This is a genomic window from Candidatus Nitrosopumilus sp. bin_68KS (assembly GCF_054095825.1).
The window spans coordinates 1-47,313 of record NZ_JBSWSP010000022.1 but is presented as its reverse complement, the minus strand read 5'-3'; the positions used below and the strand labels follow the sequence as shown (position 1 = coordinate 47,313).

62 protein-coding genes are annotated in these 47,313 nt (G+C 33.0%); 25 read left to right on the top strand and 37 right to left on the bottom strand.

The genetic code is table 11. From position 1 onward, the window contains the following. The 3 genes from ACW9W3_RS09105 to ACW9W3_RS09095 form a co-directional block, all read left to right on the top strand. Window positions 1–536, top strand: a 536-nt coding sequence (locus ACW9W3_RS09105) for a putative PEP-binding protein (protein WP_457765828.1), incomplete at its 5' end; no start/stop codon positions are given. Window positions 537–563: 27 nt separating this feature from the next. Further along, window positions 564–740, top strand: a complete 177-nt coding sequence (locus tag ACW9W3_RS09100; RefSeq protein WP_457765827.1) for a DUF1059 domain-containing protein — start codon at window positions 564–566, stop codon at window positions 738–740. 73 nt (window positions 741–813) lie between these two features. Further along, the gene (locus ACW9W3_RS09095) at window positions 814–1,371 is read left to right on the top strand and encodes a CBS domain-containing protein (RefSeq protein ID WP_457765826.1); all 558 of its coding nucleotides are present in this window, start codon (window positions 814–816) and stop codon (window positions 1,369–1,371) included. On the opposite strand, the gene mce is transcribed toward ACW9W3_RS09095, so the two are convergent. Beyond that, a complete protein-coding gene (gene mce / locus ACW9W3_RS09090; protein WP_457765825.1) occupies window positions 1,372–1,770 on the bottom strand; it encodes a methylmalonyl-CoA epimerase in 399 nt (132 codons plus the stop codon). Between the two features lie 125 nt (window positions 1,771–1,895). Between mce and ACW9W3_RS09085 the strand changes: the two genes are divergently transcribed. Further along, window positions 1,896–2,714, top strand: coding sequence for a hypothetical protein (locus tag ACW9W3_RS09085; protein WP_457765824.1), 819 nt, complete (start codon window positions 1,896–1,898; stop codon window positions 2,712–2,714). Window positions 2,715–2,772: 58 nt separating this feature from the next. Here ACW9W3_RS09085 and ACW9W3_RS09080 read toward each other — a convergent pair whose 3' ends face one another. From ACW9W3_RS09080 to ACW9W3_RS09060, 5 genes are read right to left on the bottom strand one after another with little or no spacing between them, the layout of a single operon-like run. Beyond that, the gene (locus ACW9W3_RS09080; protein WP_457765823.1) at window positions 2,773–4,374 is read right to left on the bottom strand and encodes an acyl-CoA mutase large subunit family protein; all 1,602 of its coding nucleotides are present in this window, start codon (window positions 4,372–4,374) and stop codon (window positions 2,773–2,775) included. Between the two features lie 4 nt (window positions 4,375–4,378). After that, window positions 4,379–5,296: a methylmalonyl Co-A mutase-associated GTPase MeaB gene (gene meaB / locus ACW9W3_RS09075; protein ID WP_457765832.1), complete on the bottom strand. Its 918-nt coding sequence runs from the start codon at window positions 5,294–5,296 to the stop codon at window positions 4,379–4,381. Between the two features lie 44 nt (window positions 5,297–5,340). Continuing rightward, window positions 5,341–5,748: a hypothetical protein gene (locus ACW9W3_RS09070; protein ID WP_457765822.1), complete on the bottom strand. Its 408-nt coding sequence runs from the start codon at window positions 5,746–5,748 to the stop codon at window positions 5,341–5,343. Further along, window positions 5,741–8,242: a M1 family metallopeptidase gene (locus tag ACW9W3_RS09065; protein WP_457765821.1), complete on the bottom strand. Its 2,502-nt coding sequence runs from the start codon at window positions 8,240–8,242 to the stop codon at window positions 5,741–5,743. The genes ACW9W3_RS09070 and ACW9W3_RS09065 overlap by 8 nt, the downstream gene beginning before the upstream one ends. Before the next feature lie 49 nt (window positions 8,243–8,291). Next, the gene (locus ACW9W3_RS09060; RefSeq protein WP_457765820.1) at window positions 8,292–8,453 is read right to left on the bottom strand and encodes a hypothetical protein; all 162 of its coding nucleotides are present in this window, start codon (window positions 8,451–8,453) and stop codon (window positions 8,292–8,294) included. 165 nt (window positions 8,454–8,618) lie between these two features. Between ACW9W3_RS09060 and ACW9W3_RS09055 the strand changes: the two genes are divergently transcribed. Then, entirely contained in the window at window positions 8,619–9,206 is a 588-nt protein-coding gene (locus tag ACW9W3_RS09055; protein ID WP_457765819.1) for a hypothetical protein, read from the top strand. A 15-nt stretch (window positions 9,207–9,221) separates the two neighbouring features. Here ACW9W3_RS09055 and ACW9W3_RS09050 read toward each other — a convergent pair whose 3' ends face one another. The 5 genes from ACW9W3_RS09050 to ACW9W3_RS09030 form a co-directional block, all read right to left on the bottom strand. After that, complete coding sequence (locus ACW9W3_RS09050) at window positions 9,222–9,551, bottom strand: ArsR family transcriptional regulator (protein ID WP_457765818.1); 330 nt, start codon at window positions 9,549–9,551, stop codon at window positions 9,222–9,224. Between the two features lie 81 nt (window positions 9,552–9,632). Next, entirely contained in the window at window positions 9,633–10,553 is a 921-nt protein-coding gene (locus ACW9W3_RS09045; RefSeq protein WP_457765817.1) for a transcription initiation factor IIB, read from the bottom strand. 11 nt (window positions 10,554–10,564) lie between these two features. After that, window positions 10,565–10,849, bottom strand: coding sequence for a DNA-binding protein (locus ACW9W3_RS09040; protein ID WP_457765816.1), 285 nt, complete (start codon window positions 10,847–10,849; stop codon window positions 10,565–10,567). A gap of 139 nt (window positions 10,850–10,988) precedes the next feature. Continuing rightward, a complete protein-coding gene (locus ACW9W3_RS09035; protein ID WP_457765815.1) occupies window positions 10,989–11,117 on the bottom strand; it encodes a CxxC-x17-CxxC domain-containing protein in 129 nt (42 codons plus the stop codon). A 75-nt stretch (window positions 11,118–11,192) separates the two neighbouring features. Beyond that, the gene (locus ACW9W3_RS09030; RefSeq protein WP_048116023.1) at window positions 11,193–11,456 is read right to left on the bottom strand and encodes a hypothetical protein; all 264 of its coding nucleotides are present in this window, start codon (window positions 11,454–11,456) and stop codon (window positions 11,193–11,195) included. 129 nt (window positions 11,457–11,585) lie between these two features. Between ACW9W3_RS09030 and ACW9W3_RS09025 the strand changes: the two genes are divergently transcribed. After that, window positions 11,586–12,008, top strand: a complete 423-nt coding sequence (locus ACW9W3_RS09025) for a cobalamin B12-binding domain-containing protein (protein ID WP_457765814.1) — start codon at window positions 11,586–11,588, stop codon at window positions 12,006–12,008. A 10-nt stretch (window positions 12,009–12,018) separates the two neighbouring features. Here ACW9W3_RS09025 and ilvC read toward each other — a convergent pair whose 3' ends face one another. The 3 genes from ilvC to ACW9W3_RS09010 form a co-directional block, all read right to left on the bottom strand. After that, window positions 12,019–13,041: a ketol-acid reductoisomerase gene (gene ilvC, locus ACW9W3_RS09020; RefSeq protein WP_257719710.1), complete on the bottom strand. Its 1,023-nt coding sequence runs from the start codon at window positions 13,039–13,041 to the stop codon at window positions 12,019–12,021. A 133-nt stretch (window positions 13,042–13,174) separates the two neighbouring features. Further along, window positions 13,175–13,705 (bottom strand): nicotinamide-nucleotide adenylyltransferase, encoded by a 531-nt coding sequence (locus ACW9W3_RS09015; protein ID WP_457765813.1) that lies wholly within the window; start codon window positions 13,703–13,705, stop codon window positions 13,175–13,177. Window positions 13,706–13,739: 34 nt separating this feature from the next. Continuing rightward, window positions 13,740–14,660 (bottom strand): EF-Tu/IF-2/RF-3 family GTPase, encoded by a 921-nt coding sequence (locus ACW9W3_RS09010; protein ID WP_457765812.1) that lies wholly within the window; start codon window positions 14,658–14,660, stop codon window positions 13,740–13,742. 275 nt (window positions 14,661–14,935) lie between these two features. Between ACW9W3_RS09010 and ACW9W3_RS09005 the strand changes: the two genes are divergently transcribed. Together ACW9W3_RS09005 and ACW9W3_RS09000 are read left to right on the top strand one after the other, a co-directional pair. Next, complete coding sequence (locus tag ACW9W3_RS09005; RefSeq protein WP_457765811.1) at window positions 14,936–15,856, top strand: transcription initiation factor IIB; 921 nt, start codon at window positions 14,936–14,938, stop codon at window positions 15,854–15,856. A 21-nt stretch (window positions 15,857–15,877) separates the two neighbouring features. Then, window positions 15,878–16,438, top strand: coding sequence for a TATA-box-binding protein (locus tag ACW9W3_RS09000; RefSeq protein ID WP_457765810.1), 561 nt, complete (start codon window positions 15,878–15,880; stop codon window positions 16,436–16,438). 693 nt (window positions 16,439–17,131) lie between these two features. Here the strand turns inward: ACW9W3_RS09000 and ACW9W3_RS08995 are convergent. From ACW9W3_RS08995 to ACW9W3_RS08985, 3 genes are read right to left on the bottom strand one after another with little or no spacing between them, the layout of a single operon-like run. Next, window positions 17,132–17,884 carry a DUF726 domain-containing protein gene (locus ACW9W3_RS08995; RefSeq protein ID WP_457765809.1) on the bottom strand — a complete coding sequence of 251 codons (753 nt, stop codon included), beginning with the start codon at window positions 17,882–17,884 and terminating at the stop codon, window positions 17,132–17,134. Then, a complete protein-coding gene (gene metG / locus ACW9W3_RS08990; RefSeq protein WP_457765808.1) occupies window positions 17,881–19,539 on the bottom strand; it encodes a methionine--tRNA ligase in 1,659 nt (552 codons plus the stop codon). The genes ACW9W3_RS08995 and metG overlap by 4 nt, the downstream gene beginning before the upstream one ends. Before the next feature lie 37 nt (window positions 19,540–19,576). Further along, window positions 19,577–20,818 carry an adenosylhomocysteinase gene (locus tag ACW9W3_RS08985; RefSeq protein WP_457765807.1) on the bottom strand — a complete coding sequence of 414 codons (1,242 nt, stop codon included), beginning with the start codon at window positions 20,816–20,818 and terminating at the stop codon, window positions 19,577–19,579. A gap of 75 nt (window positions 20,819–20,893) precedes the next feature. On the opposite strand from ACW9W3_RS08985, the gene ACW9W3_RS08980 reads away from it, so the two are divergent. From ACW9W3_RS08980 to cysS, 4 genes are all read left to right on the top strand, one after another. After that, window positions 20,894–21,196 carry a Rieske (2Fe-2S) protein gene (locus ACW9W3_RS08980; RefSeq protein WP_457765806.1) on the top strand — a complete coding sequence of 101 codons (303 nt, stop codon included), beginning with the start codon at window positions 20,894–20,896 and terminating at the stop codon, window positions 21,194–21,196. 134 nt (window positions 21,197–21,330) lie between these two features. Next, window positions 21,331–21,717 (top strand): hypothetical protein, encoded by a 387-nt coding sequence (locus tag ACW9W3_RS08975; RefSeq protein ID WP_457765805.1) that lies wholly within the window; start codon window positions 21,331–21,333, stop codon window positions 21,715–21,717. Window positions 21,718–21,890: 173 nt separating this feature from the next. After that, window positions 21,891–22,682 (top strand): NAD+ synthase, encoded by a 792-nt coding sequence (locus ACW9W3_RS08970; protein ID WP_457765804.1) that lies wholly within the window; start codon window positions 21,891–21,893, stop codon window positions 22,680–22,682. A gap of 3 nt (window positions 22,683–22,685) precedes the next feature. Continuing rightward, the gene (gene cysS / locus ACW9W3_RS08965; protein ID WP_457765803.1) at window positions 22,686–24,080 is read left to right on the top strand and encodes a cysteine--tRNA ligase; all 1,395 of its coding nucleotides are present in this window, start codon (window positions 22,686–22,688) and stop codon (window positions 24,078–24,080) included. Between the two features lie 12 nt (window positions 24,081–24,092). Here cysS and ACW9W3_RS08960 read toward each other — a convergent pair whose 3' ends face one another. Both ACW9W3_RS08960 and ACW9W3_RS08955 read right to left on the bottom strand, forming a co-directional pair. Continuing rightward, entirely contained in the window at window positions 24,093–24,407 is a 315-nt protein-coding gene (locus ACW9W3_RS08960) for a hypothetical protein (RefSeq protein ID WP_457765802.1), read from the bottom strand. A gap of 89 nt (window positions 24,408–24,496) precedes the next feature. After that, on the bottom strand, window positions 24,497–24,826 hold the full coding sequence (locus ACW9W3_RS08955) for a pyrimidine dimer DNA glycosylase/endonuclease V (protein ID WP_457765801.1): 330 nt from the start codon (window positions 24,824–24,826) through the stop codon (window positions 24,497–24,499). 301 nt (window positions 24,827–25,127) lie between these two features. On the opposite strand from ACW9W3_RS08955, the gene ACW9W3_RS08950 reads away from it, so the two are divergent. Further along, the gene (locus ACW9W3_RS08950) at window positions 25,128–25,412 is read left to right on the top strand and encodes a hypothetical protein (protein WP_457765800.1); all 285 of its coding nucleotides are present in this window, start codon (window positions 25,128–25,130) and stop codon (window positions 25,410–25,412) included. A 3-nt stretch (window positions 25,413–25,415) separates the two neighbouring features. Here the strand turns inward: ACW9W3_RS08950 and ACW9W3_RS08945 are convergent, their stop codons facing one another. The 5 genes from ACW9W3_RS08945 to ACW9W3_RS08925 all read right to left on the bottom strand — a co-directional run bounded on the left by ACW9W3_RS08945 (window position 25,416) and on the right by ACW9W3_RS08925 (window position 29,445). Beyond that, complete coding sequence (locus ACW9W3_RS08945) at window positions 25,416–26,240, bottom strand: mechanosensitive ion channel family protein (protein ID WP_457765799.1); 825 nt, start codon at window positions 26,238–26,240, stop codon at window positions 25,416–25,418. Next, window positions 26,240–26,989: a DUF432 domain-containing protein gene (locus tag ACW9W3_RS08940; RefSeq protein WP_457765798.1), complete on the bottom strand. Its 750-nt coding sequence runs from the start codon at window positions 26,987–26,989 to the stop codon at window positions 26,240–26,242. The genes ACW9W3_RS08945 and ACW9W3_RS08940 overlap by 1 nt, the downstream gene beginning before the upstream one ends. Before the next feature lie 161 nt (window positions 26,990–27,150). Further along, on the bottom strand, window positions 27,151–28,056 hold the full coding sequence (locus ACW9W3_RS08935; protein ID WP_457765797.1) for a peptidase: 906 nt from the start codon (window positions 28,054–28,056) through the stop codon (window positions 27,151–27,153). Window positions 28,057–28,117: 61 nt separating this feature from the next. Beyond that, window positions 28,118–29,275: a hypothetical protein gene (locus tag ACW9W3_RS08930; RefSeq protein ID WP_457765796.1), complete on the bottom strand. Its 1,158-nt coding sequence runs from the start codon at window positions 29,273–29,275 to the stop codon at window positions 28,118–28,120. Between the two features lie 68 nt (window positions 29,276–29,343). Then, window positions 29,344–29,445, bottom strand: coding sequence for a zinc-ribbon domain-containing protein (locus ACW9W3_RS08925; protein WP_457765795.1), 102 nt, complete (start codon window positions 29,443–29,445; stop codon window positions 29,344–29,346). A gap of 44 nt (window positions 29,446–29,489) precedes the next feature. On the opposite strand from ACW9W3_RS08925, the gene ACW9W3_RS08920 reads away from it, so the two are divergent. Beyond that, the gene (locus ACW9W3_RS08920; protein WP_457765794.1) at window positions 29,490–30,416 is read left to right on the top strand and encodes a cobalamin-binding protein; all 927 of its coding nucleotides are present in this window, start codon (window positions 29,490–29,492) and stop codon (window positions 30,414–30,416) included. 46 nt (window positions 30,417–30,462) lie between these two features. On the opposite strand, the gene ACW9W3_RS08915 is transcribed toward ACW9W3_RS08920, so the two are convergent. Beyond that, window positions 30,463–31,842, bottom strand: coding sequence for an NAD(P)H-binding protein (locus ACW9W3_RS08915; protein ID WP_457765793.1), 1,380 nt, complete (start codon window positions 31,840–31,842; stop codon window positions 30,463–30,465). 93 nt (window positions 31,843–31,935) lie between these two features. Between ACW9W3_RS08915 and ACW9W3_RS08910 the strand changes: the two genes are divergently transcribed. The 3 genes from ACW9W3_RS08910 to ACW9W3_RS08900 all read left to right on the top strand — a co-directional run bounded on the left by ACW9W3_RS08910 (window position 31,936) and on the right by ACW9W3_RS08900 (window position 33,335). Continuing rightward, entirely contained in the window at window positions 31,936–32,781 is an 846-nt protein-coding gene (locus ACW9W3_RS08910) for a cobalamin B12-binding domain-containing protein (protein ID WP_457765792.1), read from the top strand. A 193-nt stretch (window positions 32,782–32,974) separates the two neighbouring features. Further along, complete coding sequence (locus ACW9W3_RS08905; RefSeq protein ID WP_457765791.1) at window positions 32,975–33,157, top strand: hypothetical protein; 183 nt, start codon at window positions 32,975–32,977, stop codon at window positions 33,155–33,157. Beyond that, entirely contained in the window at window positions 33,150–33,335 is a 186-nt protein-coding gene (locus ACW9W3_RS08900; protein WP_457765790.1) for a hypothetical protein, read from the top strand. The genes ACW9W3_RS08905 and ACW9W3_RS08900 overlap by 8 nt, the downstream gene beginning before the upstream one ends. On the opposite strand, the gene ACW9W3_RS08895 is transcribed toward ACW9W3_RS08900, so the two are convergent. From ACW9W3_RS08895 to ACW9W3_RS08885, 3 genes are read right to left on the bottom strand one after another with little or no spacing between them, the layout of a single operon-like run. After that, the gene (locus tag ACW9W3_RS08895) at window positions 33,332–34,546 is read right to left on the bottom strand and encodes a redox-regulated ATPase YchF (protein WP_457765789.1); all 1,215 of its coding nucleotides are present in this window, start codon (window positions 34,544–34,546) and stop codon (window positions 33,332–33,334) included. The two genes, ACW9W3_RS08900 and ACW9W3_RS08895, sit on opposite strands and share 4 nt — an antisense overlap. 34 nt (window positions 34,547–34,580) lie before the next feature. Then, window positions 34,581–34,946 (bottom strand): hypothetical protein, encoded by a 366-nt coding sequence (locus tag ACW9W3_RS08890; RefSeq protein ID WP_457765831.1) that lies wholly within the window; start codon window positions 34,944–34,946, stop codon window positions 34,581–34,583. Next, entirely contained in the window at window positions 34,943–35,356 is a 414-nt protein-coding gene (locus ACW9W3_RS08885) for a CoA-binding protein (RefSeq protein ID WP_457765788.1), read from the bottom strand. The genes ACW9W3_RS08890 and ACW9W3_RS08885 overlap by 4 nt, the downstream gene beginning before the upstream one ends. 85 nt (window positions 35,357–35,441) lie before the next feature. On the opposite strand from ACW9W3_RS08885, the gene ACW9W3_RS08880 reads away from it, so the two are divergent. Both ACW9W3_RS08880 and ACW9W3_RS08875 read left to right on the top strand, forming a co-directional pair. Next, window positions 35,442–35,960, top strand: a complete 519-nt coding sequence (locus ACW9W3_RS08880) for a hypothetical protein (protein WP_457765787.1) — start codon at window positions 35,442–35,444, stop codon at window positions 35,958–35,960. Between the two features lie 36 nt (window positions 35,961–35,996). Further along, window positions 35,997–37,004 carry a biotin--[acetyl-CoA-carboxylase] ligase gene (locus tag ACW9W3_RS08875; RefSeq protein ID WP_457765786.1) on the top strand — a complete coding sequence of 336 codons (1,008 nt, stop codon included), beginning with the start codon at window positions 35,997–35,999 and terminating at the stop codon, window positions 37,002–37,004. A gap of 2 nt (window positions 37,005–37,006) precedes the next feature. Here ACW9W3_RS08875 and ACW9W3_RS08870 read toward each other — a convergent pair whose 3' ends face one another. Then, complete coding sequence (locus tag ACW9W3_RS08870) at window positions 37,007–37,372, bottom strand: hypothetical protein (protein WP_457765785.1); 366 nt, start codon at window positions 37,370–37,372, stop codon at window positions 37,007–37,009. Window positions 37,373–37,508: 136 nt separating this feature from the next. On the opposite strand from ACW9W3_RS08870, the gene ACW9W3_RS08865 reads away from it, so the two are divergent. The 3 genes from ACW9W3_RS08865 (at window position 37,509) to ACW9W3_RS08855 (ending at window position 40,253) form a co-directional block, all read left to right on the top strand. After that, the gene (locus ACW9W3_RS08865; RefSeq protein ID WP_457765830.1) at window positions 37,509–38,930 is read left to right on the top strand and encodes a M57 family metalloprotease; all 1,422 of its coding nucleotides are present in this window, start codon (window positions 37,509–37,511) and stop codon (window positions 38,928–38,930) included. A gap of 122 nt (window positions 38,931–39,052) precedes the next feature. Beyond that, window positions 39,053–39,964 carry a transcription initiation factor IIB gene (locus ACW9W3_RS08860; RefSeq protein WP_457765784.1) on the top strand — a complete coding sequence of 304 codons (912 nt, stop codon included), beginning with the start codon at window positions 39,053–39,055 and terminating at the stop codon, window positions 39,962–39,964. Next, on the top strand, window positions 39,957–40,253 hold the full coding sequence (locus ACW9W3_RS08855; RefSeq protein ID WP_457765783.1) for a hypothetical protein: 297 nt from the start codon (window positions 39,957–39,959) through the stop codon (window positions 40,251–40,253). The genes ACW9W3_RS08860 and ACW9W3_RS08855 overlap by 8 nt, the downstream gene beginning before the upstream one ends. Here the strand turns inward: ACW9W3_RS08855 and ACW9W3_RS08850 are convergent. Together ACW9W3_RS08850 and ACW9W3_RS08845 are read right to left on the bottom strand one after the other, a co-directional pair. After that, complete coding sequence (locus tag ACW9W3_RS08850; RefSeq protein ID WP_457765782.1) at window positions 40,250–40,660, bottom strand: phosphoribosyltransferase; 411 nt, start codon at window positions 40,658–40,660, stop codon at window positions 40,250–40,252. The two genes, ACW9W3_RS08855 and ACW9W3_RS08850, sit on opposite strands and share 4 nt — an antisense overlap. 36 nt (window positions 40,661–40,696) lie before the next feature. Beyond that, a complete protein-coding gene (locus tag ACW9W3_RS08845) occupies window positions 40,697–41,089 on the bottom strand; it encodes a DUF6659 family protein (RefSeq protein ID WP_457765781.1) in 393 nt (130 codons plus the stop codon). A 164-nt stretch (window positions 41,090–41,253) separates the two neighbouring features. Between ACW9W3_RS08845 and ACW9W3_RS08840 the strand changes: the two genes are divergently transcribed. After that, window positions 41,254–41,763, top strand: a complete 510-nt coding sequence (locus ACW9W3_RS08840; protein ID WP_457765829.1) for a poly(R)-hydroxyalkanoic acid synthase subunit PhaE — start codon at window positions 41,254–41,256, stop codon at window positions 41,761–41,763. Continuing rightward, window positions 41,753–42,817, top strand: coding sequence for a class III poly(R)-hydroxyalkanoic acid synthase subunit PhaC (gene phaC, locus ACW9W3_RS08835; protein ID WP_457765780.1), 1,065 nt, complete (start codon window positions 41,753–41,755; stop codon window positions 42,815–42,817). The genes ACW9W3_RS08840 and phaC overlap by 11 nt, the downstream gene beginning before the upstream one ends. A 27-nt stretch (window positions 42,818–42,844) precedes the next feature. Here the strand turns inward: phaC and ACW9W3_RS08830 are convergent, their stop codons facing one another. Genes ACW9W3_RS08830 through ACW9W3_RS08820 form a run of 3 tightly spaced genes read right to left on the bottom strand, consistent with a single transcriptional unit; the run spans window position 42,845 to window position 44,518 of the window. Next, on the bottom strand, window positions 42,845–43,270 hold the full coding sequence (locus tag ACW9W3_RS08830) for a hypothetical protein (RefSeq protein ID WP_457765779.1): 426 nt from the start codon (window positions 43,268–43,270) through the stop codon (window positions 42,845–42,847). After that, window positions 43,267–43,692: an AbrB/MazE/SpoVT family DNA-binding domain-containing protein gene (locus tag ACW9W3_RS08825; RefSeq protein ID WP_457765778.1), complete on the bottom strand. Its 426-nt coding sequence runs from the start codon at window positions 43,690–43,692 to the stop codon at window positions 43,267–43,269. Before ACW9W3_RS08825 ends, ACW9W3_RS08830 begins: the two co-directional genes overlap by 4 nt. Window positions 43,693–43,729: 37 nt before the next feature. Continuing rightward, window positions 43,730–44,518 carry an alpha/beta fold hydrolase gene (locus ACW9W3_RS08820; protein WP_457765777.1) on the bottom strand — a complete coding sequence of 263 codons (789 nt, stop codon included), beginning with the start codon at window positions 44,516–44,518 and terminating at the stop codon, window positions 43,730–43,732. A gap of 127 nt (window positions 44,519–44,645) precedes the next feature. Between ACW9W3_RS08820 and ACW9W3_RS08815 the strand changes: the two genes are divergently transcribed. Beyond that, entirely contained in the window at window positions 44,646–45,077 is a 432-nt protein-coding gene (locus ACW9W3_RS08815; RefSeq protein ID WP_457765776.1) for a universal stress protein, read from the top strand. Window positions 45,078–45,079: 2 nt separating this feature from the next. Here the strand turns inward: ACW9W3_RS08815 and msrA are convergent, their stop codons facing one another. From msrA to ACW9W3_RS08800, 3 genes are read right to left on the bottom strand one after another with little or no spacing between them, the layout of a single operon-like run. Beyond that, the gene (gene msrA, locus ACW9W3_RS08810; RefSeq protein WP_457765775.1) at window positions 45,080–45,535 is read right to left on the bottom strand and encodes a peptide-methionine (S)-S-oxide reductase MsrA; all 456 of its coding nucleotides are present in this window, start codon (window positions 45,533–45,535) and stop codon (window positions 45,080–45,082) included. A gap of 39 nt (window positions 45,536–45,574) precedes the next feature. Then, entirely contained in the window at window positions 45,575–46,615 is a 1,041-nt protein-coding gene (locus tag ACW9W3_RS08805) for a hypothetical protein (protein ID WP_457765774.1), read from the bottom strand. A 59-nt stretch (window positions 46,616–46,674) separates the two neighbouring features. Next, window positions 46,675–47,052, bottom strand: a complete 378-nt coding sequence (locus ACW9W3_RS08800) for a DUF6659 family protein (RefSeq protein WP_457765773.1) — start codon at window positions 47,050–47,052, stop codon at window positions 46,675–46,677. Window positions 47,053–47,313: the final 261 nt, after the last annotated feature.

The window sequence follows — 47,313 nt, the reverse complement described above, 5'->3', positions numbered from 1 at the left end:
AATTAAACCACATTAAGAAAATTTATGACAGAATCAAAAAAGAGACAGAAACAAAACACAAGATGAAATTGAAAATTAATTTTGGAACCATGATTGAGGTGGTAAGAGCAGCACTTACTGCAAATGAACTTGCAACTACTGCAGAATTCTTTAGCTTTGGTACCAATGATTTGACACAAGGAACATTTAGCTTTAGTAGAGAAGATGTAGAAGGTAAATTCCTTCCAGAATATATGGAAAAAGAACTTCTTGAGAGAAATCCATTCCAATCAATTGATGTTAACGGGGTAGGTAGTTTGATAAAAATTGGCGTTACTGCAGGACGGGAATTACGACCAAACATGGAGATTGGAATATGTGGAGAGCATGGAGGAGATCCAAGCTCAATTAAATTCTGTCATAGTATTGGTCTGAGTTATGTTAGCGCATCACCACATAGAATTCCTATTGCAATAGTTGCAGCAGCACAAGCTGCAATAGAGCAACCAAAAAAAGCAAAATCAAAGAAAAAGAAAACAAAATCAAAGAAAAAATAAATAATTCCAAATCAAAGTAATTTCATTATGACAAAAAGCATTAGCTATTCAGATGCAGGAAAAGATTGTAAATGGTCCACTACCGCACCAACAGAAAAAGAACTTATGGATAAAGTAACCCAACATGTGATAGAAAAACACAAAGAAATTGAACTAAACCCAGAATCAATATCTAGCATAAAATCATTAATCAAAGATATCTAGAAACTATAGCAGGCAGTAAAACCATTCCGTTAAACTATAGATTTTAAAACTAATCAAGATAATCCAAAATGAGATGTTACCACGTATTGATTCAATAAAACAAATAAGACAAAAGATAGGGATTACACAAAAAAAACTGGCCACAATGACAGGAGTTAGTACTTCAATGATTAATCAAATTGAATCAGGTAGAAGTCAGCCAAGCTATGAAACAGCAAAGAGAATTTTCGATAATCTTGCAAAACTAGAAGGGGAATCATCATCTCATACAGCAGGGGATTTTTGTAGTAAAGATATTGTAAAGCTAAAACCAACCAATACACTTCATGATGCAATCAAAAAAATGCATCAATTATCAATTAGTCAAATTCCTGTTTTTAGTAATTCTGAAGTTGTGGGAGTGGTGTCAGAAGATGGTATTGTAAAACACTTAGCAGATGTAGGAGAATCAGAACTAAAAAAGGCCAAACTTGCAGATACGATGGATCCTGTACCGCCAATAGTAGATTTTGACACCCCAGCAAATGTACTTGTTCCATTAATTAGATATTCAAAATGCATTCTTGTTACAAAAAAATCAAAAATTGTTGGAATAATTACCGCATCAGATACTTTGAAAATGATGGAATAATCATTCTTTTGGATGAGAGCATAATTCTGCAAGAACCCCATGAAGAGATTTTGGATGAATAAAAGTAACTTTAGTTCCTGCAGATCCAGGTCTCACTTTACCTAAGAATTGAATGCCACATCCTTCCATCCTTTCTACTTCATCTTCAATGTTATCAGTTTCTAATGCCATATGATGTAATCCAGGTCCTTTTTTATCAAGGAATTTTTTGATTGGACTAAAATCATTTGTTGGTTGCATTAATTCAACACGACCATTTTCTAAATGAATAATTGCAACTTTAACTCCTTCAGTTTCTACTGTTTCAAATTCGACGCTGTCTACACCTAATGCTTGTTGATACACTTTGGCGGATTCCTCAACATCGTTTACTGCGATTGCTATATGATCAATTTTCATCTAAAAGACATTCTCAACTCACAGTATTAATGGATTTATTTTATTTTAAAATTAGAAAATTTTTGTATCGTGACTAGAACAATGTTCGGGTTTTATTAAGGAACAAATAATACCAATACTCCAAGATGGACGAATTAAAAATCAAAAAAGATTTTACAGATATTTACACACAGGATTCCCCATATGAATATCTAAAAGAAATGGACAAATTAGAATATTCCATTTCAGATTCTACAAAACCATTGTACAACTCCATCATAGAACAATTAGAAAAATCATTATCAAGACCCATCAATGTTTTAGATTTAGGAAGTTCATATGGCATCAACGCATCATTGATGAAATATAATTTAACAATGTCAGAATTGAATGATTTCTTTTTAAATGGATCTGAGCCTACGAAAAATGAAATTAAACAATTCTACAAGAAATGCGACAGCAAGGATAACATGAATTTCTATCAAATAGATATTTCAAACGAGGCTCTAAAATTCTCAGAAGAGATGAATTTGTGTGAAAGAGGGATGAATGTTGATCTTGAAGCTGAAAAATTAAATCTGCTAGAATCATTACCCAAAATGGACATAGTGATTGCAACTGGATGTGTTGGTTATATCGGCTACAAGGCATTTTTAAATCTATTAAAAGTAATTAAAAATAGACAATCCAATTCAATCAAAACTGAAACAGAGTATATCACACCAATCTTTGCATTCTCTGTTCTCAGAATGTTTGACATGGAAGATATTGAGGAAGTTTTTGAGATGTATGATTACTCTGTTGAAAAAAGTGACATAAAACCAATACATCAAAGAAGTTTCTCAGGCCCTAAAGAAAAAGCACAGACTTTATCTTTATTGCATGAGATGGAAATCAATACTGAAAAATATGAAGATGACGGGAATTTCTACGCAGACTTTTATGTTGCAAAAAGCAAAAAATAAAATCTATTAAAAATAAAATTTCACAGTAGTTTTGAAAATAAATTCATAAAAGATCTAATTAAAAGACTTCTTTTGGCCTATATTCACCAAATACTTCCCGGAATGTATTACTGATTTCACCAGTTGTAGCAAATGCTTTGGCAGCAGTAATTATGTAAGGCATCAGATTTTCATCAGTATCTGCAGCACTTTTCATCGCAGACAGTGCTTTTTCCCATTTGTTTTTGTCTCTAGAATCACGTAACTTTTTGAGTGCTTTTTTCTGTTGAATTTCCACATCACCGCCAATACGAAGTAAGTCAGGTTGTTTTTCTTCTTCAGAATATTTGTTCATGCCAACAATTATTCGTTCACCGTCATCGATTTCTTTCTTTAAACGATATGCATTAGCTCGGATTTCAGATTGAAAGAATCCTTTTTCAATTGCTTTAACAGAGCCGCCCATTTTTTGTATTTTTTTAAGATATTTCCATACACCATCTTCAATTTGGTCACATAATTCTTCAAGATAGTAAGAACCTGCCAGAGGATCAGCCGTTTTTGTAATTCCACTTTCATGTGCAACAATTTGTTGTGTTCTAAGTGCAATTTTTGCAGACTCTTGAGTAGGAAGAGCCAATGCTTCATCTCTAGAATTTGTATGAAGTGATTGAGTGCCTCCTGCCACAGCTGCCATTGTTTGAATTGCAACTCGAATGATATTATTATCTGGTTGCTGTGCAGTCAATGATTCACCACTGGTTTGAGTATGAAATTTTAGTTGTAGTGAACGTGGATTCTTTGCATGAAACATTTCTTTTAAAATTTTTGCATAAACTTTTCTTGCTACCCTAAACTTTGCAACTTCCTCAAAGAATTCAATAGTACAGCAAAAAAAGAATGAAAGACGGGGGGCAAAATCATCAATTTTCAAACCTGCGTCCAAACAAGTTTGAATGTATGCAATAGCATTTGCCAATGTGAATGCAACTTCTTGTGTAGCAGTACACCCAGCTTCTCTCATATGATATCCCGAAATTGAAACGGGATACCATGATGGAACTTTTTCTGCACAATAGCCAATCATATCACCAATTAATCGCATCGAGGGTTGAGGAGGATAGATGTAGGTATTTCTTGCAATGTATTCTTTTAAAATATCATTTTGAGTTGTTCCACGAAGTTCATGGCTTTTGAATCCCTGAGCTTCTCCAACGGCAATATAATATGCAAGCAGGGTAGATGCCGTGGAATTAATTGTCATTGAAGAGCTAACTTTACCTAGAGGAATGCCATCAAAGGCAGTCATCATATCTTTAATGGATGTTATTGATACACCGACTTTTCCCACTTCACCTTCTGCTTGAGGAGAATCAGAATCATAACCAATCTGAGTTGGCAAGTCAAAGGCCATGCTAAGCCCAGTTTGTCCTTTTTCAAGCATGAATTTGAATCGTTCATTTGTAAGTTTAGCATCACCGAATCCAGAATACTGTCGCATTGTCCAGAATCTTTCACGAAACATTTCAGGATGAATACCCCTTGTGAAAGGATATTTTCCTGCATCCTCAAGAGGTCTTTTTTTAGCAGATTTTTGATAAATACGTTTTACGGGAAAAGAGGAATCAGTAAAAATTTTCTTTTCAGGACTTTTTGATTTTATTGATTTTTTTGCAGCCATTTTATCACTTTAACAAGGATTTTGTAATTTTATCTCCTGCATCAAATGGATCTATGGTTTTTGTTTGTAATTTTTTGAGGTATTTTGAGAATGATTTATCAGAATCTAACATATGATCCATCTTTTCTTTGATGTTATTTAAAACAATATCCTTTAGTTCGTCTTCAAGTCGTTTTTGCTCTTTTTCCTTCTTTAATTTCTTTTTAGATACCATCATTTCTTTGAGAGTTTTTGCAAATAATGTAATTCCAGAATTCTTTTTTACAGATGTTTTAAGGATAGTTGGATTTCTAACAGAATCTCCAATAAAGTCTCTAACTGCATCAAATAGTTGATTTGTTCCAGCAAGATCACTTTTGTTTACAAGATAGATATCACCAATTTCAGTCAAACCAGCTTTGATAGTTTGAATGCTATCACCAGTATTGGGATTAAAAACAACTACAGTAATGTCTGCAATATTAGAAATCTCAACTTCTGTTTGACCAGCACCAACACTTTCAATTATTATTGGATTAAATCCAGCATATTCTAAAATTCGAATGCTATTACGTAATGAACGAGAAACTGCACCTGTAGCACCACGGGAAGCAATACTTCTGATGTATGTTCCAGAATCTGTAGATTCAGTCATTCTAACTCTATCACCAAGTATAGCACCACCAGTGACATGGCTAGTAGGATCAATTGCAAGAACAGCAGGTTTTGTTCCTAATTTTTTCATCTCTACTGCTGTTTTGTTAATCAGTGAACTTTTTCCAGCACCTGCAGGACCAGTGATTCCAATGATAATGGCGTTGCCAGTATCTTTGAAAATAGTCTTTATGATTTTTTTTGCTTCTTTTTGATCATTTTCCATAATGGTAATGGCTTTGGCAATTGCACCTCGTTTTCCTCTTTTCAAATCTGCAAGCATATCCATCACACAATTAGATTTCAGAGGTGCAATAAAATCTTGTATCTGATCTAAGATTTAGAATAGATTACAGGGGGAGCAGGATCACCAAGCGCATGAATTTCAGTTTTTAATTGTACATGTCCAAATTCTTTATGATCAATTTCTAAAACTACAGGATGTATTGCCCAACCATATTTCGGTACAGTTTGAAATGGTACAATTTCAATAAATTGATAATCATAGAATGTTTTTTGGAAAGACTCACCCATTCCAAGTATTTCCATGACAACAGTAGTTGTCTTTTCAGATTTGTCAAGAAATGAAATTTCCACATGTCCAGTATCATAGTACACTGCATCTACCTGAAAAGTTTGACGTAGTTCATCTTTGTTATCAGTTGCACCACCTATGAGAAAAACTAATGCTAAAACAGTAAAAATTCCAAGAAAAATTGGAGGCCCAAGTTTTTTAGCCATCTTTGAATTCTCGTCTCATTCGTCTTAGGAGTTTTGAGTTGATTCTAATTCTTTCCAGGGTTTGTGTTTGAGTTCTCTCAGTTCCAGGAGTAGGATTTTTTTTGAAAAATGTTTTAATTTCTGATTCCATCGAGTCATCAGCTACAGAAGAGATACTGGCCACAATTCGGTTAAACAAAGGATTTCCATGACCTACTTTTTTGTTAATTTTTTTCCAATTTTTCTTCAACCATGACCACAAAACCTTGTCACCGTATGGGTTTGCAGCAACCCTCATGATGGGTAATTGCATATTTTGAGAACGGACATTTGGAGTTTGAGAAAAATCAAGTGATTTGAGCAAGAGTTTTTTGTCTTTGAAACTACACATAGCGCCAAGGAATCGAAGTTTTTCTTCCATAGTTTTTGCATTCTTGTATAATTGGGTTAATTCTGTATGAGTTTTTAAATTTCCATTCCATGCAGCTATTGAACAAATAGGTTCTACTAAATCAGGAGTAAGTGAACTAGGAGATTTTAAGAATTTTTTGTATCGCCTAATAGCCTCATCAGTGACTTCATCATCATTCATTTTTCCCAATGCTGAAATTACAAAAGAACGTAAAAGAGCATCAGTGTGTTTGTCTGATTTTTTTGGTTCCCATCCTAAATTAAATAAAATTTTTCTAAAGTAATTTACAGCGTAACTTCTAATCTCTTCGGCAAATTTTTCATCAAATGCTCTAAAGTATAATGATGCCAGATTATGTGCAACATTAACTGATGCAAGATAACTATCTTCATCAAAATAAGCATCAGAAAAGTCAAGATAATTTCGAATTTGCTCATTCCCAGAAACACAAAGTGAAAATAAATCATTTTGAATTGCCCATCTATCAATTGCAGGGATTCGTTTTTCATCTACTAACATTTTCAAATCAAGAAGAATCCCTTCATCGTATTTAACACGATAGAATCCTTTTCGCCCATAGTTTACAACAAAACCCATGGTATTTTTAGGCAAATTCACGGACATTGATTTTTTTGTAAATAATTTTTTAGAAAATTCACCATCCAATCCTAAAGATAATGGAATGGACCACAAGCCCTTACTGAATTTTTCATCTGATTCAAGCAAGTACCTTTTCTGTTTTAGTTTGAGGACATTTCCATCTTGAGCAACTTCAACTAATGGAAATCCAGGTTGCTTGAGCCAAGTGTGAACCATAGATGAAACTGGCATTCCAGATGCTTTTCCAATCGCATTCCACAAATCTTGCCCTTCAGCATTTTTGTATTTGAAATCAGACAAGTATTTTTTTAGGCCCTTTTGGAAATTTGGCTCTCCAACATAATTCTCAAGCATCCTCAACACACATCCACCTTTATCATAAGAAATTGCATCAAAGATTTCTCGAATTTCAGCAGGGGAATTTACTGTAACATCAATTGGATGTGTTGTTTTAAGAGAATCAAGACCCATTGCCACATTCATTGCATCCTCAATGAATTGATTCCACAAATCCCATTCAGGATAAAATTTGTCTACAAACTTTGTAGCCATAAATGTAGCAAAGCTTTCATTGAGCCACAAATCATTCCACCATTTCATAGTAACTAAATTTCCAAACCATTGATGTGCAATTTCATGTGAGATTACTTCGGCAATGAATTGTTTAGTTCTTGTCGATGATGTTTTAGGATCATAAAGAAGAATTGTTTCTCTAAATGTAATTGCTCCCCAGTTTTCCATTGCACCTGCTGCAAAGTCAGGTACTGCAATTAAATCAAGTTTAGGTAGAGGGTATTTTATTCCAAAATATTTTTCATAAGATGTTAAAAGTTTTTTCCCTAGTTCTAGGGAAAACTTTCCTTTTGATTTATTGCCTTTTGTTGTGACAACCCTGATCTGAATCTTTCCAACTTTTCCTGTCAGATACTCAAATTCACCCACACCAAGATAAATCAAATATGTTGAAACAACAGGAGTCTTTGCAAAATGATAAACTGTTTTGGCGCCAATTTTTTTCTTTGATTTAATTGGCATGTTTGATATTGCGGAGAATCTATTATCAGCAATTATCGAAATTTCAAAAGTAGCCTTAGCTTTAGGTTCATCCCAACATGGAAATGCACGTCTAGCATCTGCTGCTTCAAACTGGGTTGTAGCAAGATATTTTGTTTTTCCATTTTGATGATATTGGCTTCTATAGAATCCAAGTAGCCTATCATTTAAAATGCCTTGAAATTCAATATTGATGATAACTTTACCTTTGATTTTTTCAGATAATTTGATTTGTAATTCTTCTTTTTTTGCATCAAGAACCGTAGTGGATTTTACAAGATTTCCTCTTGATTGTACATGGCATGAGATTATTTTTAACTCAGCGCAGTCCATAGAAATTGTATTTGTAGATTTTTTACAATCTGCAGTAATGATTTCAGTGCCAGAAAAAGTGAATTTTTTAAGATCAGGCTCAAAAGTTAACTCATAATTAATCGGGGTAACGTCCACGATGAAATTACTTTACTTAGGCTTTAAGTAGATTTTCCATTTTCATAGATCATGTCCAAGGATCTGATCTTTCATCCCAAGTAATTGCGTTAAAATTATTCTCAGATATAGAAATGCTGTCGCAAAGACCAGATAGTAAACATTCATCTGAGCAATGAGTTAATTCTGAAATTTTCATATATTTTCCACAGTTTTCACAATATTGACCCATATCTCATTTCACCAAACTTAGATTTCTCCTAGTCTAGTATGAATAGAAAAAGAGTATAAAATAATCCATAATTTTCATTTCTGAGAATAAATATCATTTATGATAACAGAATCATAACCAGAATAGATCCAACTTATAAGATCATAAAGCTTTGGCTTCTATAAGTTGGATTCAAAGACAATAAAATCGCAGCAGCATCCACCAAAAAAAGAAAAAACACGTAGTGTAACTTATCGCTTACCAATAAAATTAGTTGAAGAGATAGAAGCCGAAGCAAACAATCACAACATATCACATAATGTAATGGCAAGACAAATTTTAGAAAAATATGTCCAGTGGGACAGATATACAGAAAAAATAGGAGTTATTCCAGTACCAAAGAAAATTTTAGATATTTTTGGAGCAGAAATGAGTTCTGAAGATATCAATGAAATTATCAATGTAATAAAGCCCGTAATCAAAGACACAGTCTTATTTATCAAAGGAAGGTATGATTTGAAAAGATGTATTGAAACATTAGAGGACTATATGCGTGCATCAGGAATGAAATCAGATCATAGAATAGAAGGCAACATACATCATTTTGTCATTCAACATGAGCTTGGAAGTAATTGGTCAATTTTCACTGAACAATTACTACAAGAAATTTTTCATGAATTTTTACCAGATACAAAAATGAAATCACAGACAACAGAATCTACTGTTGTGGTATCTATTTCATTAGGCAGTGAATTCAGTGAACATGATTATTAGAAAATTAGAAGAAGATTAGTTGGTGTTAAAAACTACATCAACAGTGATCTTTCCATCATAGAATCGTGTATTGGCTTCTTTAATTTTGCTCTTATACAAAAAGAGTCTTTTCCCTTCTTCAGTAATTACACCCGAAGTACGAACCATATGGGAGTCATGAAGTTGCTGTATTCTCCTATATACGGTACTTAGTGGGATATTTTTTTCTCGAGATATTTCAATTGCAGATTTTGAAGAATTCATTATAGATTCTAAGATTAATCTACAATATTTGTCAGATAAGATTTCAAGAAAAACTTCTTTTCTTTCTAGATCTTCAATTTTTAATTGATTTAGGATTTGCATATTGTTACTAGATGATTTTGAGTTATAATGAGTGAGAAGACAACTATGTGCACTGCAAGACAAATATCATAACAATGGAATCTAAATATCTGATTGGGTACTTTGATCAGCTTTGAGTCCTTTGTATCGATTTCTAATGGTAACTTCAGTCACCCCTGCAGCTTCTGCAAGATCTCGTTGAGTAATCGAGACTCCATTATGAACGCATGACAAGTATAATGCAGTAGCTGCCAGTCCCATAGGATCTTTTCCAGCAGATTCTTTACGTTCTTGCGCATCTTTTAGAACTTTAACTGCATAGCGTTTAGTTTTCTCAGAAATATCGAGTTTACTTGAAATTCTTGCAATACATTGAATGGAATCCACGACAGGCATTTTTAATTCCAATTCATGGTGCAATAATCTATAGCATCTTGCAATATCTTTTCGCTTTACATTGGCAGCATCAGCAATATCTTTTAGAGTTCGTGGAGTTTCAGTATCTCTGCATGCAGCATAAAGTGAAGCTGCAATCATTGCTGCAATAGAGCGTCCACGGACAAGTTTTTTCTCCAATGCTTTTCTGTAAATGTATGATGCTTTCTCAAGAACATTAGCAGGAATTGCAACCTTGTCTTTTAATTTATTTAAATCACTGAGTGCTTGTCGGAGATTTCGGTCTATGGGTTCATGAACTTGACTTCTACTATCCCAAGTTCTGAGTCGTTCAATGGTACTTTTCATGGATGTAGAAAGTGGCTTTCCTGATGCGTCTTTGTTGATAGGATTGATGACAGTAGACAATCCCATATCATGAATCATCAATGATGATGGAGCACCAGTTCTTGCAGGATCTGCACCACCATCTTTTGAAAATGATCTCCACTCAGGTCCTGAATCTTGTGATGTCTCAGAAATTACAAAACCACATTTAGAACAAAATCTTTCTCCTGTAACATCGTCTGTAAGTAAAGAATTTTTTCCGCAACGCAAACAAAGAGAATTTTGGCTTGAAGTTACCATCTAAACTAACCTTAAGCTTGTGCTCTTTTTAGAGAAATCTCAATTGATGAAACATCTCGATTTCTACCATCTTGAGATACTAATGATTCTGAACCAATTTTAACATCGCCAATTACAAATGCAGGTTTTGTTTTCTGCAATACTATTTGAGCGACATCTACTGCATGAGCAATAGTCATTCCTCTGGCTTTAATCGTGATTATTGGCATTGTGGCTAATTGAATAATTGCAGAGGTGACATAAGTCATCAATGGTTTTTTTCCAATGAAAATCGTATCTTTAGAACTGTTTGACATATTGAAATCGTATTGGCGCATAATTTAAACTGAGTATATACAACTAGTCGCAAATGCTGTTAAAAAAGAAAAAAAGATTTTTGATATACTTGGAAATAATTTAGTTCAAAATTAATTAAACGAAACTAGTCTAAATTCATCAACTACGATGTTTTGGCAAACATTCTCGGCAATAGACTGGTCTGTCCGCTTTTGGTTCAAAAGGAACTTCAGATTCTTTGCCGCAGTCAGAACATGTACATTTGTACATTTTTCTATCTTCGGACATATCTTAATTGACTTTCTCAACTATAAGAACGGTAGGTATTCTGAGAAAATCACAAACCATTGAAATTGTCAAAATTTATGCAATTACAGAAATTTCAGGACTAGACATTCCCCCATAACCAGGATCAATTTTCTGTTTAGGGTTAAGTGAAGTGTCATGATGACATGCTTTGTTGCAAACAGGGCAGAATTTTCTATCAAGAACAATACATTGACAAATATGATTTTTCACATATGCTTGAGCTGCATTATTCCATTCACCTGTCCCATTACAATACACACAAGTGTTTGGGCCAGAGGAGCCAACTCCTTTACAAAAATCACATACGTCTTCGGTCATACCTGTTATTACCGATACAAACTAATTTTTGAATCAATATATTTGAAGAGATTAAAGCATTTCACCTAAAAAAATAGATTGACGAAAATCAAATAAACCCTTTAAAACATACAAAATATAGAAATTATTATGAAACAAAAGACAGCATCACGAAGCATCAAAATCTTAGTTGCCAAGTTAGGTCTTGATGGTCATGATAGAGGGGCTTTAGTATTATGCAGAGCATTCAGAGATGCAGGAATGGAGGTAATATATTCAGGATTATTTGCAACGCCAGAAAGAATTGCACAGATTGCAGAAGATGAAGATGTTGATGCGGTTGCAATGAGTTTGCTAAATGGTGCACATGGAACTCTTTTCCCAAGAGTGGTAAAGGCATTAAAAAAGAAAGGAATTAACGACGTCCTAATAGTTGGCGGAGGAGTAATTCCAGACATTGATCATAAGGATCTGATAAAATCAGGAGTTGACCATGTATTTGGCCCAGGAACACCATTACCGACAATAATCAATCACATTACAAGCGGCGTATCTAAATTAAGAAAAATATAAGAAAAAAAGATTATTCTGTGGAATCAGGCCACATCATTTTACGCATTTCTTTACCAACTTTTTCAATTTGGTGTCCGTCATATTCTTTCATGTATTTGTCAAATGCATCTTTGCCGTTTTTCTGATATTCAGAAATCCACTCGTTGTTGAATGTACCATCTTGAATCATGGTAAGAACTTTTTTCATGTTTTCTTTATTTGCAGAATCCATTACCATTGGACCACGTGTCAGACCACCATATCTTGCAGTTTCACTTACACGTCTCCACATACCATTTATCCCATATCTCTGAATCATGTCTACGATGAGTTTGAGTTCATGTAAAACTTCAAAGTATGCAATTTCAGGTTGATATCCTGCTTCAACTAGAGTCTCAAATGCATTTGTAACCATAGAAGCTGCACCACCACAAAGGTCGGCTTGTTCACCAAACCAATCAGTTTCTACTTCCTCTTTGAAAGCAGTCTTGATCAATCCAGCTCTTGCACTTCCAATTGCTTTTGCAATTCCTAATGTTCGATCCCAAGCTTTTCCTGTAAAATCTTGTTCAACTGCAACAATTGCAGGAGTTCCAAAATTATCAAGATATGTTTCTCTAACTTTTGAACCAGGTCCTTTTGGGGCAACCATGATTAGATCAACATTACTTGGAGCTTCAATCCATTTCCAATAGATTGCAGCTGCATGAGAAAATGACAATGCTTTTCCTTCTGAAAGATTGGGTCCGATTTCATCCTTGTATACTTGCCCTTGAATCATATCTGGAATCAAAATATGTATAATGTCACCTTGTTTTGTTGCGTCTGCAACTGACATTACTTTGTGACCATCAGCTTCTGCCTTTTTCCAGCTGTTACCGCCTTCTTTTAGACCAATTATCACATTCAGACCAGAGTCTTTCATGTTGTTAGCTTGTGCATCACCTTGGATTCCATAACCGATTACAGCGACAGTTTGATCTTTTATTGGATCAAGGCTGATTTCGTTATCCTTCCATGTTTTTGCCATGAATTTTTTAAGAATGCTGCAAATATTAACTATGAAATTTAGATTTCAATTATTTTGTCACATGAACGACATTTTACAGTAACCTTTTCTCCAGGTAGCCTGACAAATCTCTTTGAACCGCATTTGGGACAAATTGGACAGGCTCGAATAGGTTCCATTAATGTTTGGTAGGATCGGTATCAGATATAGAAATTACTGCTAATCTATTTTTTGCATTAATTTTTGTCAGTAAATCATAAACTGCATTTGGGACAAAATCTTTCCAGGTTTCATCAGAAATAATCATTGATCGAATTCTCGTTGCATTGTATTGAGTTCTATCTAAAAATTTAGGAGTTACAACATCAATACCTGAATCTGCAAGTAACATTGAGACATAGTCATTTCCACTAAACACTTTATCAAAATGAGGTAATGCAGATTTTAGATATGATGCCCAAGTAGCCACATTGAATTGATTTTCAATAGACACGACAAAGCATCGAGTCAAATCCAAAGAAGATTCCTTTAGAGAATTATGAATCATCTCGATTCGTTCACCTGCAGTAAAAGGATCTTTTTCTAAATAATTAAACTGACCACTAGTTATAGCAATTATTAATTCATCACACTCATCAAGGATTTGATTTGCCAAATCCAAATGCCCTAAATGAAAAGGCTGAAACCTCCCCATCATTAATCCACGCATAAGTAATAATTTAATTGGATTTTATTAAATCAGTCTATTGAATTGTGCCGCTACCAAGAATTCTAATTGTGGGAGATTCAGGTTTTAGAATTACTGCGATTTGACCTTTTTTGCATGCAATTGGTTTTTCAAATGTTAGTTTAAGGGGTGAGATGGATGTAAATTTTGCAGCTTTAATTTGCAATCCAACATTTACTAAGCATCCTTGATTTTCTGAAATTTCACTTTTGTAAAAAGGACTCTTTGTAAAATCAAGTTCAATCTCAGTTTTTACATCTACTGCGCCTTCTTTCGAAATTATATCTCCACGTCCTACCTCATCAGGCTTGGCACCCTTTACTGCAAGTCCTACTCTAGCAGGGCAAACAGATTCATCCACAGGATCATCATGCATTTGTATTGATTTAATCAGAACATCAATTTCTGCAGGATATAATTTCAAGTTATCATATTGTTTTATTTTTCCATGTGTCACTTTACCCAAAATTACAGTCCCCACACCCTTTACATCAAAACAATGATCAATTACCATCTCAGAAGGATCATCATTTGATAATGGTTCTAGTTTATCCATTGTTTCTTTAATTTTATCTTGATCAACTTTAGTGTAATTTTCAACCACAGTGCCTTTGATCATGGTATTTAATTTTGATTCATCAACATCAAATGTATGAGATAAAATACCTTTTTCTTTTTTTAGAGAATCTAATGCAATGATTTGCTCCCCAGTGAATTTATCTAATTTATCCACTAATAGTATAACATATTCTGCTAAATTGATTGCTTGAAATAATGGCTGAATTTTTTCTGGAAATCCACTAGGAGTAACCCAGGTTTTGATTACGTCAGATTCTTTTCTGTCATAAAGAGACAAATCAGTTACAGTTCCTTTTTTTCCAAATTCAGCTGCAATATCTTGCTTGCCTAAAACTACAAAGTTCACAGATAACACCATCAGTGTTGAATGAAAAATTTAGGTTAATGTAGGTTTTTGTAATACTTATTGAATATCAACAAAGCATATTTGATATGAAATTGGGAATAAAAATTGTCATAGTTGGAATCATAGCAATTCTAGCCCAGGCACTAGGTGTTTTTCTATTATGACAAGATTATTTTGTGATTATACTCAATTACATGCCTAAATGCCAGAAAATAGACATTTTTTAAGAAATTTACAAAATAAGTCAGTTATTATAGGAAATAAAATAAACAATAGTGGTCATATTTTTGGTTTTAGAAATTCTCAATGCAGATAGTGTTTGCAGACGTTGTGGACAAAAATCCATGTTATCAGATAATGTTACAGGAGAAAGATTTTGTTCTAAATGCGGTTTTGTAATTTCTGAGACATTACAAGATTCAGGACCTGAGTGGAGATCATTTTCAAAAGATGGGGGTGCAGATCCAACTAGAACTGGAGCTCCAACATCACTTGCTATGCATGATAGAGGACTTGCAACAATTATCAGTCCTATGAATAAAGACGCATCAGGAAAGCCACTTTCATCATCCATGAAAAGTACCATTGAACGACTCAGAACTTGGGATAGTAGAAGTAAAGTAAATGCATCTGCCGATAAAAATCTAAGACAAGCACTAAGTCAGTTATCAACATTAAAAGACAAATTATCACTTTCAGATTCAGTAATTGAAAAAGCATCATACATTTACAGAAAAGCATTGGAGAAAGGTCTAGTGAGAGGTCGTTCCATTTCAGCACTCATAGCTGCTGCACTATATGCTGCATGTAGAGATACTGAAACTCCACGAACTCTAAAAGATGTTGCAGATGCAGGAAACATAAAGAAAAAAGATATTTCACGATGTTATAGAATCCTACATCAAGAACTAGAGCTAAAAATGCCAGTAGTTAATCCAGTTCAGTGTATTGCAAGAATTTCAAGTAAACTCGATATTTCTGAGAAAACTAAACGCTATGCAGCCAAGGTTCTACAAATTGCTCAAGATCATGAGGAATCTGCTGGAAAAGATCCTATGGGACTGGCAGCAGCTGCATTGTACCTTTCATGTGTAAAAAATGGGGAAGATAGAACTCAAAGAGACATAGCAGAAGCCTCAAATGTAACTGAAGTGACCATTAGAAATAGATACAAAGGACTCAGATTAGACCAAGATACGGAGATATAGTAAAGAAATAACCAAAAAGATATGACAGAAACCAAGCCAGTAATAGCAATCGTAAATGTAGTAGCATCTGCAACAATTGAGCAGAAATTAGATCTTGTAGACATAACAAAAAAATTCCCCGATGTAGAATATCATCCAGAGCAATTCCCAGGAGCAGTATTCAGACTGAAAACTCCACGAACAGCAACATTACTTTTTGGCTCAGGAAAAATGGTATGTACTGGTGCAAAATCAGAAGAGATGGCAATCAAGGCAGTGAACATTGTTGTTCAGAATTTAAGAAAAGGGAAAATTAAAATTAAAAATGAACCCATAGTTACAATTCAAAACATCGTTTCATCAATTAATCTTGGAGGCAAAGTGAATTTGGAACAAGCAGCTAGAACACTTCCAAGAAGCATGTACGAACCAGAACAATTCCCCGGATTGATTCACAGAATGCTTGATCCAAAAACAGTAATTCTAATTTTTGCATCAGGTAAACTTGTATGTGTTGGTGCAAGAATTGAAAAAGATATCCATCGTTCTGTCAATCAAATTCATAATTTGCTTGAAGAGAAAAATTTAATGGTTTACGATTAGTATTTTTAATTAAAAATTATTAAATATGTTCTAATCAATTATTTTGATTTTGTAAAGCATTCACATCCACAGTCGAACATTCCAGCTTTTCCCATGCATTGATCATGATGTTTGTTGTAGCATTTGTTGCAAGTAAGCATTATGCTGAAACCTTTTTGGTGTGAGTCTTTTCATGAAGTAATACTTTAGAAAATGTATCGGAGTTTCCTTCCCAATTAAAATTACAAACTCTGCATTGATATTTCATTTCAGTTTAGCCTCTTTCTTTTTTTCAGATTCTGTAAATGCATTTACATCATCTGAAGGTTTGGTCTTAGAAGATCCAATTTTTAATTTTTCAAGTATTTTTTTAAACATACTCTAACTAGTTTACCCTAGATATATACCGGCTTTATTTCTAAATTTTGTGCCCAATTACCTATAGGTTTCTTGTAAATTCTATAAATTCAGGCACATTTCCACACATAATCAAAAATTATCTAAATAGATTATTCAAAATCATATTTCTTGTTTCTAACACGGGTATTCAAAAAGATCATCAGTGTCATCATGTGTTTCATCTAGAACATGTAAGTGATATAAAATGGATTTGTTACTTTGAGAGAAAATACGAGTCTTCATAATAAGTTATGAATAATATTTTTCTATTAAAGAATAACGTACGAATCATACTACACCTAGACGTTCAGGAAATTAAGGAAATAATTTTAGCACTGCAGCGTAACTTGCAAATCTATGATTTTTTGGTTTAACTAATTTTTGATGATATTTACTGATTGGTTTTCCAATAGCACCGTTAAGACCCAATGGACCTTTAACATATTTTTCATTATCTGCCCAAGTAAGCACTTCATCAGAAGGTGCATAATGATTTACAATTTTTTTATTCACAATTCTTTGAAGAATTTTTCCATATTTTTTTGATGATGGTACATCTTCAGTAATTGATGCACCAAAAAAATAAACACCTTCAACCAATCCCATATTTTGTTTCTTTTTTGATAGATATTCCAAGGTACTCAATATTACTTGTGAGCCTAATGAATGGCCCATCAATCGAATTTTTGTTTTAGGGCTTGATTTCTTAAAGTCTTCAATAAACAGGCCAAGGTTTCGTCCATTTTTCTTTGCAATGGTTTGTCCAACCGCAAGTGAATGTTTTGCATGTTTAATCAAATGAGCACCTGTCGTGTTTGAATCATAACTAAACCCAATTACAGGATAAGAATAACCTAATTTGTGTAAGCGGTTTTTTGCCAGTAATACTTTTGCTATAGCTCCCGCATTATCATTTCTCAAACCATGAATCATAATTGTGATTTCTTTAGAATTTATCAATTTTCTAAAATCAGGTTTTGGATAAAAATAATAGGAATTATTTTTGAGAGTTTTCCCGTTAGAAAGATCATAGTAGCCCCTAGTAGAAATTCTAGGAACGGACCTCATTTCTTAAAGGATCCTAACTGTTGCTTATGCTTTATAATATCAGATTCCTCTACTTTGACAAACAAAGGGGATGCATCACCTAAAACATGTCCTGCAGGCACAGCAAATTTAGAAATATCTTCCCAGGATGAATCTACAACATTGCCAGAGAGTCCTAACTGTGTCCAGATTTTTTGTGCAGATTCAGGAAGAAATGGGAAAAGAGCAATGGCAATACTTTTTGCAGCATTAACTGAAAGATAAACACAGTTTGCAGTTCCAGGTCCTTTTTTCCATGGTTCTTTATGCTGAAAATAGGTGTTAAAAAAAGATGAAAACTCCATTATTTTCTTCAAAGCCCTATCAAGATGATTTTGTTCTAATAGAGAACCAAGTTCTAAATCAAGATTTTTTATTTTTTCTTCTGCTTCAGTATCTTTTTCATCAAAGGAATCAATATCTGGTACTTTTCCATCAAATGCTTTTTTGGTGAATCCCAATGCACGATTTACAAAGTTTCCAAGATTTCCAATCAATTCAGAATTTATTCTAGTTGTAAAGTCATCCCAATCAAAATTCAAATCATCCTGAGAATAAGGATTAATGGATACAAGGTAATATCTAAGATAGTCTGCAGGGTAAAATTCTAAAAAGTCTTTTAATCCAATATACCAATTTCTGCTTTTAGAGATTTTCTTTCCTTGTAAAGTAAGATGTCCTCTTGTTGGGATATAGTCGGGAAGTTTGTATTCTCTATCAATCCCCAATCGCATTGCAGGTAAAAAAAGATAATGATGATACACAATATCCTTTCCAATAAAGTGATAGATATCAGCAGAATTCCAAAACTCTTTTCCATCAATACCTTTATCGTTTAGAAATTTCAATGCAGTTGAAATGTATGCAAGATGATTGTCAAACCAACCATAGAATACTTTGTCTTTTGCACCATCTAACGGAACTGGAACACCCCAAGTAATATCACGTGTAATATCCCAGTCAATCAATCCAGATTTAATCCAGTTTTGAACATATTTTTTAACATCTTTTTGAAGATGTTCATTTTCTTCGAGCCATTTTGATAAAGAGTCACCAAAGTTTTTGAGCTTGAAAAAATAGTGCATAGTTTTTTCTTTTGTTGGAACTTGTCCACAGAGAGAACATTTAGGATCAGTAATCTCTTCAGGAACACGACCACAACTCTCACAAAGATCAGAGTATTGGTCTTCAGCATTACAATGAGGACATGAGCCTTTAACATATCTGTCTGGTAGGAATTTCTGGTCATTATTACAATAGAATTGAATTATTTCCTTCTCATAAATATGCCCAGCATCATTAAGTTTTTTGAAAACATCTTGAACAAATGCAATGTTTTCTGGTGAACTGGTCTTGTAAAAATAATCAAATTCAATGTTAAATGCTGAAAAATCATCATAATCTCGCTTATTCCAATGAGCGACATAATCTGCAGGAGTCTTACCTTCTTTCTCAGATTGAATTAAGATAGGGGTTCCAAAATCATCAGATGCACAAACATAGTATGCCTCCACTCCGTTTAGTTTTAGAAATCTAGTTGTAACATCTGCAGGAAGATATGTTGATGCAACATGACCCAAATGGATTTCACCATTTGCATAGGGTAATGCACTTGTTATGATGGCTTTGCTATTCATTAATACTTGAGAAGAACGATATTGAGGTTAAGAAGTTTTACCAGCTGTTTGCGTATTTTACTTGTTCAGGAGTAAGTTTATCAATTTTAACACCCATTGCAGCAAGAGCATCAACTGCTACTTGTTTATCAATCTCTTCAGGAACATTGATAATTTTATTTTCCATTTTTTGATGGTTTTTAAGAATATACAAAACAGACAAAATTTGATTTGAAAATGATTGCGCCATAACTTCTGGTGGATGTCCTTCGGCTGCCACCAAGTTTGCAAGTCTGCCCTCACCAATTAGATAAACAATTTTACCGTTTTTCAAAGTACATTCGTCAAGACTTGGTCTTACCTGCTTTACAGATTTGGACTGTTTTAACAAGAATTTACTATCAATTTCAACATCAAAGTGACCTACATTACCCATGATTGCACCATTTTTCATTTGGAGTATGTGCTCTTTTCTAATCACACTAGTCATTCCAGTACATGTGACAAACATATCACCAATCTTTGTAGCTTGAGACATTGGCATTACTTCAAATCCATCCATATGAGCTTCAAGTGCTTTTATCGGATCAATCTCAGTAACTATAACTTTAGAACCCATACCTTGGAATCTTGATGCAACACCACGACCGACCCAACCATATCCGATTACAACTACACGTTTTGAAGCCATGAGTAAATTCATAGCTCTTAGATAACCATCAATGGTACTCTGTCCAGTCCCATATCTATTATCAAACATGTGTTTTGTGTATGCCTCATTTACTAAAATTACAGGATAACGAAGTTTGCCTTGATTTTCTACAGCTCTAATTCTAGTAACACCAGCAGTGGTTTCTTCAGTGGCACCTAGAATTTTCATTGTATTGAATCTTTTATCAAAATGAGCTTTGATGTTCATGTCTGCGCCATCGTCAGTTAAAATTGTGGGTTTGTGCTTCAAAACTTGATCGATACACCAATCATAATCTTTTACAGATTGACCATGCCATGCATAAACATGAATTCCCTGAGAGGCTAAAAATGCTGCAATATCATCTTGTGTTGTTAATGGATTACCACCACAGCAAGCAACAGTTGCACCAAGTTCTTTTGCGCCCATTAGTAATACAGAGGTCTCTTTTGTAATATGCAAACAAAATCCAAGGGTTACACCCTTTAGTGGTTTTGATTTTTTAAATCTGTTAATAGTATTATCGAGAATTTGCATATGAGATCTAGCCCATTCATAAGATAATTTTCCCTCTTTGATCAATTTAGAACTAGATTTTACTTTACTCAATAATCAAAGCCTTATGGCACACTATAAAATTCTATCATGCGAATCTAAATAAATGACAAAAATGTCAGAATATCATTGACTTGGAAAAAGATTGCTGAAAAAGGCGAAGTTGCATCAGGAAAAGGAAAAGCCTTCAAAATAGAAGGGAAACAAATTGCAATCTTTAATCAGGATGGATATCATGCAATTGATGATCTTTGTGTTCATCAAGATGGCTCGATTGCACCAGGTAAACTAGATGGAGATATTGTAGAATGCCCATTACATTTCTGGCATTATAATATCAAAACAGGGCAGCTTACTGACTATCTAAAAGAGGTCAAACTAGAAACATACAAGGTTGAGGTAAGAGACGACGGCATCTATGTAGATGTCTAGAAAAATCAGCATTATATCGTAAATTGAAAAAATAGCATCAGTTTTGAAAGATTAGATAAAAAAAGTCCATTTTGGAACCAAGTTTTTACCATTAATTCCTCTAGGATTTAATGTCAATAAACCACAGAAGGGTATTGAATAGCAAAATAATCCTTCCAATATTGTTGGGCATTGTAGCCATAGGATTTATGCAATTTACATTTGCTGAGGAGTTAGAAGGCGTGACATTTGTTGCTGTAGATGAAGAGAAATTCAAGCAACCCCAATCAAAACATAGTTATCAACAATTGATAATTTCAGGATTTATCGAGGATTATAGTAGAGGATCACTAATCACATTTGTAATTATTTCACCAGACGAATCTCAAATTGAAATTAGCACATATGCTGCAAGAAATGGTGAGATTTACATGCCATACCACATCACAGATGATTCAGAAATAGGAATTCATCAATTAATTCTGATATACCATGATGAGGAAATTGCTTCAACATCATTTGAAATTTTAGATAATCAATAAAGAGAAGGGTAAATTTCCCTTCCCTCGTGTTAGGTATGGGTTTTGTAGGGCACAGATTTTTCTGTGATTTTTAAACAATAATTTAGTATAAGGAATAATGTATGTTCAAAATGAACTGATTTTCCTTCAATTTAAGGAGAATTTTTATCCTCAGAAATAATCAAAACTAATTATTGAATCAAGATATTATTAATGAAATTAAAAATCAAGATTATGCTTCAATTACGCAAACATTTGAAAAGTTTCTATCAGATGAAATAGAAAAAAATCATGCAAAGGGCGTAATTCTAGGTCTAAGTGGAGGAATCGATTCTGCAGTTTTAACTTATTTGTGTAAAAGGCAAATCAAAGAAAAAACTGTTGCATTAATTATGCCAGATACTTCAATCACACCAAAATCTGAAACAGATGATGCCCTCAAAATGATTTCACTTACGGGAATTGAATACAAGTTAATTGACATCAAGCCAATTGTTAATGAATATTCAATGTATCTGGAACCAAATGATTGGGCAAAGGGCAATCTACGTGCAAGAATTAGAACAAATATTTTGTATTACTATGCAAATTCCAAAAATTACCTTGTTTTAGGTTCTAGTGATAAAAGCGAATACCTAATGGGGTATTTTACGAAATACGGAGATGGTGCATCAGATATCACACCAATTATTTCACTCTACAAACTACAGGTAAGAGAAATTGCAAAATATCTTGGAGTTCCAGAAAACGTAATTTCAAAAAAGAGCAGTCCGCATTTGTGGAAAGATCATGCTGCAGAAGAAGAATTAGGATCAACATATGAAGAAATTGATTCCATATTGTATTGTTTATTTGAAAAGAAAAAAACAATTGATGAAACTGCAGAATTAACCCAAATTGAGAAATCAGTTGTAGAAAAGATTTACCAATTATATCTAAACAGTGAACATAAAAGATTGCCTTCACAAAAACCCAATAGAGATTAAGGAATGAAAATTCAAGATACATTACTGAACTCACAACAAGAATTAGACATTTCTAAAAAGATCAGAATATATCTTTGCGGTGTTACAGTTTATGATGAATCACATATTGGTCATGCAAGAACAGTTATAGTTTTTGATGTGTTAAGAAAATATTTAGAAAGCAAAAATGTTGAAATCCAATTCATTCAAAATTTCACAGATGTGGATGATAAAATTGTCAATCGTGCAAATTCAGAAAACACCACAGCTAAAAAAATCAGTACAAAATACATTGAAAATTATTTTAAAGATTTTGATGGATTAAATGTAAAGCATGCAACAAATTATCCAAAGGCAACAGAACATATTGGAGATATTGTAGAATTTATCAAAAAACTAATTGAAAAAGAAATCGCATATGTTACAAAAAATGGCGTGTATTTTGCAGTATCAAAATTTCCAGAGTATGGAAAACTATCAAAGAAAAAAATAGATGAACTCCAATCAGGTGCAAGAATAGAAGTAGATGAAGCTAAAAATGATCCATTGGATTTTGCCGTATGGAAATTATCAGATAAAGAGCCTCTTTGGGACAGTCCATGGGGCAAAGGTCGTCCAGGATGGCATATAGAATGCTCTGCAATGAGTATAAAGTATCTAGGAGAAAATTTTGACATTCATGGTGGTGGGCGCGATTTAATTTTCCCACATCATGAAAACGAAATAGCACAATCCGAATCATGTACGGGTTCACAATTTGCAAAGATATGGATGCATGTTGGCATGGTAACAATCAATGGTGAAAAAATGTCAAAGTCGCTTGGAAATATCAAATCAATCAAGCATGTACTTGAAAACTGGGGTTCAAACATTATCAGACTATTTTGTCTTTCAGGACACTATTCAAAACCAATTGACTACTCTGAAGAATTACTAAAAGAGAATCTCATCAAATGGAGACAAGTAGAAACTTGCTATTATGAATTGATTCATGCAAATAGTGAAAATAATCAAAAAGTCAATTCAATAATTGAAAAGACAAGTAAAGATTTTGATAACGCATTAGATGGTGATCTCAACACACATCTAGCATTATCTGCATTTTTTCAACTAGTAAAAGAGACTAACAGAATGGCAGCTGAGGAAATACTAGGTAAAGACGATGCACACACTATCAAAAATGAACTTGAAAGAATGCTTGGAATTTTAGGATTGCAAATTCCAGAAATGACTAAAGAAAAAAGACAAGAAATCGATAATTTAATTTTATCCAGAGAGACATTTAGAAAAGAAAAACGATTTGAAGAGGCTGATAAAATTCGAGATAAATTAAATGAAATGAATGTGGAATTAATTGATCATAAAGAAAAGACAATTTGGATGAAAAAAGAAAAGATCAAAGCTGAGAATAAAAAATAAAAAAGATAGTAATTAAGGAATAACCATTGCTAGTTTGTCCTCAATTCTATCATAGTATCCGTTTAGTTCCATTGCAGGGACATAAAATGTTGCAGAGACTATATCTCCAACACCCACATCACAATCAGAAACAACAACGGAATGTCCAAAAGTGGACTCTCCAACACAACCGTAGTCAGTTACTGCAATTACTGTGACATCTTCAGTTACTAGGGTTGGAATTATGTTCCAAGGAGTAATAGTCAAAACTAGTATGACTGAAGTGGCAACAGCAAAGATTGCTAGAAACTTTAGCTGTGGTGTTTTTTTGTTTGTTGTTTGTTGCATTTCTCCTCACTACTACTAGGCGTTTCTAAGATATAACCTAGAGCCAAATATTTTACTAGTGCTAACAATATTTTTAAAAGTCCATGAAATTAAACATTGCAATCACAATCTTTTTTTTGCAAAATCTTCACTTGTTTTTTTATAGAATCAACAAAAACATTTTGGATAGAAGTCCCAGTTGCTTTTCTTTTATCAAGCGGGCTTTTATGAGAATAACCTCTAGAAACCATTTCTTTGACTAGTTCTTCATGCCTAAGATACATCGCTTTCAATTTTCCTTTCCAACGAATTGTCTCAGGATGCATTGAATATCCTTTTTTCTTTTCAGTTATTACAACCCACATTGCATGTAATTCACGATGTTCTCCAAGTAGATGATTTCTACACAAGTATCTAGGTGAAATATCCCATATTCTCATTGTAAAGTATTCCAAAGTAGTTTTAGAGAAGTAATCTTAATTGTATTCATGAATAAGTTTTGTAAAGATTGCATTTATTTTTTTAGTATGTAAAAAAATTATTTATTAACTTTAAAAGAAATTTAAAATGATTATTTTTTAGGGTTTCTAGGAATTTTAAATTTTTTAATTAATAACATGTTAAAAAATAATTAAAAGCTCAAGCTAATTTTGTAAGTGTATGCCTGAAAAAATTAGTTCAGTCTAATTAGTTTCATCTAATTTTCATAGTGTTTATTACAATTAAACAATAATTAAATTTATGAATGCATGGAATAAATTTTGGAATTGGTATGAAAATAAAATACTTGGCAGTGTAATCTTAATTGCAATTATTCAATTCATTCAAGTTCCACATATGATATGGAATGCAGACATAATGCTAGAAGCAGGTATTGTATCAAGAGTTCATCCAGTAATTGATTGGTTCTTGTATGGAGTGGATTTAATCGAAATAGTTTCTATTATCAATGTTGGGATGATAATGTTTGCTCTAATTAAAAAGCGAAGACTAAAGAAAAATCAGATGGGCGCTATTGAAAAATAATTTTCATTGTTTTGCTTGCCAGATAACACGTTGAGGAAAAGGAATTTCAATACCAGCATTATCTAGAGCTTTTTTTGCAACTTTTAGTAAATGTGGACCCACCTGATCCCAGTCATCCCTAGGATGCCAAACCAAAATTTCAATATTCACACTGGAATCAGCTAACTCTTTAATTCTAAATTCAGGTTTAGGCAATATTAAAACAAAAGACATAGATTTGCGAATTTGCTTCTCCATGACTGAAATTGCACCATCAATGTCTTCCTTGTAAGCAATTCCAATAATTGCCTCAGATCTTCTAACGGGAGTAGATGAAAGAGAACGAATGTTAGATGTAAAAAATACCTCATTGGGAACTCTAATAATAGTGCCATCGAATCTCCTTACACGAACTGAGAAAGTACTGATGTCCAATAATGTCCCAGACACATCAGCTCCTGGGATCTCAATTTTATCTCCTTGTTTAACAGGTTTTTCTATCATCAAGAAAATACCTGAAATTAAATTTGAAACAACAGACTGTGTTGCAAATCCAATTACAATTCCGAATATTCCACCTGCAACAAGTAATCCTGAAAAATCAACACCAGTAGTAGATGTAAAAACTAAAAATGCCAATATTATAATTCCAAAATAAATTAATTTACCAAGGTTTTTTGCGGAATCCTGTGGAAGTTTAGGTGCATAGTATTTTGTAAATAATAATCTAAAAGTTCTTGCAATAATTATTCCAACCCCCATAATTATTCCACCGATAAGTAGTGAAAGTAGAGTCAAACCGCCAATGATTTCTATCGCATCTAAATTTTGTAAAAATTCAAACACCATTATTCAATACCCATATCCACGCGTTTAATATTTTCAACTTTTTCAAATGTTGGAGATTTTATCCAATCAGTTTGAACTGGTTGAGGAGTAACATCAAGAATTTCAAGAGTAAGTTTTTTCTTTAATACAACTCTTAACGAATCAAACATTGCTTTTGAATTTTTATAATATACAGAGACATCATTTGCTGCAAAAACAATTTTAGATATTGTCAATCCTTTATCTAAATCATTTTTAAGATCAACTTTTAAAATTCCATCAACATATGCGGTTGAATCATCATATGAATCGACTATTTCTGAGGGAGCATATTTACAAAGAGTTCCAGATTCAGGAGAGCCATATAGGCAAAATCGGGCATTTAATGGCTCACAATCAACCCAATCTAAGGAATCCTTGTGTCCATCATGAATTAGAAATATTCCAATTTCAACTGGACATCTAACAAAAACACTTGCTGCAGAACCTTCAGATAAAAAAATAGGAGTTTCAAAATCCAAATACATATGAGAAGCTCTTCGAGCAGGATAATTTAATGGCCTAATCGGCGATATTTCAATAGTAAGTTCAGAGGAGGAGACAGGAATAACTTTTTTGAGAAGATTGTCTTCAGAATCTTTTCGAATATATGAATAAACATGTTCGCCGATTTTTTCAATTTTTATTGTGATACCAAGAAATGAAAATTCAGATTTTTCTTGGATTGTATAAGTTCCATAAGATGAAAAATCATTTTCTGAATCACTCATAATTAATAATTACTAAAATCCTGCATTTAATCTCTATCATCAAAACAATGGATTAATATTAATTTCAATTGGATTTGAAAATATTACTTTAATTCTAAAGTAATAGCCATACTGCCAAAATTCTCATTAATTCTAAAAAAATTGAATAAAAAATAAAGAATCTATCCCAAATTTAATGGGATAGAACCACTACCAAAGGATTCCATGATTCTAAAGTAATAGTCTTTTCCGGAATCATATTCAAATGTAGTTCCTCCTCCACCAATATTTGGTCCAAAGAACATATTGAACATTTTAGTCTCCCTAGGCTTGATTACGACTTGGCCATTGGTAAAATCCATTCCAGAATATTTGTAATCCACATCACCATTGGTAACATCATAGTTGCATATTGCAGGTCCAGTACAAAAGAGAGACTCAGTTTGAGTACCAGTATTTTCAACTAAGATACGAAGTCGCAGCATTGCTTGACCAGAAGATGTAATTTCAAAATTATTTCCTTCAGTCTCAAATCCAGGCCAATAGAAAATAACAGACCCAACTGGAATTGGTTGAGAAATCAGTTTGTAATTATATGCAATAAGGTTATGCTTTGCAGATCTTTCACAGTTTAGTCTATCATATGCTTTTTTGATTTCAGAGCATTTTTCTAATTCAGATTCTAATGCAGCTAAGTTAGAATCACTACTTTTTGGTTTTTCAGATACCATTTTGATAGTCTCAGTGTTTGAAGGAACTGAAATTAAGCCAGTCTTTATCAAATGCTGAATACCATTTACAAATTCACCATCAGAGATTGTGCCATCTGCCCACCATCCTGCATTGTTCTTCACCCAAGAAGGAACACCCTCTGATGATTCAGATGAGACTGTTGTTGGAGGAACTACAATAATTCCATCTTTAATGAGAAATTCAATGCCTGAAATAAATTCAGATTCGACTATTGTGCCATCTGCCCACCATCCTGCATTGTTCTTCACCCAAGAAGGAACACCCTCTGCATAGGCAAAAGATGCTGTAGAAGCCACAACCAATATTGCGGTGATTGTAGTTAATGCGATTTTCATTATTCAATGTATAGCAGAATGTTATTTAAACTAGTGCTAAAGTTGAATCTAGTGCTAAAAATTAAAAATACTCAGATAATGTTTTTTGGAACAATAATTTTGAAATATTTCCATGTGATAACCATTCGGATTTGCTAATACTCATTTTATTTGATGCAATTGCTAAAGCACAATCAAAACTATCTGAAAGGACAGGGTTTTGTTTCATTGCCTCACGTATGCCTTCTCTAACTTGCCATACACCCACTGGGATTGCATATTCAGGTCTTATTTCTCGTAAGATTATAACTCCAGATTGAATTTGATTTTTTACTAGATATTCTAAAACTCCAAGTTTGGCTGCAAAATAGGCACCAGCTATTGCTGGAGGATGATCAATTCCTCTTGCATCTTCATAATCAGAACCAAATCCCAATACACCATTTGAATACCACGCCTCAATCATTTCATATATCCATCGATGAGGGAATAAAATAATAGTGAAAACATTTCCCAAGTGCTCAAAGAAGAAAACCCTGTTGGCGTCAATAAGATCATAATCCAAAATTTCATCAACAAGTGATTTTGAAATTATGTCATCAGTTGCAGTAATGCTCCATTTAGTTGGAACCAGTTTTCTTTTTTGGCCAAGCATGCCAATACTAAAACATTTTTGAATCTTTGAAATTTCAATTCCAGAATTATATAGATTCAGTACAGCATCTTGTGCTTTCAAATCTTTATCATAGTAAGTTTTTTCAATAGATTTTTCAGAAGTTGTTCCAGAGAATTTTGCAGAATTGATAACTCCAACTGGACCAAAAGGTGCACTTTCGCCATCAAGTGAAATATTAGAAGAAGTAGATTTTTCAAATATCAAATCAGTGTCAATAGGTTTTGAAGACATTGCAACCTCCTGAAGGTTTTCAATGTATTTTCCTTCAGTTTGGTCAATGGGGATTTTTTGGATTCCACGAACTAAATTTAATCTAAAATTTACAATATCTTCTAAGGATTTTCCTTTCCATCGTTCAGGGCTATCAAGTAAGCTAGTATCACCATGGATTGGTGGAACCATTGGACCGACAAAGACTTTGGGGTAATTGTATGAACCTACAAAGACAGATGGAGGACTGGTTCCACTTATTGAATCAGATGAAAAAAGATTACCATGTTTTGAAAGCGTTTCATGCCACTTGGCTAAAATTGCACGTCTAATATCTTGAGAATTTGATGGCAATGAAAATTATGCTCAAAATGAGCCTATTAATCTGCCTGATTCAGATATATGACTATTTGTTAATTAAGTTATTCAGGATCTTCTTGTTCCCGTTCACGTCCACAATGTGGGCAGATGGTCTGATTTTGCCATAACTCCTTCCCACAATTTCTGCAAGACTCAGGTTTCATAATGCACATATCACAGGATTGGATTTAAGAACTTCTAAATTATTATGCTAATATTGCCAAAAAGAATAGTCTCGTTTTTGCCAAGTGCAACAGAATTACTATATGAATTTGGAGTGCAGGATGATCTGTATGGCGTAACACATGAATGTAAATTTCCTCCAGATGCATTAACAAAACCAATAGTTATCAATTCAGTAATCAACTCAGAAGAATTAACAAGTAATGAAATTGATAAAATGACTTGTCAATTATTGAATGACGGAAAAGATATTTTTACAATTGATAAAGACAATCTAAAAAAAGCAAACCCAGATCTAATCATATCTCAAGAAACATGCGAGGTTTGTGCTGCATATACAAATCAAGTAAACAAAGCAATGGGGATTCTTCAAACAAACCCAATGCTATATTCAATGGATCCCCACAACATAGAGGAAATTTTGAAATCAGTGACAGAATTAGGTAAAATATTATCTAAAGAAACCAAGGCCAAAGAGATTATAGAATCACTTGAAAAACGAATTCAACATATTAAAAATGAACAGAATGATGAAAAACCAAAAGTCCTAGCAATAGAATGGATGGAACCATTTTTTACAGCAGGCCATTGGGTTCCGGAAATGATAGAGTTTGCAGGAGGAATCAACATGATTAGTAAAACTGGCGAGCATTCAAGACGTCTAGATATTCAAGAAGTGATTGATTCTAAACCAGACATCATAATTATGATGCCATGTGGTTTTGACACAAAACGGACTGTAAAAGAATACAATAATATTCTAAAAGTAGATGAAATATGGAATTCACTTAAAGCAGTAAAGGAAAATCAAATTTATGCTGTTGACGCAAATTCATTTTTTAGCAAGCCGAGCATACGAACTGTAGACGGATTAGAAATATTAGCTAAAATTATTCAGCCAGACAAATGTGAAAATCTGAAGGTGCCCAATAAATCATTTTTAAAAATTTAAAGAAGCAAACTAATATCAAGAAAATATAAAAAATAAAGGCTGAATTTTAAATTGATTTTCCTTTAAATTGGTAATCAATTACTTTATGAAAAGTATTATGCGATGCAAAAACTGCCAATGCAGATAAACCAACCCAAACGAAATTCCGAATAGTAATTAATTCATTTGGTTGTTCCATTATTAATGATGCGTCAAACAACACATAGAAGTTATCAAATAACCAAAATGCCAAAGTTATCCAAGACAGTATACCACCAATAAGAAATCCCAACCTAGTTTTATTTTTGATAAAAACTATTGCTAGTATTACTGAAACATACCAAATTATTCCAACCAAAATCCATCCAGGTTCAAAAAGATTAGGTCTATCATCTAACCAGTAATATGTAGTTCCAACAAATGTCATTGCAATTAATGACATCATAAGGAGTTTTTGATTAACTTTGAAACCAGTTCTCTCTTCCTTTAGAGGTGCAATGGGAGGATTATCTCTAATTTCTTGTGTTGCAATATCAATTGATGTAGTAACAGATTTTAGAGAAACAGGAATAATTTTAGATAGAGAATTATCAGTGACTATAGTATCATGTACAAGGCTGTCAATAAGAGGTCTAGCTAGAGATGCTTTTACAGGAGTTATAAGATCAACCCAGTACGACGATAAACGAGTAGTCAAAAAAGGAATTTGAATTACAAAAAGTTTTTTCCCTAAATATGCAGCATATTCTCTCATCAATTCTTCATAAGTGATTTTATCAGGCCCTCCAATTTCATAGATTTTACCAGATGTTTCAGGTTTTTCCATGCATCCTCTAAGATATTCTATTACATCATCAACAGCTATAGGTTGTGCTAGTGATTTAACCCAAGAGGGACAAACCATTACAGGTAATCGTTCCACAAGGTATCGCAGCATTGCATATGATCCACCTTGAGCTCCAATAATCAATGATGCACGTAATTCAGTTACTGGAATGTTTCCAGATGCAAGTATTTCACCAACAGTTTTCCTACTTTTCATGTGCGGTGATAATGACAGACTATCATTTACAAGACCTCCAAGATAGATTATTCTTTTGACACCTGTTTTAGAAGCGGCTTTTAAGAAATTCTGAGCTTGAAGTTTCTCGCGATTAGCAAATTCTTTCCAATGATTTTTGTCACCCTCCATAGAATGAAGAAGGTAAAATGCAATATCTATTCCAGTTAGAGCATTTTGTAGTTGATCAATTTCAAAAACATCTGCCTGAACATATTTGACATTTGAAGTTTGTGAGATTTCTCTTCTAGACATTGCTTTTACAGAATAGCCATTTTTAGTTAAATTGGATATGAGTCGAGAGCCAATGAATCCCGTAGAACCAGTAACCAAAATGCTAAAACGATTATTTTTTAAATTAGGTTCAATTAGAGAATTTTGAGTCAATTCAAATTTTATGAAGATATAGAGTATTTAACAAATTAGCACCATTGATGATAGTTAGCATTAGTTATATACAAAATATGTAAGATTATAGTAATGGTATACATTAGAGCTAAAAAAGTAAAGTCTGATCAATATCTCTATCTTGTAAAGAGTGTATGGGATTCAAAGAAAAGTACATCAAAACAAGAGATTGTAAAATATCTTGGCAAAGCATCTGATGTTGTAAAAGACGACATACCAGTAGATTACAGAAATGATCCTAAAGTTCTATCTGTTCTTGCATCATTTAATCCAAAAGATATTAAAAAAAGAGAAGATGCATCTAGAAAATCAAAGAAGCAATTATACAAAAAGTTAACTGATGGGAATATTGAAGATTGTGTTAAAATTTTTGAGGAGTATGAAAAATTATTTAATACTGCAGATTTTTTTGATAAGATTCTCAAACCAGTGATGTATCAAATTGGAGAAGATTGGGCAAGTAACAAAATTAGTGTTGCCACAGAACATATAGCTAGCAATATTGCACTTACATTAGTGAAAATAACAATGGATAAAGTTTCAGGTTCTGGAAATAAGAAAAAAATTATCATATGTGTTCCCTTAGGAGAAGAACATCATTTGGGATGTGATGTCTTGGAAACATATCTATCCATTAAAGGATACAAAATCTTCAACATTGGAACATCTATCCCAACAGAATCTATACTAACATTCATTGAAAATAATAAACCAGATGCAGTTCTAATTTCAATTACTATAGAGGACAACTTGTTAGCAGGACAAAGATTAATCAAAAAGATTAGGAGTGAATATAAAATTCCAATATTAGTAGGAGGAAGGGCAGTCCAAAGAGAGAAAATTCCAAAATTTGATGCACAAATAATTTCAGATATTGGTCTTGAAAGTATTCAAAAAATACTTAGAAAATTGAAATGAAAAATTAAGAACAATTCTTTCACCAAATACAATATGTTGCATTATGATTCTATTAGGGCTTTTTAGCACATATGTAAAAAGTAAAAAAATGCATAGTGCCAAATTTTAAAAATTCTTGATGATTTTTATGCATGAATTAGCACTAGTTGAGAAATTTTCTTGATTTTATATAATTCAAAGACATAGTGGATTCATGAAACAAGAAATAATTCAAGAGAATAAAGAAGTATGTTTACAAATAGTCAACCCAGAAACTAAAATTTGTATTGTTTGCGGATATGATAAAATAGAATCTTTTGAGTTTGGAATGTCTTGTGAGGATTGCGGAACATCGTTTGGTAGAAAAAAGTGCAGTGGGGGTGAGATGAATGGGTAGAACATGTAGAGGAATATGTACAATGCATAGAGCAGAAGCAGTTCCAAATAAAATAAGATATGAAATAGGACAAAAAAGATGTACATTTTGTGGAATATTTTTGTCAATTGATGACACTAGATGTATTTGCTGTAAAGCAGTACTAAGAACAAAACCAAGAAGCAAGAAAAAAGACTAGTTATCTTTTCCAGCACTAACTAGAGACACGACATCTCTATCCCTTAGTTGGTAATCTATTGGCAATCTAAGATTGTATCGTAAATCTTTTCCATATAGAAGTCCCTTTGTGAGATCAGTATGGATTTCTTTTGCAAGATCACTTATTGTAGCCCCATCTTTTAGCAATATCAGATCAGGCAAGATTCGTCCTTTTTTATCAGTCAAATTTGTTTCATCAGCTACAGGATAAATTGAATTCATTTTGAGTAGTTTGAACACTGCAACGTTAATTGCAAATTGGACTCCAGTTCTCATGTATTCGCCCATAATTCCCTTTTTAATAAAATTGAGTGCATTGATTTGTTTCACATTCAGATCTTCAGATTTAATAATTTCAAATTGCTCAGAACCAGGAGAGTATTTTATCAATCCTTTCTGTTCTGCGCGCCTTAGACTAAATTCACTATCTCCACTTACCGGAATAACTATAGAGTCGTTAAAGCGCTCTCTGAGTCGTGCAAAATTTTTGTCTGCACCTTCAACATCGACTTTGTTTGCAACTATCAGAGTAGGCTTTGAAATTTTTCTTAGATGAGATGCAAATTTCTTGCTATCAACCATATCAAAATTATCAAAGTCTTTTTCCTCCAATCCTGTTGCCACAAATGTTTCTTTTACATGATTCTTGGTTACTCCAATTCCACGGTACAAATCAGTTATAGCATCAGAAATATCAGTGCCTGTTCTGATTAGTTTTGATACTTTCTCCCTATTTCCTTCTAAAATTTTATGATACCACATGATTAACTCCTCTTCAATGTCTGCAAAATCAGATATCGGATCACCAGTTCCAACTTCAGTGATTTTACCGGTAGAATCAACGCCACCAGAAGCATCTACAACATGTAGTAGGGCGTCAGATTGAGCAGCAATGGACAAGAATTGATTCCCCAACCCTTTGCCTTTCCAAGCATCTTTGATTAGTCCTGGTAAATCTATCAATTCTATTGGGATGTAGCGCCATCCATCAAGACATTTTGAATTGTTAGGATTATCTTGAATTTTAAATTCAGGGTGAACACATAATGTAATGGCATGTGCAATTCCAGATACTGGTGCCTTGGTAGTAAACGGATATGATGAAATTTCTTCAGATGATAATGTTGCAGAATTAAAGAAAGTGGTTTTTCCAGTATTGGTTTTACCAATTAGACCAAGTTTGATAGGCATAGCATGATTTTCAGTCCAGAATATTTATCTCTGCCTAGGAATGAATAGATTTTTTGTTTTTGATTTTTTCAAGTGTTTGTTCAAGTTCTTTTAGTGCCCAATCTATGTCAGATAAATCATCTTCAGATAGAGTATTTTTCCATTTATCCAACACACTGTTTGCAATTTCAGAAGAATTGTAAAGTATGTTCCAATAGGGATGATGTTCAGCCGTTGCATATGCAAGTTCAGTGACATCATTGAGACCATTTTTTGCTCTTGTAAGAGATGTAATATTCTCACCAAAGATTTTGATGATGTTATTTTCAAGATCTTCTTCGATCTTTAAAGGGATGTTTTGCTTTTCATATTTTTTTGCCAAATCAAGTAAATCATGATAAAAATTTTCAAACGTCATTATTTCATCAATCTCTGATGTTCTGCCAACATGCATCTATTGAAGACCACATTGATTCCTTCTTTTCTAGCTAGTTCTTCTGCTTCAGAATTGTGTATTCCTTCTTGAAGCCAGATTACTTTGGGTTTTTTCTTGATTGCATCATGAATTATGGATAAAACTTGTTCTGAGGGTCTAAAGACATCAATAATTTCAACTTCTTCTTGAATTTCTGAAACAGACGAATAGCATTTTTTACCCAGTATTTGATCAGTCGTAGGGTTTACAGGACGGATATCATATCCATTATCAGAGAGGTATTTTGGTACATAATGCGCTGCTTTTGAAGAATTTTTAGACATTCCTATAACTGCGACTTTTTGCATTGAAAGGAAATTACGTATCTGATCATCAGTATGTTTGTCCTGTTCCATAAAAATAAGAAACAGTTGAAGAATATAATTTTTGAAATTTTAAGTAAAACAAAGAATTTTTTACCCAGAAAAAACTAAAAATCGTATGGAAGAAGAACCAAAAGACGTCATAGTTTTGGGAGCAATTAAACACGGAATTAATAAATTTGAAAAAATTCAAAAAACGACTCAAATTGAAGCCGAAGAATTGAATAAAATTTTAGAGCAATTAGAAAATAGAGGGTTAATCGAGGTAGTGGAGAAAAAAGGATGGTTAGGAAAGAAAATAGAGATGAATGTTACAGAAAAAGGATCCAAAGAAGTAGATGAAAGAGTACACGAATTACAAACAAAATGGAATCAAATGTCCCAAATTTACAAAACAGGAGACAAAGAAAAAATGAAAGAATGTATGGAAGATAACAAGTCATTCTTACCAATGATGATGTTTTTTGGAGTAATGGATATGATGATGTTTTCAATGATGTTCAGTATGATGGGAATGACAATGTCAGATTACGTACCTGCAGAAAGTATTCCAGATGGAGGAGATACAGGAATGGATGATGGAAGTATGGATGATGGTATGGATGATGGCGGATTTGACATAGATATCGGATTCTAGTTCATATTTTATACTTGGGATTAAAACATAACTTGATTGATTTACAATTCATTTGACAGACCAGGATTAGTCAAAGTTCTAACATTTTTGCAGACACATAACACAGAATATTTGTCAGGTCAAGATTTGAGTGATGTTCTTAGAATCAGCAGAGTTGCAATATGGAAGCACATTAAAAAAATTCAAGAGTTAGGATACACTGTTGAATCAAAACAAAAGTTAGGATATAAGCTTACATCAAACTCAGATGTTCTTTTACCTTGGGAGATTACATCAGGGTTAAAAACAAAAAAAATTGGAAAGAAGGCATATTATTTTGATTCAATAGATTCTACTCAAAATCAAGCTCTAAAAATGTCAGAAGACTCTTCAAATGACGGCACCATAATAATAGCAGCAAAACAGACAGGAGGAAAGGGGAGATTGGGAAGAAAGTGGCTCTCGCCTAAAGGAGGTATTTGGTTTTCGATAATATTACAACCAAAGTTTGATATTTCAATTACCACATTATTTCCAATAGCATCATCACTTGCATTATCATATGCAATAGAAAAAACATTCAAAATAAAACCAGAATTAAAATGGCCAAATGATTTGACAATTAAAGGAAAAAAAGTTGCAGGGATGTTAGTTGACGTATCACTAGAATCAAATAAAATAGAAAATTTGGTTTTAGGGGTGGGAATAAATTTTGATGTAGATGTCAGACAGATTGAAAAAACTCTCAAAGATACACCTAATTTTTACGGAGTATCATCACTAAGTGAGCAAAAAATAAAAATCAAGCCAAAAATTTTGGTTCAAACATTTTTACTAGAATTAGAAAAAATTTATGAATTATTAAATAAAAAACAAACAAAAAATATTATTTCAGACTGGACAAAAAGATCATCCACAATTGGGAAGAAAGTAGAACTCAGCACGGTAAACGGGAAAATAAAAGGAGATGCAATTAAAATTGATAGTGATGGAGCATTAATTGTATCTGAGAAAAATAAAACAAATAAAATAATTGCAGGCGATATTATTCATTTAACAAAATAAGATTATTTTTTAGTACTTTTAGATTTAGAGGTTTTTCTTTTTTTGGATTTAGTCATAACGAGTTTCTTTTTTTTAGATTCAAGCATAGAGGATTGTGTTTTTAGAATTTCTTTTAGATCTTTTTGTATCTCAAAAACAGATGAAAGCATTTCCTCTAATGCCTCAGAATACTCAGCATATGCAGAAACTAGTTCAGTTTTCTTATCATTTGCTTTTGATAAGAATTCATTTGAGCGCAGCAAATTTGCAGATGCCACCATTTCAGGTATATCAGATGGTAATTCACCTAATTGATTCAAATCATGCGTGATTTCTTGTATTTTTTTTCGTAAGTCATAGATTATTTCACCTGCTCCAACTTTTGTCAATACAAAAGACGTGTTGATGAATAAATTAAAGATTTTCTAATAGTATCAATTACTATGGCATGTAAAATAACAAGTTATACTTGATATAAAATAGAAATAGATTATATCTAAAACGACAAATATGAAAAAAGGTACAATGCAAAATATTCATTTTCTAGTCATAATCTTGTTTACTTCATTATATCTTACAACACCTGCTTTTGCACAAACAGAGAAAGAAGCAGAAGAGATGTTTAATCAAGCAACAGATCTGTTTGTTAAGGGAAATTACAAGCAAGCAATAACAATTTATGATGATATTTTAGAGATTGCACCAAACAATATCTCAACACTAAAGATGAAGGGAATTGCACAAAGTAATCTTGAGGATCATACAAATTCATTAAAACAGTTTTTCAAAGTTTTGCAGTATTCCCCAAATGATGCCTTAGCATTAACTGGTATTGGAGTAGGATTTGGGAATCTTGGAGAATATCAAGAATCTATAGCATATATTCAAAGGGCACATAATGAAAAACCTAACAGTATAGTAATTAATAATTATAAAGAATTTATCGAAAAAGTTATTTCAAAATACCCATACAAACCGACAGAAAAACCAAAGGGTTTAGAAAAAGAATTCATTACATCAATTCCCCAATGGGTTAAACCAATAGCTAAATGGTGGGCTGATGGACAAATTGACGATACTGAATTTGCTTCAGCATTACTGTATCTTATTGAGAATCAAATAATCCAAATTCCACCTGTAGAAACACAAAATACATCAAATGAAATTCCCAAATGGATAAGAAACAATGCAGGATGGTGGTCCGATGGACAAATTGACGATGACGCATTTGTATCAGGAATTCAATATATGATTGAGCAAGGAATCATAACTGTAAATCTTAAAGATCTTAATAAAAAATCACAAGAGGAGTTAGATCATGAGTTTTACTTGTTTGGAAAATATCTAAGAGACATTTCAAACAACATCACTAAAGAAAAAAGATACATCGAATTTCCCAATCCCAGTCAGGATGTCATAAAGAAATTTTTAAGAGATTACATAAAATGGAATTTTGAAGCAGAAGTATCAAAGGCATCTAGTAATTTTCCAGATCCCACATATGAGATAGTTGATGGAACATACAATATTTTATACAAAGTATTCATCAATGAGCAGCCAACAGGACTTCCCTTAGATCATGTAAACACATTGCAAAACTCCTTAGCATTTTGGGAGAAACAAGAATTGAATACAAATGATCAAAAAGCCAAAATAAAATTTGAAATTACAAATCAAAAACACGAAGCAAATGTGTGGGTGACATGGGTAGTTCGAGATATCGGTGAGGGGGTTTTAGGCCATGCACATCTTGGTAAAGGAGTAGTTGAAGTAACATTAGGAGATTACAATTGTGATGGAAGTTTTCAGTTGTATGATGTAAAAAGTGTGGAGACAATCATGACACATGAATTAGGACATTCAATAGGTTTGAAACATGTAGAAGATCAAATGAATATAATGTATCCATCATATACACCATCATATGCTTATTGTCTGTTGAGTTAATTTCAAAAATATACAATCATATTCTAAATATCGAGAACAAGTATTAGCTTAACCTACATACAATTAACCTGCAGAAATTAGGTAAAATGGATAATAAGGTAATTGGGCAATAATTGATTATTATGCTTAAAAACACAATGATCTCGGGTCCAAAATGCCCATCATGTGGAAATCAAAAAATAGTTACAGATCAAGATACAGGGGAATTGTTTTGTGGAAAATGTGGTTTTGTTGTTACAGATAAAATTGCAGACACAGGTGCTGAGTGGCGTTCTTTTTCAAATGATGAAACAAACAGAACCAGAGTAGGAGCTGGAACATCATTGACAATGCACGATATGGGATTATCAACAGTGATAGGAGCTGCAAATAAAGACTCTACAGGTAAACCTCTATCTGCAAGTGTAAAAAGTTCCATTGAAAGATTAAGAACGTGGGATAGTAGAACACAAGCACATTCATCTGCAGATAGAAATCTAAGACAAGCATTAAATGAAATGGACAAGTTAAAAGACAAACTTGCTTTAACAGATGCAGTAGTAGAGAAAGCAGCTTATATTTACAGAAAAGCAATGGAGCGAAAATTAGTCAGAGGCAGATCAATTCAAGGATTAGTTGCAGCATGTCTTTATGCTTCATGTAGAAATACAGAAACGCCTAGAACATTAGACGATGTTGCAAAAGGAATCAACATTAGAAGAAAAGATGTTGCAAGATGCTATAGATTAATTTTCAGAGAACTTGAATTAAAAATGCCAGTAGTTGATCCTGTTAAAGGAGTTTCAAGAATTGCAAGTATTGCAGAGTTAAGTGAAAAAAGTAAACGAAAAGCAATTGAAATTTTAAATCAAGCAAAAACAATGGGTATTGTAGCGGGAAAAGATCCAATGGGTATTGCCGCAGCTGCATTATACCTAGCATGTATCAGTACAGGAGAGATAAAATCTCAGAAGGATATCTCAATTGCATCAGGAGTGACAGAAGTCACGATAAGAAATAGATGTGCAGGATTGAGAAAAATGCTAAATGATTGAAATGTTAGAAAATAAATGGTCTGAGTGGTTAGATAATAATCAAGAAATTATTTCAAAAATACCTGAAAAGCCTGGGGTGTATATGATGCATGCATCAATGAAAATATTGTTAATCGGAGGCTCTAAAAACATGAAAAAATCAATCGCAGAAGATCTAGAAAAAAAATGTGTTTCAAGTTCAACTAGAATCAGATTCAGAGAAGAAGTGAATTTTGATGAAATAAAAAATGAATTGATTTCAGGCTACAAAAAAAGACATGAGGGAAATATTCCCCAATGTATGAATTAATTCAAAAATCTTTTAAACTCTAATTTATCCCATGGGAAAACAACATATGCAGAATTTTTTGTTTTAGTAGCATAGATTAATTGTTTAGGATATTTCTTTCCACATCTTGCAAACAATGTAACATAAACAAGTTTTGATGGCTCATCAACTTTAGAAATAATTTTCTTAAACGTATCACCGGAATCAAAGATATCATCAACAAATAAGGAATCTGAAGATAACTTTTTTTTATCAACTAGAATTTTTTGAATTCCAAGATGATCAGCAAGTAAACGTGATGGAATCAATCCACCTCTACTAACAGTAGAGATACTCGAAAATGTTCTAGGTAATTTTAAAATAGTTTTCGAAAGGGTTTTTACCAGTGAGTCTATCTCATTCCAATCAACGTTCTGACTTGATATCATAGTTTCGATATGGGGAGAGATGATTTAGTAGTTTGCTCAGAAAGTTTTTGTGGGGGATTTTTTCAAAGGCTCAATGATCTTGAGAATTTTGAATGGTAATTTTCCAAAGTCTAACTCTTTTTCAGATGACAGAAGTAGTACATCGTCATTGTTTAATGGGAAACTCATTACGATTACTTTATCTCGATATGACATTGAAAAATGAACTTTACCAAATTCATGATCAAATTCGCGCCTCATTCTAACACGTAAAGCCAATTCCATGAACATCATCTCATCTTGTTTTTGAGCTTCAAGTGAAAGTAGACCTTTTTTCATTCCACCAGCTGCAAGATGACCACGGCTGTTGATTATTCTTGCAGAGCGCATTTTAGGATCAAGTTTTATGATTTTTTGACAGATTTTTTCTAGCTCTTCGGCATTCTCCATCAGTCTAACTTTACAAGCGATCTATTTATTGCGAGCTGTGATAAATGATATCTGTGCAGCCAGAGCAAACTAAAGAAAAGCCTGAATCAGTAAAAGAAAAAGAAGAACCATCTAAAGAAATTTCAGATCAATTCAAGCATCTATCATTATTTTGGACTGATATTATGCATTTAATGGCAAGTAAGCCTCAAGCACTAACATCAATTGGTCCTATGCGCGCATTTGCTGCAAACTCTAAGAAAATTTCAACAGAGATAATAGAAATGAATGAAGATTTAATGGAATTTAACAAATATCTCACTCAATATTATAAACAGCTATCAGAAGCTTGGGGAGTTGCTCAAAAGAAAGTGAATCTAAAAGCACCAGAAGTACCACAAGACGTTGAACAGATAGAGGCATTCAAAAGAATATGGATTGATATTTTTGATAATGATTTTACAGAATTATTTGATTCGGAGAATTTTGGAGATAATTATGGAAAACTAGTATCAAAGGAACTAGAATTAACAAAACACTGGAATAACATAGCTAATGTAATTTTACAATCAGTTAATCTTCCAAGTAAAGAAGAGATAGATGAAGTTTACAAAGAGATGCATTCATTAAAAAAAAGAGTTGGAAAACTAGAATTAGAATTAAAGAAAAAGGAGATAAAGGAAAATGCAAAGTGAGTCAAAAGTAGACCCAAAAATAATTGAAGAGATTTTAAAATTCAGTAAAAATGTAATAAATGCTCCAAAATTAGTTGCAGCACCTGATGAGATTGTTTTAGAAGTAACACCTCATGATACTGTACAAATGATGGATAAAACTAGATTAATACATTATAGATCTCTTACTGAAAAACAACACAAAACACCATTGCTAATTTCATATGCACTGATAAACAGATACCATATTCTGGATATTCAACCAGAAAAAAGTTGGGTGAGAAATTTGTTACAACAAGGATTCGATGTGTACATGTTAGACTGGGGAACACCAACTAGCATGGACAAGTATCTTGATTTTGATGATTATGTAAATGGTTATCTAGATACGTATGTGGAATATATTAAAAATGAATCATCAAATGAAAAAATTACATTGCAAGGGTATTGTACTGGTGCAACTATCGCGACAGCATACGCATCTTTACATCCTGAAAGTGTAAAAAATTACATTGCAACTGCACCAGTAATTGATGGATGGCGAGACACCACAGTAATCAGCAATCTTGCAAAGCATATGGATGTAGATAGAATGGTTGAAGTTATTGGAAATATGCCTCCGGAATTCATGTATTATTGCTTTTCAGTACTCAAACCATTTGAGCAAGGAATTGAAAAATATGTCAAATTTTTCAAAAATATAGACAACAAAAAATTTGTAGATAATTTCCTCAGAGTGGAAAAATGGTTAGGTGACACACCTCCAATCCCAGGAGAATTATTCAAACAGTGGATTAAAGACATCTATCAAGATAATTTATTGATTCAAAATAAGATGCACATAGGAGGGCAAAGAATTGATTTGAAGAAAATAGATATGCCAGTATTTACACAAGTGGCAGTAGGAGATCACCTAGTATCTCCAGAATGCAGTATGCCTCTACATTACGCTATTGGAAGTGAGGATAAAACATTGAGAATGTATCCAACAGGACATGTAGGGATGATTGCCAGTTCATTGTCACAAAAAAAGGTATTGCCTGAGCTTGGACAATGGTTAGCTGAAAGATCATAAAAAAGAAAAAGAAGAAAAAAATTCTTTCTAGTTATTTTTTGTAGTGAATACAGAAATCCAAGATTGTAGAATGTTTCTGTTTAGGTCAGCAAATGACTTTGCATTATCGTTGAATGTTTTGATATTTTGTTGTGTTGCATCGATAGTTGCAAGTGCCACTTGATTTTGTATGGAAGTTGCCTTTACAATTTCTTCTGTTGTATCATTCATTACTTTTAGTGTAGTTGCAGGAATATTTGCTGCAATACCTGATTTCTTTGCATATTCTTTTTGTAATGTGATAGTTGAATCTACGACATTTTCATATGCTTGTAGGTATTCCTGTTGTACGTTAGTAATTGATTGATGGTACTGAGGTACTGATTGTTTTATACCATTGAAGATTTTGTCAATATTTTCTTGATATGTAGAAAACAGATCTTTTGGATTACTAGTTGTTTCGTTTTTACTCATTGTTTCACCTCCTTGGTTTTTGATTTCTTTGCAATTGGTAGGATGATAACTTGAACCAAGTCACCGTCATTCAAGCCAAGTGCATTACGTTCAGCTTCAGGTATTGAGATTCTACCATTACTACTAATGGTGGTTTTGTATGCACCCCAATTCATAAAGGATGGAAGCATTTGTCCGATGTTAAACATGGCATCCATGCTTTTATTTTGCATAGATGCTACATTTTCCATAATGTTAGATTGAGTTTTTCGAGTACTGTCAGAAACTCCTTTGAGTGTTTCTAATGGATCAAATGTTTTTCCAGGTTGATTTGTCATCAAAGCACCAAAATTTTTCATAAATTCTGCTTGAGCTTGACCACTTTTTTTAATCCAAGATTTGAACATTTCACTAGGATCATATAGGTTTTGATTACCATTCATTGGTAATCATTGGGAATAGTTGTATTTAAATGATCTATTAATTCGCTAGAAACTCCAAAGATTTACTTGAAAAAGTCTGTGGATCTTGTACATATGGAGTATGACCACACCTCTCCATTTTAAAAAGTTGGCAGTTGGGAATTTTAGATGTAAAAATATCAGCATATTCAATTGGGATCACTGGATCATCAACACCCCAAATCAATAGTGTTGGAGAAACTATAGATTCAAGTTTTGATGAAACAAGTTTTGAATTTTTTAATCCCAAGATAGTAGACATGAATGCGAGTTTTGCATTAGGTAATTTCATTCTCTCTACAAAACCATTAACAAGATCTTCAGGAACTTCTTCTCCAGAAGATTCCATTAGTTCAAATGCTTTTTTGGCATTCACTTCATTTGGATATAAAGCTGCCATAATATATGCATCAAGTGCAGGGGTGGAATGCTCCATTACACCAGCTGGAGATGAAAGAATTAATTTCTCAACCTTTTGTGGATATGATAAAGTAAACTCAGCAGATACTTGCCCTCCCAAAGAAGATCCAATGATACTTGCACTTTTAGTATTAGTCAAAGAGAAGAATTTACTTAAAAAATCTGAAAAGTATTGCGGAGTATAATCTACAAGAGGTTTGTCACTATATCCAAAGCCAATTAGATCAGGAACCAATACTCGATAATGTTTTGCAAAAATAGGAATGACTTTAGCCCATCTTTCAGATGATGCACCCAAACCGTGAACTAGTACTAGAGTTTTTTGAGAATCTCCAGATTCTAGATAACGAATCTTGTTGTCATCTATCTGAAGAAATTTTTCTTCCACTATTTGTAGCTCAATTAAATCACTAGATAAATTTAGTGAAAACAGCGATCAAGAAGATGCCAGAACATCTAATTTACTAATTAAGAAAATAGATTAGCTTTTTTAAGTTCGAAAATACGGGGTTTGTGTGATACAAAAGAAAATTTCAAAAATACTAGTTCCGTTAGATGGTTCAAAAAATTCCATAAGAGGCCTTGAAACTGCAATTACTTTAGCAAGACACTGTGGAGCAATTATCACAGGAGTGTATTCAATTCATGCACCTCCACATTCAGAATTCAGAGGTGTAGGATCAGTTGAAAAAGCGCTAAATAAAGAAGTGAAGAAAATAATGGAAGAGGCAAAAACACTTGCAGCAAAACACGGAATAGTATTCAAAGAAAAAGTGATGAGTGGAGAGATAGGATATAATATTATCAAAATGGCTCATGGAAAAGAAAAATTTGATATGATAGTTATAGGATCCCGTGGGAGAAGTTCTGCTAAAGAAATGTTTTTCGGCAGTACATCAAACTATGTCATACATGCATCCAAGATCCCAGTAGTTATTGTGAAATAATTTTAAGAGAATCCGTGTTTCTTGAAATATTTTTGATGATATTCCTCAGCTTTGTAAAATGTTGGAGCAGGAATAATTTCGGTCACTATAGGATTGTCAAACTTTCCTGATTTTTCAAGTTCTTGTTTTGATTTTTCTGCAATTATTTTTTGTTCTTCATCATGAATGAAAATTGCAGAACGATATTGATTACCAACATCAGGCCCTTGACGATTCAAAGTTGTAGGATTGTGATTATTCCAAAATACATCAAGAAGTTCTTCATAAGATATCTCATCAGGATCATATTCTACCTGCACAGCTTCTGCATGACCAGTCTTATCAGTACATACTTCTTCATAAGTTGGATTTGGAAGTTGCCCACCAATATATCCTACTTGTGTTGATTTCACACCTTTAGTCTTATTTAGTAAATCCTCAACATGCCAAAAACACCCAGCTCCAAATGTTGCTTTCATAAAATTATTCATTCAATATAGAATTAAAACCATTCTAAATTATTCAATTAAAATAATATCTTTTTGAATAAGAAATTTAATAGAATTGATGAATTCTTGTTGAGAAATTAAATCATTAGACCACCAATGAGAAGTATTCCTAAACCAAGATGGAACATCATCTATGCTCGAATTAATGTAATCAACATTAGGGATTACAATGATTTTGTTTTGCAACATAAAATCTAATCCAGCCATAAATTCAGAATCAGAGAGGTCACCGGTTGCCCAATTTTTAGCATATATTTTTATCCAGTCTGGTATATCTGTAGAAAATCCCAAGATATCATAAATTGTTTTGTCTGGGAATTGTGAATCAAACCATGATTGGTATTGAGGTTCTGTATAATATCGGTCAACATAATATTGAGGGGATTTATCAAATGAAGGAAAATTTTCAATGTGAGTAGTTTGATACCCTACAACACCGTCTAGAGAATATAATGGAAATTGTGAATCAAACCATGATTGGTATTGAGGTTCTGTAGCATACCTGTCGATGTAGTATTGTGGAGGTTTATCAAATGAAGGAAATCCAAAAATTCTCATTTTAGGGTTTTCTGTAAAAGAGATTTCAGAGTCAACCCTAGGAATTAATGACGGTGTTTCTATTTTAGTTGTGCCAGGTGATGTAGATGAAGGTTGAGGATTACTCGACTCAGAATTACTGGATTCAGAATTAGGTTTTATTTCTTTATAATCAATTAGTTTTTCAAGGTTTCCAGCATAAGAGATTTTGATAGTATATTTTCCATCTTCATTCCATGTAGGTCCACCAGCATGAAGAGTTTTAGTAAAACTCCCATCATTTTTTGGCACTACACTGTCAATATGTGCCAAGCCGCTTCCACTTGGAGTTATGATTTGAATAATTATTGTAGGTATTGCAGAATCATAATCAACATTACCAGTGATTTTGATCGAATCTCCAAGATAATACAATGATTTATCAGTTGAAAAATTATTGACTGTTGCAAATGAGGAGTTCAAATTAAATGAAAATAGAATTAACACTGAAAATAGAATTAAATAATATTTCATATTTGAATGCTAATTTGATCAGATATAATTAAACAATTCTACAAATAACTCTGTCCGGTTTAAGTGACATCGGTGAATATTTCAACAACTTTTTTTGCCAAAGTTTCAATATTTGCAGTAGGTTCTGCAGATATTAACAAGAGAATTTGGGTAATTGGAAATGGGAAGCTTACCAAAACAGCCTTATCGCGTCTTGCTGCAAGGTAATTAATTGGCCCCAAACTCTCATCATATTCTTTTCGAATAGATGCTTTAGATACAAACTCCAAAAAAGACTGTAATCTAGTCTCATCTCCTTCATGAGGAATAAGACCTTCCTTAAAACCACCAGCGATTAGGTGACCATCCTTATCAACAATACCTGCAAAACGTATCTCTTCTTCACGAAGTAGTTCATTGCATTTTTCACCATATAATTTCAAAGCAGTGTCAGACATAGAATAACTTAAGATATCAAAAATAAAAACCTAGTCAATTTCAAGATCATGATTATGATGAAATACCAAATTGGTCTTAATGTTTAAGAATTTTTTACATGGAATTAATAAGCAAAAACAAGAGATAATTCATTATTGAAAACGGTGATTTTTGGAATTTTAGCAATTGTTCTAATAGCTAGTTTTAATGCTCAAAGTTCTTTTGCACATAATCCTGATTTTAAAATCAGTACTACAGAAGATATTCTAAAATTTTGTGAG

What these genes read in the sequence shown, in the direction of transcription:
- ACW9W3_RS08885 (WP_457765788.1), bottom strand. Translation starts at nt 35,356, where the DNA reads ATGGAACAGGACAAACATACTGATGATCAGATACGTAATTTCCTTTCA.
- ACW9W3_RS09095 (WP_457765826.1), top strand. Translation starts at nt 814, where the DNA reads ATGTTACCACGTATTGATTCAATAAAACAAATAAGACAAAAGATAGGG.
- ACW9W3_RS08960 (WP_457765802.1), bottom strand. Translation starts at nt 24,407, where the DNA reads ATGCAACAAACAACAAACAAAAAAACACCACAGCTAAAGTTTCTAGCA.
- ACW9W3_RS09070 (WP_457765822.1), bottom strand. Translation starts at nt 5,748, where the DNA reads ATGGCTAAAAAACTTGGGCCTCCAATTTTTCTTGGAATTTTTACTGTT.
- ACW9W3_RS08845 (WP_457765781.1), bottom strand. Translation starts at nt 41,089, where the DNA reads ATGGAGAATGCCGAAGAGCTAGAAAAAATCTGTCAAAAAATCATAAAA.
- ACW9W3_RS09045 (WP_457765817.1), bottom strand. Translation starts at nt 10,553, where the DNA reads ATGGTAACTTCAAGCCAAAATTCTCTTTGTTTGCGTTGCGGAAAAAAT.
- ACW9W3_RS09015 (WP_457765813.1), bottom strand. Translation starts at nt 13,705, where the DNA reads ATGCGTGGATTAATGATGGGGAGGTTTCAGCCTTTTCATTTAGGGCAT.
- ACW9W3_RS09080 (WP_457765823.1), bottom strand. Translation starts at nt 4,374, where the DNA reads ATGGCTGCAAAAAAATCAATAAAATCAAAAAGTCCTGAAAAGAAAATT.
- meaB (WP_457765832.1), bottom strand. Translation starts at nt 5,296, where the DNA reads ATGGATATGCTTGCAGATTTGAAAAGAGGAAAACGAGGTGCAATTGCC.
- msrA (WP_457765775.1), bottom strand. Translation starts at nt 45,535, where the DNA reads ATGAAAGCAACATTTGGAGCTGGGTGTTTTTGGCATGTTGAGGATTTA.
- ACW9W3_RS09040 (WP_457765816.1), bottom strand. Translation starts at nt 10,849, where the DNA reads ATGTCAAACAGTTCTAAAGATACGATTTTCATTGGAAAAAAACCATTG.
- ACW9W3_RS08860 (WP_457765784.1), top strand. Translation starts at nt 39,053, where the DNA reads ATGCTTAAAAACACAATGATCTCGGGTCCAAAATGCCCATCATGTGGA.
- ACW9W3_RS08825 (WP_457765778.1), bottom strand. Translation starts at nt 43,692, where the DNA reads ATGAATGGTAATCAAAACCTATATGATCCTAGTGAAATGTTCAAATCT.
- ACW9W3_RS08805 (WP_457765774.1), bottom strand. Translation starts at nt 46,615, where the DNA reads ATGAAATATTATTTAATTCTATTTTCAGTGTTAATTCTATTTTCATTT.
- ACW9W3_RS08955 (WP_457765801.1), bottom strand. Translation starts at nt 24,826, where the DNA reads ATGAGAATATGGGATATTTCACCTAGATACTTGTGTAGAAATCATCTA.
- ACW9W3_RS09085 (WP_457765824.1), top strand. Translation starts at nt 1,896, where the DNA reads ATGGACGAATTAAAAATCAAAAAAGATTTTACAGATATTTACACACAG.
- ACW9W3_RS08895 (WP_457765789.1), bottom strand. Translation starts at nt 34,546, where the DNA reads ATGCCTATCAAACTTGGTCTAATTGGTAAAACCAATACTGGAAAAACC.
- ACW9W3_RS08850 (WP_457765782.1), bottom strand. Translation starts at nt 40,660, where the DNA reads ATGATATCAAGTCAGAACGTTGATTGGAATGAGATAGACTCACTGGTA.
- ACW9W3_RS08920 (WP_457765794.1), top strand. Translation starts at nt 29,490, where the DNA reads ATGCTAATATTGCCAAAAAGAATAGTCTCGTTTTTGCCAAGTGCAACA.
- ACW9W3_RS08840 (WP_457765829.1), top strand. Translation starts at nt 41,254, where the DNA reads ATGCATTTAATGGCAAGTAAGCCTCAAGCACTAACATCAATTGGTCCT.
- ACW9W3_RS08925 (WP_457765795.1), bottom strand. Translation starts at nt 29,445, where the DNA reads ATGAAACCTGAGTCTTGCAGAAATTGTGGGAAGGAGTTATGGCAAAAT.
- ACW9W3_RS08940 (WP_457765798.1), bottom strand. Translation starts at nt 26,989, where the DNA reads ATGAGTGATTCAGAAAATGATTTTTCATCTTATGGAACTTATACAATC.
- ACW9W3_RS08945 (WP_457765799.1), bottom strand. Translation starts at nt 26,240, where the DNA reads ATGGTGTTTGAATTTTTACAAAATTTAGATGCGATAGAAATCATTGGC.
- ACW9W3_RS09050 (WP_457765818.1), bottom strand. Translation starts at nt 9,551, where the DNA reads ATGCAAATCCTAAATCAATTAAAAATTGAAGATCTAGAAAGAAAAGAA.
- phaC (WP_457765780.1), top strand. Translation starts at nt 41,753, where the DNA reads ATGCAAAGTGAGTCAAAAGTAGACCCAAAAATAATTGAAGAGATTTTA.
- ACW9W3_RS08935 (WP_457765797.1), bottom strand. Translation starts at nt 28,056, where the DNA reads ATGAAAATCGCATTAACTACAATCACCGCAATATTGGTTGTGGCTTCT.
- ACW9W3_RS09025 (WP_457765814.1), top strand. Translation starts at nt 11,586, where the DNA reads ATGAAACAAAAGACAGCATCACGAAGCATCAAAATCTTAGTTGCCAAG.
- ACW9W3_RS09100 (WP_457765827.1), top strand. Translation starts at nt 564, where the DNA reads ATGACAAAAAGCATTAGCTATTCAGATGCAGGAAAAGATTGTAAATGG.
- ACW9W3_RS08830 (WP_457765779.1), bottom strand. Translation starts at nt 43,270, where the DNA reads ATGAGTAAAAACGAAACAACTAGTAATCCAAAAGATCTGTTTTCTACA.
- ACW9W3_RS08880 (WP_457765787.1), top strand. Translation starts at nt 35,442, where the DNA reads ATGGAAGAAGAACCAAAAGACGTCATAGTTTTGGGAGCAATTAAACAC.
- ACW9W3_RS09035 (WP_457765815.1), bottom strand. Translation starts at nt 11,117, where the DNA reads ATGTCCGAAGATAGAAAAATGTACAAATGTACATGTTCTGACTGCGGC.
- cysS (WP_457765803.1), top strand. Translation starts at nt 22,686, where the DNA reads ATGAAAATTCAAGATACATTACTGAACTCACAACAAGAATTAGACATT.
- ACW9W3_RS08855 (WP_457765783.1), top strand. Translation starts at nt 39,957, where the DNA reads ATGATTGAAATGTTAGAAAATAAATGGTCTGAGTGGTTAGATAATAAT.
- ACW9W3_RS09060 (WP_457765820.1), bottom strand. Translation starts at nt 8,453, where the DNA reads ATGGGTCAATATTGTGAAAACTGTGGAAAATATATGAAAATTTCAGAA.
- ACW9W3_RS08800 (WP_457765773.1), bottom strand. Translation starts at nt 47,052, where the DNA reads ATGTCTGACACTGCTTTGAAATTATATGGTGAAAAATGCAATGAACTA.
- ACW9W3_RS08995 (WP_457765809.1), bottom strand. Translation starts at nt 17,884, where the DNA reads ATGAGGTCCGTTCCTAGAATTTCTACTAGGGGCTACTATGATCTTTCT.
- ACW9W3_RS08865 (WP_457765830.1), top strand. Translation starts at nt 37,509, where the DNA reads ATGCAAAATATTCATTTTCTAGTCATAATCTTGTTTACTTCATTATAT.
- ACW9W3_RS08910 (WP_457765792.1), top strand. Translation starts at nt 31,936, where the DNA reads ATGGTATACATTAGAGCTAAAAAAGTAAAGTCTGATCAATATCTCTAT.
- ACW9W3_RS08900 (WP_457765790.1), top strand. Translation starts at nt 33,150, where the DNA reads ATGGGTAGAACATGTAGAGGAATATGTACAATGCATAGAGCAGAAGCA.
- ACW9W3_RS09000 (WP_457765810.1), top strand. Translation starts at nt 15,878, where the DNA reads ATGACAGAAACCAAGCCAGTAATAGCAATCGTAAATGTAGTAGCATCT.
- ACW9W3_RS09010 (WP_457765812.1), bottom strand. Translation starts at nt 14,660, where the DNA reads ATGGTGTTATCTGTGAACTTTGTAGTTTTAGGCAAGCAAGATATTGCA.
- metG (WP_457765808.1), bottom strand. Translation starts at nt 19,539, where the DNA reads ATGAATAGCAAAGCCATCATAACAAGTGCATTACCCTATGCAAATGGT.
- ACW9W3_RS09030 (WP_048116023.1), bottom strand. Translation starts at nt 11,456, where the DNA reads ATGACCGAAGACGTATGTGATTTTTGTAAAGGAGTTGGCTCCTCTGGC.
- ACW9W3_RS08950 (WP_457765800.1), top strand. Translation starts at nt 25,128, where the DNA reads ATGAATGCATGGAATAAATTTTGGAATTGGTATGAAAATAAAATACTT.
- ACW9W3_RS08905 (WP_457765791.1), top strand. Translation starts at nt 32,975, where the DNA reads ATGAAACAAGAAATAATTCAAGAGAATAAAGAAGTATGTTTACAAATA.
- mce (WP_457765825.1), bottom strand. Translation starts at nt 1,770, where the DNA reads ATGAAAATTGATCATATAGCAATCGCAGTAAACGATGTTGAGGAATCC.